Source organism: Thermogemmatispora tikiterensis (assembly GCF_003268475.1).
In the GTDB taxonomy this organism is placed as follows: domain Bacteria; phylum Chloroflexota; class Ktedonobacteria; order Ktedonobacterales; family Ktedonobacteraceae; genus Thermogemmatispora; species Thermogemmatispora tikiterensis.
This window is the reverse complement of sequence record NZ_MCIF01000002.1, coordinates 3,975,713-4,028,911: the sequence shown is the minus strand read 5'-3', so window position 1 is coordinate 4,028,911 and position 53,199 is coordinate 3,975,713. Positions and strand designations below refer to the sequence as shown.

General features: G+C 60.9%; 38 protein-coding genes (1 of these 38 running past the window's edge). 14 read left to right on the top strand and 24 right to left on the bottom strand.

Annotated elements, in window-relative coordinates:
- Nucleotides 1-725 precede the first annotated feature (725 nt).
- Nucleotides 726-2,225 carry a hypothetical protein gene (locus A4R35_RS16130; RefSeq protein WP_146747238.1) on the bottom strand — a complete coding sequence of 500 codons (1,500 nt, stop codon included), beginning with the start codon at nucleotides 2,223-2,225 and terminating at the stop codon, nucleotides 726-728.
- A 388-nt stretch (nucleotides 2,226-2,613) separates the two neighbouring features.
- Nucleotides 2,614-3,795, bottom strand: a complete 1,182-nt coding sequence (locus tag A4R35_RS16125; RefSeq protein ID WP_112431122.1) for a M24 family metallopeptidase — start codon at nucleotides 3,793-3,795, stop codon at nucleotides 2,614-2,616.
- Between the two features lie 374 nt (nucleotides 3,796-4,169).
- Between A4R35_RS16125 and A4R35_RS16120 the strand changes: the two genes are divergently transcribed.
- The 6 genes from A4R35_RS16120 (at nucleotide 4,170) to A4R35_RS16095 (ending at nucleotide 8,562) form a co-directional block, all read left to right on the top strand.
- On the top strand, nucleotides 4,170-5,417 hold the full coding sequence (locus tag A4R35_RS16120) for an LCP family protein (protein WP_112431120.1): 1,248 nt from the start codon (nucleotides 4,170-4,172) through the stop codon (nucleotides 5,415-5,417).
- 194 nt (nucleotides 5,418-5,611) lie between these two features.
- On the top strand, nucleotides 5,612-6,571 hold the full coding sequence (gene pgeF, locus A4R35_RS16115; protein ID WP_189361918.1) for a peptidoglycan editing factor PgeF: 960 nt from the start codon (nucleotides 5,612-5,614) through the stop codon (nucleotides 6,569-6,571).
- 145 nt (nucleotides 6,572-6,716) lie between these two features.
- Nucleotides 6,717-7,448 carry a YggS family pyridoxal phosphate-dependent enzyme gene (locus A4R35_RS16110; RefSeq protein ID WP_112431116.1) on the top strand — a complete coding sequence of 244 codons (732 nt, stop codon included), beginning with the start codon at nucleotides 6,717-6,719 and terminating at the stop codon, nucleotides 7,446-7,448.
- A gap of 14 nt (nucleotides 7,449-7,462) precedes the next feature.
- On the top strand, nucleotides 7,463-7,960 hold the full coding sequence (locus A4R35_RS16105; protein WP_112431114.1) for a DUF6391 domain-containing protein: 498 nt from the start codon (nucleotides 7,463-7,465) through the stop codon (nucleotides 7,958-7,960).
- 4 nt (nucleotides 7,961-7,964) lie between these two features.
- Nucleotides 7,965-8,243 carry a YggT family protein gene (locus A4R35_RS16100; protein WP_112431112.1) on the top strand — a complete coding sequence of 93 codons (279 nt, stop codon included), beginning with the start codon at nucleotides 7,965-7,967 and terminating at the stop codon, nucleotides 8,241-8,243.
- 55 nt (nucleotides 8,244-8,298) lie between these two features.
- On the top strand, nucleotides 8,299-8,562 hold the full coding sequence (locus tag A4R35_RS16095; RefSeq protein ID WP_112431110.1) for a DUF167 domain-containing protein: 264 nt from the start codon (nucleotides 8,299-8,301) through the stop codon (nucleotides 8,560-8,562).
- A 196-nt stretch (nucleotides 8,563-8,758) separates the two neighbouring features.
- On the opposite strand, the gene A4R35_RS16090 is transcribed toward A4R35_RS16095, so the two are convergent.
- The 9 genes from A4R35_RS16090 to A4R35_RS16050 all read right to left on the bottom strand — a co-directional run bounded on the left by A4R35_RS16090 (nucleotide 8,759) and on the right by A4R35_RS16050 (nucleotide 24,400).
- Entirely contained in the window at nucleotides 8,759-10,168 is a 1,410-nt protein-coding gene (locus tag A4R35_RS16090; protein WP_112431108.1) for a DUF4097 family beta strand repeat-containing protein, read from the bottom strand.
- A 380-nt stretch (nucleotides 10,169-10,548) separates the two neighbouring features.
- Nucleotides 10,549-13,281 carry a bifunctional serine/threonine-protein kinase/ABC transporter substrate-binding protein gene (locus A4R35_RS16085; protein ID WP_189361915.1) on the bottom strand — a complete coding sequence of 911 codons (2,733 nt, stop codon included), beginning with the start codon at nucleotides 13,279-13,281 and terminating at the stop codon, nucleotides 10,549-10,551.
- Nucleotides 13,282-13,484: 203 nt separating this feature from the next.
- Nucleotides 13,485-16,238, bottom strand: a complete 2,754-nt coding sequence (locus A4R35_RS16080) for a protein kinase domain-containing protein (protein ID WP_112431104.1) — start codon at nucleotides 16,236-16,238, stop codon at nucleotides 13,485-13,487.
- Between the two features lie 523 nt (nucleotides 16,239-16,761).
- Nucleotides 16,762-19,557, bottom strand: coding sequence for a protein kinase domain-containing protein (locus A4R35_RS16075; protein WP_112431102.1), 2,796 nt, complete (start codon nucleotides 19,555-19,557; stop codon nucleotides 16,762-16,764).
- 500 nt (nucleotides 19,558-20,057) lie between these two features.
- Nucleotides 20,058-20,510: a hypothetical protein gene (locus A4R35_RS16070; protein ID WP_112431100.1), complete on the bottom strand. Its 453-nt coding sequence runs from the start codon at nucleotides 20,508-20,510 to the stop codon at nucleotides 20,058-20,060.
- Nucleotides 20,511-20,541: 31 nt separating this feature from the next.
- Nucleotides 20,542-20,781 (bottom strand): hypothetical protein, encoded by a 240-nt coding sequence (locus A4R35_RS16065; RefSeq protein ID WP_223258364.1) that lies wholly within the window; start codon nucleotides 20,779-20,781, stop codon nucleotides 20,542-20,544.
- 230 nt (nucleotides 20,782-21,011) lie between these two features.
- Nucleotides 21,012-21,869 (bottom strand): sensor histidine kinase, encoded by an 858-nt coding sequence (locus A4R35_RS16060; RefSeq protein WP_112431096.1) that lies wholly within the window; start codon nucleotides 21,867-21,869, stop codon nucleotides 21,012-21,014.
- A 124-nt stretch (nucleotides 21,870-21,993) separates the two neighbouring features.
- Nucleotides 21,994-23,538: a sensor histidine kinase gene (locus tag A4R35_RS16055; RefSeq protein WP_112431094.1), complete on the bottom strand. Its 1,545-nt coding sequence runs from the start codon at nucleotides 23,536-23,538 to the stop codon at nucleotides 21,994-21,996.
- A 133-nt stretch (nucleotides 23,539-23,671) separates the two neighbouring features.
- A complete protein-coding gene (locus tag A4R35_RS16050) occupies nucleotides 23,672-24,400 on the bottom strand; it encodes a response regulator transcription factor (RefSeq protein WP_112431092.1) in 729 nt (242 codons plus the stop codon).
- A gap of 408 nt (nucleotides 24,401-24,808) precedes the next feature.
- Between A4R35_RS16050 and A4R35_RS16045 the strand changes: the two genes are divergently transcribed.
- Nucleotides 24,809-25,501: a hypothetical protein gene (locus tag A4R35_RS16045; RefSeq protein WP_112431090.1), complete on the top strand. Its 693-nt coding sequence runs from the start codon at nucleotides 24,809-24,811 to the stop codon at nucleotides 25,499-25,501.
- A gap of 177 nt (nucleotides 25,502-25,678) precedes the next feature.
- On the opposite strand, the gene A4R35_RS16040 is transcribed toward A4R35_RS16045, so the two are convergent.
- On the bottom strand, nucleotides 25,679-27,361 hold the full coding sequence (locus tag A4R35_RS16040) for an acyl-CoA synthetase (RefSeq protein ID WP_112431088.1): 1,683 nt from the start codon (nucleotides 27,359-27,361) through the stop codon (nucleotides 25,679-25,681).
- A gap of 202 nt (nucleotides 27,362-27,563) precedes the next feature.
- Here A4R35_RS16040 and A4R35_RS16035 point away from each other — a divergent pair, with 202 nt between their 5' ends.
- A complete protein-coding gene (locus tag A4R35_RS16035) occupies nucleotides 27,564-28,349 on the top strand; it encodes a 2-phosphosulfolactate phosphatase (protein WP_189361914.1) in 786 nt (261 codons plus the stop codon).
- Nucleotides 28,350-28,754: 405 nt separating this feature from the next.
- Complete coding sequence (locus A4R35_RS16030; protein ID WP_112431084.1) at nucleotides 28,755-29,069, top strand: GlsB/YeaQ/YmgE family stress response membrane protein; 315 nt, start codon at nucleotides 28,755-28,757, stop codon at nucleotides 29,067-29,069.
- A 118-nt stretch (nucleotides 29,070-29,187) separates the two neighbouring features.
- On the opposite strand, the gene A4R35_RS16025 is transcribed toward A4R35_RS16030, so the two are convergent.
- Nucleotides 29,188-31,125 (bottom strand): ABC transporter ATP-binding protein, encoded by a 1,938-nt coding sequence (locus tag A4R35_RS16025; RefSeq protein WP_112431082.1) that lies wholly within the window; start codon nucleotides 31,123-31,125, stop codon nucleotides 29,188-29,190.
- A 1,092-nt stretch (nucleotides 31,126-32,217) separates the two neighbouring features.
- Here A4R35_RS16025 and A4R35_RS16015 point away from each other — a divergent pair.
- The gene (locus A4R35_RS16015) at nucleotides 32,218-35,409 is read left to right on the top strand and encodes a type I restriction endonuclease (RefSeq protein ID WP_112431078.1); all 3,192 of its coding nucleotides are present in this window, start codon (nucleotides 32,218-32,220) and stop codon (nucleotides 35,407-35,409) included.
- A gap of 145 nt (nucleotides 35,410-35,554) precedes the next feature.
- Here the strand turns inward: A4R35_RS16015 and A4R35_RS16010 are convergent, their stop codons facing one another.
- The gene (locus tag A4R35_RS16010) at nucleotides 35,555-35,845 is read right to left on the bottom strand and encodes a hypothetical protein (RefSeq protein WP_112431076.1); all 291 of its coding nucleotides are present in this window, start codon (nucleotides 35,843-35,845) and stop codon (nucleotides 35,555-35,557) included.
- A gap of 255 nt (nucleotides 35,846-36,100) precedes the next feature.
- On the opposite strand from A4R35_RS16010, the gene A4R35_RS16005 reads away from it, so the two are divergent.
- Both A4R35_RS16005 and A4R35_RS16000 read left to right on the top strand, forming a co-directional pair.
- On the top strand, nucleotides 36,101-36,403 hold the full coding sequence (locus tag A4R35_RS16005; RefSeq protein WP_112431074.1) for a helix-turn-helix domain-containing protein: 303 nt from the start codon (nucleotides 36,101-36,103) through the stop codon (nucleotides 36,401-36,403).
- A gap of 46 nt (nucleotides 36,404-36,449) precedes the next feature.
- Complete coding sequence (locus tag A4R35_RS16000; RefSeq protein WP_112431072.1) at nucleotides 36,450-40,112, top strand: type ISP restriction/modification enzyme; 3,663 nt, start codon at nucleotides 36,450-36,452, stop codon at nucleotides 40,110-40,112.
- Nucleotides 40,113-40,142: 30 nt separating this feature from the next.
- Here the strand turns inward: A4R35_RS16000 and A4R35_RS15995 are convergent, their stop codons facing one another.
- The 10 genes from A4R35_RS15995 to A4R35_RS15950 form a co-directional block, all read right to left on the bottom strand.
- The gene (locus A4R35_RS15995) at nucleotides 40,143-40,871 is read right to left on the bottom strand and encodes a class I SAM-dependent methyltransferase (protein WP_112431070.1); all 729 of its coding nucleotides are present in this window, start codon (nucleotides 40,869-40,871) and stop codon (nucleotides 40,143-40,145) included.
- Nucleotides 40,868-41,869: an HAD family hydrolase gene (locus A4R35_RS15990; RefSeq protein WP_189361911.1), complete on the bottom strand. Its 1,002-nt coding sequence runs from the start codon at nucleotides 41,867-41,869 to the stop codon at nucleotides 40,868-40,870. Before A4R35_RS15990 ends, A4R35_RS15995 begins: the two co-directional genes overlap by 4 nt.
- A gap of 313 nt (nucleotides 41,870-42,182) precedes the next feature.
- Nucleotides 42,183-42,845 (bottom strand): ATP-dependent Clp endopeptidase proteolytic subunit ClpP, encoded by a 663-nt coding sequence (clpP, locus tag A4R35_RS15985; RefSeq protein ID WP_112431066.1) that lies wholly within the window; start codon nucleotides 42,843-42,845, stop codon nucleotides 42,183-42,185.
- A gap of 440 nt (nucleotides 42,846-43,285) precedes the next feature.
- Nucleotides 43,286-44,098, bottom strand: coding sequence for an NUDIX hydrolase (locus A4R35_RS15980; protein WP_112431064.1), 813 nt, complete (start codon nucleotides 44,096-44,098; stop codon nucleotides 43,286-43,288).
- A 35-nt stretch (nucleotides 44,099-44,133) separates the two neighbouring features.
- On the bottom strand, nucleotides 44,134-44,748 hold the full coding sequence (locus A4R35_RS15975; protein WP_112431062.1) for a hypothetical protein: 615 nt from the start codon (nucleotides 44,746-44,748) through the stop codon (nucleotides 44,134-44,136).
- A 114-nt stretch (nucleotides 44,749-44,862) separates the two neighbouring features.
- On the bottom strand, nucleotides 44,863-46,512 hold the full coding sequence (guaA, locus tag A4R35_RS15970; RefSeq protein ID WP_112434253.1) for a glutamine-hydrolyzing GMP synthase: 1,650 nt from the start codon (nucleotides 46,510-46,512) through the stop codon (nucleotides 44,863-44,865).
- Nucleotides 46,513-46,850: 338 nt separating this feature from the next.
- The gene (locus A4R35_RS15965; RefSeq protein ID WP_112431061.1) at nucleotides 46,851-47,618 is read right to left on the bottom strand and encodes a beta-ketoacyl-ACP reductase; all 768 of its coding nucleotides are present in this window, start codon (nucleotides 47,616-47,618) and stop codon (nucleotides 46,851-46,853) included.
- Nucleotides 47,619-47,837: 219 nt separating this feature from the next.
- A complete protein-coding gene (locus A4R35_RS15960) occupies nucleotides 47,838-48,191 on the bottom strand; it encodes a cupin domain-containing protein (RefSeq protein WP_112431059.1) in 354 nt (117 codons plus the stop codon).
- Nucleotides 48,192-48,479: 288 nt separating this feature from the next.
- The gene (locus tag A4R35_RS15955; protein ID WP_112431057.1) at nucleotides 48,480-48,725 is read right to left on the bottom strand and encodes a CsbD family protein; all 246 of its coding nucleotides are present in this window, start codon (nucleotides 48,723-48,725) and stop codon (nucleotides 48,480-48,482) included.
- 127 nt (nucleotides 48,726-48,852) lie between these two features.
- Nucleotides 48,853-49,356, bottom strand: a complete 504-nt coding sequence (locus tag A4R35_RS15950) for a hypothetical protein (protein WP_112431055.1) — start codon at nucleotides 49,354-49,356, stop codon at nucleotides 48,853-48,855.
- A gap of 633 nt (nucleotides 49,357-49,989) precedes the next feature.
- Here A4R35_RS15950 and A4R35_RS24740 point away from each other — a divergent pair.
- On the top strand, nucleotides 49,990-51,906 hold the full coding sequence (locus A4R35_RS24740; RefSeq protein WP_223258362.1) for a bifunctional lysylphosphatidylglycerol flippase/synthetase MprF: 1,917 nt from the start codon (nucleotides 49,990-49,992) through the stop codon (nucleotides 51,904-51,906).
- Nucleotides 51,903-53,199: the 5' portion of an alpha/beta hydrolase gene (locus tag A4R35_RS15940; RefSeq protein WP_112431053.1), read on the top strand. It continues 221 nt past the right edge of the window; the window shows 1,297 of its 1,518 coding nt (coding positions 1-1,297); its start codon is at nucleotides 51,903-51,905; its stop codon lies beyond the right edge, outside the window. Before A4R35_RS24740 ends, A4R35_RS15940 begins: the two co-directional genes overlap by 4 nt.

Genomic DNA, 53,199 nt, shown 5'->3' with positions numbered 1-53,199 from the left:
TTCTGCTTTCCCTCGACCCCCTCGCGAGGACCGAGGTTCTATCTTCAGCGGCTGGTTCCCCAGCCTCCGCTGAGCAAACCACCCGCCAAACTTTCAGCTCTGGATCAGCGAAGTCATCAGCGCTGCTCACCTGGATGACTATCTGCGAGCCAATCCTGCCGGCACAGCTTTACCTGTGCATGCTGGGCAAGAAGGCTAGCAAACAGCGCGACCTAGGCGAACACAGCACATCCGCCTCTGCTGTTTTCCACTCTTCAATTGTCAAGGTGCACTGTCGATCATGCGCCCCGTCAGAAAGACAGACAAAGACCAGCCGCGTTCCACGTTGCACTCAGGATCAGCCGATCTGCATCCCGACAGAGCGACTCTTCATGACCGACCTCGCTCTCAAGGATGCTACGCTGAGGACACCGTACCGCGGTTCTGAAATCTCTGTGGAGAATTTCTGCGAGAGATTTGTCGACCGTCTTTCCGTCCGGCGCGGACTTAATTATGCCATAGGGCTGGGGCCTTGTCAAGAGGGATAGCGGGGAATTTTTCAAATTGGGGAAAAGATTGGCCAGATTGGTGGAGCCTCAGCCGGTCGCAATGAAGGCCAGTATGGGCGAGCCGGGTTCTATGGCCGTGGGAAGGCAGGCGAGCAAGGTAGTCAGGCTGGTCAGGCTGGGGAGGGCGCCGGCGCCGGATGGGGAGAGAAACTAGTATCCGGTGCCGGCGTCGAGTGCTCAGAGCGCCTCTTCTTCATCGCTCTCGCTGATGGTATAGGGTGGCTTCTCGACTGGCACACGATAGCCACGAGGGGTCTGTGAGTTCTCGCTCGGGCCAAAGGGTTGCGACAGTTGGGTTGGCGTCGCCAGATCGCTGGTAATAGCGCGCACCAGGCGCTCAATGCGGTCCCAGCGTGGTGGGAAAGAGGCGGCGTAGAATTTCTCATGTCCCTCGCCGTCGTAGATGTAGAGGGTATAGTCACGGTCAATGTAGCGGTAGTCCACCTTGATATAGGGAATACGTACCAGCTCCAGGACCTGCAACGTTGGCCGCAGGCTCGACTGGACCGCCTCAGCGCTGGCACGTCCGGAGGCCGCTGCCGCAGTATGTACTTCTTCAACAGCAGCCTGCCAGATGTCGAGCGGGACCGCGTCAGGTGGCGCTGCCGGATGGAGGTTTTCGTCAACCTCGGCGCTGTAGACCAGCTCTCCTTCGGCCTTAAGCAGCTGTTGCTGGGGCAAAGCATCGGTACCGACGAAGCGATGCCGCGTGCGCAATTCAAAGCTGCGCACGATCTCACGATGGCGCACAATCTTACCAGTTCCGTTACAGGCGGGACAGAGCGTAGACCTGGCGCCCTGACAGGCCGGGCAAACACGCTTGCCCGTCACGCAGTCGCAGTCAACTTCGCCGTTAATGCAGTCAGGGCAGGGAATAGTGCGCCCCTTGTTAGCCGGGTCGGTGTCCAGGGGATTGGGAACTGGCAGCCCTTGCTGGCGGATGCCTTCGAAAACAGTGGAGACGCGTTCACCGAGGGCGTTGGCCAGTTTTTCGACGCGCCTCTGCAGAAACGGTCGCTTTTTCTGCTCAGCCCAATCGGCCACGTAGCCGCGCCCGCGACAGGTCGCACAGCGCTTGCGGGCCCGCCCCCGACAGTCAGGACAGGTAATCCAGCCTCGCCCGCTGCATTCGGTACAGAGCGCATGCCCGGTGCCGTTACAGGTCGTACAGGCTAGCAGCTCATCCAGGCCCGCCAGCCGCGTGCGCGTCGTAGGGGGGCGCAGATCGCTGACTTCTGGTAGCTCGTAGTCCCAGACAGGTAGCAGCGGCTGCGGTCTGCCCGGCGTCTGACCGCTATACGGCTCGCTCAGAATCTCCAGGGCCCGGTGTTCCCAGCGCGTTTGCACCGTGATTTCCCAGACTTCGTCGCGGCTCATGGCGACTATGTCCATGTAGGTGCCCAGGTCCCGCGCCACGCGCCAGTTACCTGCAGACCAGCTGTTGACAAGCTGACGAATCCTTTGCTCCTCAATGTCGCTGGACGGCGCAGGCTGCGGCACTGTCTGCGACTGCTGCCAGTAGGTGCTGGCGCGATCCACTACTTTTTTGAGCTGCTGCTGAACTTCGCTCACTCCCTGGGTCAAAGCCCGCCCCAGCTCTTCGAGGCGCTTATCTATATCGTTTGGGCCGAGCGGATTGCCCGGTGTGTTGGTACCCTGTTCCCATTCGTTGCTCATGTCTTTTGCCTCCAGGCTCTGGGCACAGCTCACCGACCAGCCTCTTGCGGCGGCCTGGCGCTGCCCGCAGGCTGGTCAGCCTGGCTGTTCATTCGCTTGCAAGCTGGCTGGGCTGCGCCCTCGCTCTCATCGCGCTATCTCTGATTACCAGTTATACGCTTTAGCCCGCTGCTACGTTGTAGCTGAATCGTCAGGGGCTTTGTTTTGCGCGCTACCTTCTTCAATGCCCTGGCTGGCTTGCTCACGATGAACCGAAGAAAGGAGGAGTGGGCTGCCTGCATGCACCGGCTGTCGTCGCCCTGGCGTCGCCTGGCCTGCCCAGATCCTCATCTGCCGCTGTACCGGGCTGGCGATGCGCTTTTCTTTCGCGCGGCCAGGCCAGGGCCTGCTAGAGCAGAGGAACAATCTCGTACTGCATCGGAACGCCGGTGACTTCTACTTCTCGTTCGTGGATGAGCAGATTGATCTCGCTGCGCACACCGAAGTCGGGCAGATAGATCCCCGGTTCCAACGAGCAGCAGGTTCCTGGTAAAAGGCGACGTTCATCATGGGTTTCGAGATTATCAAGATGCGCTCCTTCGCCGTGCTCTGCGGTGGTAATGCTGTGACCACTGCGATGAACAAAGGCCTCGCCATAGCCGGCCCGCGCGATGACTGTGCGCACAACGTCGTCAACCTCATAGGCTTGCAGGGGCTGAGCTGTCGCCAGTCGCTGACGGATGAAGTCGAGTCCCGCGTCGCGCGCCTGACAGACCAGGGCGAAGACCTCTCGCTGCCGTGAAGGGATCTCGTCCTGCCGACCGACGAAAGCCATCCAGGTGTAGTCGGCATAGATGGCCTCCGGTTCGGGCAGACGGGCCCAGAAGTCGATGAGCAGAAGGTCGCCTTGCTGAATAGGACTGTGGTGCTCAGCGGTGGGCGCGTAGTGCGGATTGCCGGCGTTGCCGTTGACAGCAATCAGCGGCGGCTCTTCAACAAGCAGTCCCTGGGCGCGCATGAGCACCAGGAAGCGCTGTTGAACACTATATTCATTGAGGGTTCTTCCTGCCTGTAGATCGCTGCTGAGTTCTTCCAGAAGCCTGTCTTTGGCCGCTATGAGACGCCGCCCCGCTTCACGGTGGCTGGCGATTTGCTGGGATGTGAGACGCGCGACAAAGTGCTGGGCCAGATCGGCTGAGCTGACAATTTCGACTCCATAGCTGCGGACCAGCTCGATTGTCCCAGCATCAACGAGGGAAAGGTAAGGAATGGCATTGTGGGGAGAGTACTCCATTGCGATCCGCCAACCTGGCTGGACAAGGTCGCGCAGCTGAGCATGTAGTTCTTGCCAGGAACGGAAAATACGCTGCTCTCCCGGCAGGCTGCGCAGGACATGCGGCTCAACGGCGCTCACCAGGGCGATCGGCTTCCCCTGGGCCGGTACCCAGTAAAACCAGCGTCGGGTAAACATCTGCTCACGCGGCAGTTCCAGTATTCGATGCGCAATGGGATTGGAACGACGGAAATCGTAGAAGAGCCAGCCCTGTAGTCTCTCCTCTTGTAGGGCCTGCTGAATACGCTCCAGATTCATGGTGGCTTGCTCCTTCTTTATCGCTTCTTTCCTTCAAAGCGATTATGCACTCTCCCAGGGGACACTGCCAGCCCGGGCGGGCGCTCGCTCGCTCGCTCAGAGGAAGCGAGATCTCAGGGTTTATTCTATCACCTGCCGCGCTCGCAGCTGCCTCAGCACGTGACCCTGCACGGCACTCGCCTGCCCGCGGAACAGCGGTCCGGCCAGGGTTAGCTTGTGGCTCGCTAAGGTGCGGGCGCGGCCCCCCCCAACTCCAGCGAGTTTTCTGAGATAGATACATCGTTATATATGAATGTTACAGGGGTCAGGAGCGGGGGACCTTCGCAGGGGGTCACGTTGCTTAGAGTTCTCTAGTGTATCGGCAGGGTTCCGCTATGACAAGCCAGGAGCAGCCAGATTCGAAATTTGAGACTGATCAGCCATCTGCCCAGGTCCAACCGCCGTTGGAAGAGCAGGTCACACAACAACTAGAGGCCGGATCGGGGACGCCGGCTTCCGCCTTTGAACAGGCACCGACGCTCAGGCTGAAGGCCCCCAGGAAACGACGCTCGCTAGGGCGCGTGCTGCTAGTGGCGCTGCTGCTGGTGGTTCTTTTGCTGGGAGGAGGCGTTGCCTATGGCTACTACTATTTTCAGACGACGATCCAGGAACCGGTCTCGCACTTTGTGCATCCGGTGAGTCGCAGCAGCGAGGAGCCAACCAATGTGCAACCAACCAGTGGGGCCGATATCACCGGTCACTCCTGGAATATCCTCTTGCTGGGCAGTGATAACGATGGCAAATATACGTTTCCCGCCGTTCTTACCCAGGTGATGATGGTCGTACATATTGATCCGCAACAGAATCAGGTCTTTCTGGTTTCGATCCCACGCGACTCCTGGGTCTATATTCCCGGGGTGGGAGGCATGCATAAGATCGACCAGGCCTTTTTTCTAGGGGCTACCCAACACAATAGCTTCGATGATGGGGTGCGCCTGGCGCGTCTAACCATCGAGAAGGATTATGGGATTACCATCGATCGCTATGCCTGGGTAGGTCTGGACGGCTTCGCCAAGGTGATCGATACGCTGGGCGGCGTTGACATCGATCTGACTCATCCTATTGTTGACGATACCTATCCCGATGATGTAGGAGCCAACGCCTCAAATCCCTACGGCTATCGGCGCATCTACCTGCCAGCAGGGCCTCAGCACCTGACCGGCGAGCAGGCGCTAGCGTATGTCCGCTCACGCCACGCCGACCTGGTCGGCGATATCGGGCGGACCCAGCGTCAGCAGCAGGTGCTGGAGGCGCTGAAGAAGAAGCTGGATGTGGCAAATGTGATTGAGCATCTTCCGTCACTCATCGCTGATCTGCAAGGCAAGGTCTACACGGATATCAGCGAGCAGGAGATGCTCGGCTTCGCTAACTACGGTCGTACGCTCTCATCCAGCGCTATTCACCAGGTCACGCTCGGCCCCGGTCCCGGCAACCAGAACTACGGCACGCTGAGCACTGTCTACGATCCCACTGTTGGCTCTGACCAATCGGTGATCCTGCCCGATTGTACAAACATTCAACCGCTCATCAATCGCATTTTCGGCCTCGGCAATGTCCAGAGCTGTAATGTCACTGGCTCGTAAGCCGCTGTCAATGAGTGATTCCAGGTAACCGTAACCAATGGCAACGGCCAGGCCTTGGGCGAGCGCCGTGGGCTTCGTGATCCCGCTCCTGCCGGGGAGAAGGTGCGGGGTCCAGATACGGCGCTCGCTCGCTGTTGCCGGCAATGTGCTACAATAGGCTCCAGAGAAACTCACTCTCAGCACGAGGAGCCTTCGTGATAGAGCAGCAAGCCGCATCCACACACGGCGCCCCAGCTGGTCCCGTCCGCTATTTGCAGTTCGAGCAGCTACTCCAGTTTCCAACTCTCGTTCATGCTATCTTTACCCGTCATGGAGGCTACAGTCAGCCTCCCTGCGCCAGTCTCAATGTCTCTTTTAAGGAAGATCAGCCAGAGGCGGCTGCGGCCAATCGCCTGTTGGCGCTGCAGGCCCTTGGTCTGGAAAGCTGGCCCTGCGCGACAGTATGGCAGATCCACAGCGCCGAGGTAGCCCTTTTTGAACGCAACCGCTGGGAGGACTGGCTCCCGGACTGGCCCTATCGGGTTGTGGAGGTAGCCGGTCACCAGGTGGTCTGGACCCCTCGCCCCCGTCGCAAGGCTGATGCCATTATGACGGCGGAGCGCAATGTGGTGCTGGCGATGTCCTTTGCTGACTGCCTGCCACTACTCTTCTACGATCCTCAGCGGCAGGTCATTGCCCTGGCACATGCCGGCTGGCGCGGTACAGCACGGGGAATCGCCCTCACAACGGTCGAGGCGCTGCGCCAGCATTTCGGTTGCGCCCCTGAGAATCTACTGGTCGGCATCGGACCAGGCATCGGTTCCTGCTGCTACGCGGTGGATGAGCCAGTGCACGATCTATTCTATGGACGGCGTGAGTTCACGGAGCTGCCTGTCCGCCCGGAGCTGCGTAACCTGGTAGCCGAGTCTGCCGTATTCTCTCTGGTACCTGCCTCACAGGATTCTTCAGCTGCTTCCGCTGAACCACAGCTCCATCTGGATCTGTGGGAGACGAACCGCCGGCAGCTCTTGCTGGCCGGCGTGAAGGCTGAGCATATTGCGCTCGCTGGTCTCTGTACGGCCTGCCACCAGGAGGACTTCTTTTCATATCGCGCAGAGCGAGGACGCACCGGTCGCTTTCCGGTGCTGCTGGCGCTGCGTTCAGAAGGGACCTGAGCGCGCTAACCATGAGGCACGAAGTCCAGGTAAGGACAGGCAGGCAGAGAGCACCCGGTCCGGTCCGGCTTAGCGCGGGCGGGGTTTGTGACCATGGCAGCGACCAGGGCGACATGGACTGGAACTGAGGGCAGGAGGGTATGCAATGGCAGAGTCATATGCCTATGGCACGGAAGAGCAATTACAAGAACGGTTGGCAACCAATCTGGCGCGAGTGCGCAGCCGGATAGCGGAGGCTGCCGCACGGGTAGGCCGCCGCCCGGAGGAGATCACACTTGTGGCGGTCTCCAAGACATTTCCTGTCGAATTTGTCAAGATGGCGTATAATCTTGGCGTGACTGATTTCGGCGAGAACCGGGTGCAGGAGGCGCTGCCGAAAATTGCCGCTTTCCACCCCTCTACGCTGCGCTGGCATATGATTGGTCGCCTGCAAAGCAACAAGGCGAAAAAGGTGGTCGAGGCCTTCGACTGGGTGGAAAGTATCGAGAGCTGGCATAGCGCTCAGGCCCTCAACCGCCATGCCGGTGCCCTGGGACGACGCATCCCCGTCTTGCTAGAGGTGAATGTGGCCGGCGAGAGCAGCAAGGGTGGAGTCAGTCCGGAGGAGTTACCCGAGTTCGCCCGCCAGGTGGCTGCTCTCCCTCAGCTAGAGATCCAGGGCCTGATGACTGTAGCTCCCCTGGTGAGCGACGCCGAAGAGGTACGCCCCGTCTTCCGTACCTTGCGTCAATTGCGCGAACGCCTGCGCACGCTGCTGCCGCATTGCCCCTGGCAGCACCTTTCTATGGGAATGACCGATGATTACTGGGTCGCCATCGAGGAAGGCGCTACCATCGTACGCATCGGGCGGGCAATTTTCGGCGAGCGCCCGCGATAGTGAAGGATATGACGATGAAACCAGGTGATTTTCTTTTCAGCCGCCGCATGCGGCAGAACCACGCGCTGGAGCACGCTACGGTTACCATTCTGAGCCGGATGGTGCCCGATCTACGCGTCTCTGCCCGCGCGACCACCGATGGCTTTTTGATGTTCGGCAGCGACGTTGATTTGGCACTCTTGCGCCGCGCTGCAGAGGAGGCTCTCCAGCGTTTACAGGCTGGCGAGGCCGAGCTGGCCATCCATCCCAATTGTGGCACCAATCTAGCCGTGGGAATCTCGCTGGTAACCATCGGGACGATGCTCGGCTTCGCTTCCTCGCGGACCCGTACACGGGTCACATCGACGGTCCTTTCCTCTGTGGCCGGGCTGCTGGCAGCGCGCCCCCTGGGGGAGCTGGTCCAGAAGTATGTGACGACCCTGCCAGACCTGCGCGGCGTGCGCCTGACCGAGATCAGACGCCGGAAGATCTTTGGCTTTCAGGTGATTGAGGTCCGTACTGCTCAGGAGTGACGCTATGTTCGGTCTGCCCATCCCGATCCTCCACTGGATTGTTCAGTATGGCATTGGTCTGATCCTGTTTACGCTGTTCTTACGGGCCATTGCTTCGTGGTTCGGCCTGGACGAGCGCTACAGCTTTTTCCGCTTCCTTGCGAGCTATACCGATCCATTCATCAAGCCGGTGCGCCAGCTGGTGCCGCCGATCATGTTCATCGATGTCTCGTTCATGATTACAATGTTCCTGCTCTACACCCTGATGGTGCTGCTGCTCCAGGCGCTGCCTCCAACATGGTAGCTCGCCGTTGAATAGATGGGAGAAGGCAGACAGGTGAGAAGCCAGGTGAAGGAAGATGCTGAGGATACAGGTGCGTGTGACGCCAGGCAGCCGACGGGAAGCGCTGGAATGGGATGGTTCGTCACTACGAGCCTGGGTGCGGGCACCAGCACGTGAGGGCGAAGCCAACGCAGCCCTGATCGCTCTGGTGGCACGCCATCTGGGGATCAAGCGATATCAGGTGAGCATTGTGCATGGGGCCGCAGCGCGTGAGAAGGTGCTGGCCCTGGAGGGCCTGACGCTAGAGGAGGTCCAGCGCCGCTTAGGCCACACCCCCTGAGCAGCGTGTTCGCTCGCTACGACGCTGCGACCCCTCCAGGCATCTCAGGACGGGACCGGGAGCGGAAGAGGATAGACCCGGCTTCAGGTCAGGATGAGTCAGAAGGAGGGGGACGCTACTTGACGGCGGCAGGGAGCCTAACACGGCCAGCAGCGTTCCCCTTCTAAATGCTGAGGAGGTTCTTCTCCCTGGGTCCTCAGTTCTCCAGGCCGCGCAAGAGCACGTCAGCCTCTTCAGGAGAGAGCCGCCCCTCGGCCACCATGCGCAGTACCGCCGCCCGGGCCTCGACCATCTCGCCGCTGCGCTCACGCTCACGCGGCCAGTCAAAGTCGGCTTTCCCCGTGTACCAGGCATAGCGCTGCTGCCTCTTGATCTCCCGCACCACGTCGGTCACCTCGCGTCCTATTTCGCGCCCTAGACGCCCAAACTCTTCCCCGAGATAGGCGAATTCACGTCCCAACTGCTGACCCACCTGTGCCCAGCCAGGAGACCAGAGCCAGGGCTTGAACGGTCTTCTCAGGCTCCAGGTTGCCGGCGCGCCCCCCACCCGCAGGTTGAGATCGCCACCGACCTGCAGCTCCAGGATAGCTGCCCCCTCACCATAGGTCAGGCTGAAGGCGCTCCCATCAGGAATAGGCTCACCCACACCGCTGACAGAGCCACAAACCACGGCCTCGATCTTCACACTGGCCTGCTCAGGCAGCACAATACGCGCATCGCCCCCAACACGCAAGTGGGTATGGCTACCCCCCGGGAATGTGCCTGCCAGCGAGAGATCGCCACCGATGGCGCTCGCCTCCACGGCCCCGCCGATTTCGCGCAGATCAACATCGCCGCCCACATGTCCCAGTCGCAGCGGGCCCGCGAGCACGACACCACTGACATCGCCGCCTACATTGCCCAGCTCCACCCCGGCGGCAGCCACCGCTTGGATGAAGACATCCCCTCCCACATTACCAGCATGCAAGCTCTGGGCCTGCGCAACGCGCAGGTCACCGCCTACGTTGCCCACCAACAGCTCGGCCTCAGCGTTCTCCTCAAGCCGGCAGTCTCCTCCCACGTTGCCCACCTCACAGCGACGCCGCGCCTGGCGCACCTCTAGATCGCCACCAATGTGGTCGATATCGACTTCGTCCAGCTCACTCAGCCGGGCGTCCCCCCCAATGCCTTGCCGCACCCGCAGGACTCCCAGGCGCCGTGCCTGCAGGCTATTGCCACAGGCCAGCACCTCCACTGGCTCTTGAATGGCCTCCAGCACAAGATTCCCTGCGCAATTGCTCACCCTGGCCCCGCCACTGATCTCACTCAGCACTACATCACGCGCCTTCTCGATGCTGACGTGCCCGCTCAGCCTCCGCACGTAGAGATCGGTAACGGCTTTTGATCCCCCAAAGAAACGACTGCCCAGTGGGATGCGCAGCGTCAGGTCACCCACACCGCCGCGAATGGTGAGCAGATCCTGCTCTTGACTGATCTCCGGTAGCTCGCCAGCAGCCTCCACCGCAATGCTGCTCTCTTCCCAGCCCCGCACCTCCAGACTCCCGGTGAGATTCTCAATGCTCACCCGGGGATGCCGCCCAACAGGGAATAATTGCCGCTGTACCATCGCTGTTCTCCTCTCTTTCTTCGTCTCTGCTTGCTTGTTTTCTTTCCTCTATCCGCTTACTTCACCGACCGAAGGCCTCAAGCCTCAAGCAACCGCGACCACCGCCCGCGGGCAGCGGCGTGGCATAATTCACCATAGCTATGGCTATTAGAGCCACTACTCATGGATTTTATCACAGCATTGCGATAAATTCAATACTATCATGGGAAATAATACCATCTCTCTGGAGGAATTTATCAGACCGAGGGTGAGCGGGCCGTGGCCAGTAGCAAACAAACAAGCGCGACCACCCTGCCCGCCGCTGCCCAGACCAGACCACGGAAGGGAGCGAACAGGATGGCCGCGCATGACGCCTGGTCGAGATGAGGCGCCGGCCGCCGTTACTTGAAGAATTTGCCTTCAACGGAGTTAATCTTGATGTGTCCCTGGGCGTCGACGTACAGGACGACGATCGCCTTATCGACGGGGTCGCCGTTGCTCGCAAAAGAGATCTGGCCGCTAATGCCCTGGATCGCTCCGCTGCCGCTGATCGTTGTGAGAGCCTGACGCAGCTTGCTGCCTGTCAGGCTTTGCGTACTGCCACCCGTGGCCAGCGCGCGCCGACAGCCCTCAAGCAAGGTCTCAGTGGCGTCGTAGGCCAAGATGGTATTGAAGTCAGCACGAGTGTAGCCGTAGCCACTGTGCTGACCATTGCCACTGTAGAGGCGAGCATAGTCGCTGAAAAAGGCCGGCTGCGGACGTCCCAGATAGCTCCACTCATCGGGATAGGCAAAGGATGTAAAATGCAGGCGGGAAAACACTTGCCTGACGTTGCCGTAGCCCTGTGGCTGGTAGAGGGCATCACCGCCAAGGACGGGCAGGTGAGCAAAGGCACCAGTGGTAGGCAGATACTTGAGGAGCGGCGTAATATCGCTGGCGTAGCCTGCAAAGTAGATGAGGTCGGGATTCTTGCCCAGGGCATCCGAGAGCAGCGCTGGCAGCTGGCTCGTGTTGCTGCGCTGATAATGCTCCTCAACCACGATCTGCCCCCCTTCCTGGGTAAAGGCGTTACGGAAGTCCCGGAAGAGGCTGCTGCTATAGCTATCGCCCTGATCATAGAAGGCGGCCACTCGATGGGCATGGAGGACCTGCAGGGCATAGCTGGCCCCAGCGCTGGCCTGACCCTCGTTGGAGGGCACCACGCGGAAAAAGTAGGGCGAGAGACCGCTGAGCTGGTCGCTGGAGGCTGTTCCCGAGACCAGCGGAATCTGAGCCTGGGCCAGTACGCCTACTGCATTGATGGTCTGCGAGCTGAAGGGCCAGCCCATAACCCCCACAATGGTGCTATCCTTGTGGGCTGCCTGAACAATTTGCTGGGCCACTGTACCGGCGTAATTGTCTTCGCTGCCGGAGTTGGCAATGAGCAGGCGCAGCTTGAGGCCATTGAGGCCACCGCTATCATTGAATTCGCGCTGCGCAACATAGGCGCCCTGCAGGGCCTCGCGTCCGACATCGGTGTCGGGGCCGGTGAGCATGGCGCCGACGACAAGCGTCAGGTAAGGTGAGCCAGAGGCCATGACGCGCAGGTCTTCCTGATAGATGAGGGCCTCGGCATCGTTGGAATCCTCAGCAATGGCCTGAGCAAGATAGGACTGAGCCGCAGCGTAATTATCGGCTTTGAAGCTCTGGGCCGCCTGCTGCTTGAGACTGGCATCCCCGCTGGGGCGCGTCGTATCGAAGATGATGCTGCCATCGCTGAGACCCAGCAGCTCAGGCTGCCCTTGCGCATTCTTGATGGTGAAGGCCCCAATACCGTTGATGTTCGCCGGCAGAGCTGTGCTGAGCGCGGTCGCACTGCCCTGCTCCTGTGAGCTACCCGACCCTTGCAGGCGCTGGCGAAAGCCGCTGAAGGCGCCCAGGGCGATGGCTGCAATGAGGATCAGCACGAGCAACAGTACCAGAAAGCTGGCCAGCATCTGGCCGTTGTAGCTGCGCTTGCCTGGCAAGCCAGGCTGAACGACAGGCGGAGGCTGAGGCAGAGGTGTTTGTGGCGCTTGCCCGATCTGGCGCTGCCGCTGGCCCTGCACCGGGCCGGTGACAGGCCCCTGGGCGGCGGGTAGCGCTGAGGGCATCGTGGACGGGAGCGGCGTAAAGGGACTCCCGCCCTGTGTGCTTACCGTTGTGCTTGTGCCTCTTGGCAGACTAGCCGGGGTGGAACCGGGATAGCTGAAGCCGCCGCTCTGCGAGCGCGGTCTGGTAATGGGGTGAGCCCCCGTGGTCAGGCTGGCACCCAGCAGGCCAAAGCGCTCCTCCAGGATCTGGTCAACGTCCCGCTTCATCTCGCTAGCGCTCTGGTAGCGCTTGGTAATATCGTTCTGCAGGGCGCGGGTCAGCAGGTGCTCGACTTCCAGCGAGAGCCGCGGGTTAAGGCTGCGCACCGGTGGATAGACAAACGGCGGATGTTCGCGCGGGTCGCGGTTGGTCAGCAAATGATGCATGGTGGCAGCCAGGGCATAGAGGTCCGAGCGTGGGTCGGCCTTTCCCTGATACTGCTCCGGTGGGGCGTAACCGGGCGTGCCGAGCGCGCTCGTCTGCTTGCGTGCCGCGTCGGCAGCCAGATCAGGACGCGCGATGCCGAAGTCGACGAGATGGGCCCGGCCATCGTTGCTGCCGATGATGATATTGGCTGGCTTGACGTCGCGATGGACAATCGGCGGCTTGCGACTGGCCAGGTATTCCAGAACCAGGAGGATATCGGAGGCGTAGACCAGGACGTCGTCTTCGGATAAAGGCCGCCCCAGACGGTCTAGACGCTCTTCGAGGTTTTCCCCGGCCACATACTCCTGGACCATGAAGTAGTGCGAGCCTTCCTGAAAGTGGTCGGTCACCGCCGGCACCAGAAAGTGATCGACACTGGCCAGGGTCGCTACCTCGCGCTTGAAATTGCGCACGTCCTCCTGCAATTGGGCCGGGTCGCTGCTCTCGGAAATCAGCTCCTTGATGACGACAAGCTTGTTGTTGAGCCGCGTATCCTCGGCCAGGAGCACTGCCCCCATTCCGCCTTCACCAAGAATCTGTTTGATCACGTAGCGATCGTTCTGCAGCCGGTCACCGGGTCGCAGCGAGGTCGACATTTTCTGTCCCTGCCCCGGCCCCTGAGCCTGGGTTTGCCGGGCACCGCTGAGATCAGCTGTATCAGCATTTAATCGCTTGCCACATTGGTTACAGAAGCGCCCACCCAGGCGTACGGTAGCACCACAGTAAGGGCATCTCATGCTCAGCCTACCTTATATACACAAACTTCGCCTTGCTAGCTTCTTGCCAGGCAAGCCGCCCGCTATTTGAGAAAGCGGCCTTGAACCGATTCTAGTTTAATATGGCCGACGTTATCGACCATGAGCACCACGACGGCCTTGTTGTCAGGGTTCCCATCCGATCCGAAGGAGATGACACCGCTGATCCCCTGCACTGCCTGGTTTCCCTTGAGTTCGGCCAGGGCCTGCCGCAGCTCTGCACCGCTCAAAGTGGCCTTTCCCTCGCCCTTGCCGCTGCTGAGCACCTGCCGACTGGCCTCCAGCAGTACCAGCGTGGCATCGTAGGAGAGGATGGCATCGTTATCCGGGCGCGTGTAGCCATAGCCGACGTGGCGGCTGTTGGCATTAAAGGTCTGCGGGTAGACCGTAAAGAAGGCCGGCTGGGGTAGGGAGAGATAGCTCCACTCATCGGGATAGGCGAAGGCCGTGAAGTGGAGACGCAAGAACCCGGCGCGCGCGCTGCTCGGGTAGCCTTGCAGTTGATAGAGCGCATCGCCCCCCATGACCTGCAGTCTGGCCAGAGGGCCACCTGTCGGCAAATTGGTGAGCAGGGTGGCCACATCGCTGGCGTAGCCGGAGAAGTAGAGCAAATCGGGTCCGCGGAGCAGAGCATCTTGTAGTAGTGCCGGCAGGGTCGACGGCTTTCCGACGCGGTAGCGCTCCTGAACAACGATGGTTCCTCCATCGGCGGTGTAACGCTGGCTGAAAGCTGCCGCCAGACTCTGGCTATATGGATCTAGCGGGTCGAGGAAGAGCGCGACGCGCCTGGCTCGCAGGTGCTGATAGGCATAGTCAGCCCCAACGGCCCCCTGCCGCTGATCCGAGGGGCAAACGCGGAAAAAGTACGCCGATTTACCGCTGAGCTGATCGCTGGAGGCGCTGGGCGAGACCATCGGTAGCTGCGCCTGGCTCAGGATGGGCAGCGCAGGTAAGACGCGCGAGCTGTAGGGCCAGCCCATGACGCCGACAATGGTTTTATCTTCCCTGGCCGCCTGAACAATCTGCTGGGCAATGGCGGCGGTAAAGAGACTGCTCCCCCCGGAGTTGGCGATCAGCAGGCGCACCAGGACCCCCGAGCCAAGCTTATAGCCACTGTTGTACTCCTTCTGGGCGATGTAGGCCCCCTGGAGGTTGTCGCGCCCTGTCCCTATGGCCCCACTGTCGCTTCCGGTCAGAATGGTTGCCACGACCAGGGTGATGTAGGGATTGCCAGAGGCCAGCACGCGCTGGTCTTCAAGATAGATGAGGGCTTCAGCATCGTTACTATCGATATCAAGAGCCGACTGCCAGAGGGCTTCGGCCCCGCTGATGTCACCCTGCTGCAGACGCCTGGCGGCCTGCTGCTTGAGATCTCCATCGGGACGCGCGACGTCAAAGGCCACGCTGCCATCGCTGAGGCCAATATAGTCTTTCTGGCCTGTATCGGGATTCACTACGCTGTAGGCCCCAAGGCCCTTCTTGAGAGTCGGCGGCGGGGTGATCGTCCTGCCCTGAGCCAGAGAGCTTGCCGGACCACTGCGGCTGACCAGGCGCGGCACCAGGAAGACCAGGAGGCTGCCCGTAATGACTAGCGCGATGACCAGCAGCAGCAGGGCCAGATAGAGCACCCTCAGCGGGAAAGGGCGCCGTCCCCTGCCCACGGAAGCCAGCGGGTACGGGGTAGTGAAAGGACTGCCGCCACTCGCGCTGCTAAGGGGAACAGAGACAGCCGCGGAGGCTGGAACAGACCAGCCGTGGGGCAGTGTGCCCGTCGCCGCCTTCATCTGAGCTGCGATGACCCCAGTGGCCTGCGTTGGCTCCTCTGGCTTGACAGCGCTGGCTCCCGCCGTGTAGCCGAAGCGCTGGAAGAGCAGGGCCTCAATATCGCGCTTCATGGCGAGGGCGCTCTGGTAGCGCTGATCTGGCTCCGGTTGCAGGGCATAGTGCAAAATACGCTCAACTTCGGGCGAGAGCTGCGGATTCAGGCTACGCGCCAATGGGTAGCTGAAGGGCGGATAGTTACGCGGGTCGCGCCCGGTCAGAACATGATGCAGGGTGGCGGCAAGCGCGTAGAGATCGGAGCGCGGGTCGGCCTCCCCCTGGTACTGCTCCGGCGCGGCATAACCAGGGGTACCAAGCGCGCTTGTCTGTCTGCGCAGAGCGTTGCGCACCACCCCGGCGCGGGCAACGCTAAAGTCCACCAGATAGGCATGCCCATCGCTGGCACTGATCACGATATTGGCCGGCTTGATGTCACGATGGACTACCGGCGGCGTCTGTAATTCCAGATATATCAAAACATCGATGATGTCGATGGCATAGATGAGGGCTTCCCGCTCGCTCAGAGGACCCTGGCGGCGCCGTAGCAGCTCTTCCAGGCTCTGGCCCTCGATATATTCCTCGACCATAAAGTAGCGCTCGCCCTCCTGGAAGTGATCGGTCACCGCGGGAATCAGCGGATGATCCAGGTGGGCTAGCAGCGCTACCTCGCGCTTGAATTGCCTGATCTCCTCCTGGCGTTGCTGTGGATCGCTCGCTTCAGAGAGCAGCTCTTTGATGACAACCTGTTTGCCGCCGAGACGGTGGTCGACAGCGAGAAGAGCAACTCCGTTCCCCTCTCGTCCAAGGAGGCGGATGATCTCATAGCGCCCGCCCTGAAGGCGCGTACCCGGCCTCAAAGGGCCAGAAGCAGTCTGGCTGCTGGCGGGAGAGCTGTTTCCAGCGAGCACGGGACGGCCACAAGAGCTGCAAAAGCGCGCCTCGGGGCGATTGATTGCGCCGCAATGAGGACATTCCATAGCTTCGCGCCTGTCTCCTCTGCCCAATGGCAAAGCCTGTTCATCCGAATCAATCGCTGCTGCTGCCCGCGCCGCTAGACTGACCACCTGGTCTTCCAGCAACTTGCTTCAGCAACCCTGGTCAGCGGTCCATCAGGTTGCCATCTCTCTTTCCCCGGCAGAACTGAGGGAGAGCAAAAATCGGTCAGGAGCGCGGGCGCACACGAGAGAAGGTTTGTCCAGATTAAGCAAGCAGGCAAGCAACTAGCCGTCTCTGCTTACCAGTCAGCTGATGCCCAGCGCTACAACCAGAGATGTTCTCTCTAATAGATAGAATACGCATACTGAGGGCGAAAGTTAAAGGATGCAATGCAGATGAGGTCACCTGCCAGCGCCAGCAAGCCGGGGGCCGGGTTGAGCGGCTCTACATACAGAAACGATTGACGTGCGTCTCATGTCGCAGAGCCGCTCTCTGAGGATCGTATCTCACCATCCAGACCAGCGCCGCCACCACCGCGGCCTTCAGAGGCGGGGCCTCTCTTCTTCACTTCAGGAAGTGGCCCTGAATGGACTCCAGCTTAATATGGCCGACATTATCAACCATCAGCACTACCACCGCTTTGTTTTGGGGATTACCATCGCTACCGAAGGCAATGGAGCCGCTGATACCCTGAATGCTGCGCGGACCATTGAGCTGCGCCAGCGCCCGCTGCAGGTCCTGGCCAGTGAACGTGGTCTTGCCGCCGCTGATCAGCAGTCTGCTGGCTTCCAGGAGCGCCAGCGTTGCATCATAGGCCAGGATGCTGTCTGTGAAGGGCCGGGTATAGCCATAGCCGCTGTGCTGCCCACTGGCGTTGAAAGCCTGGGCATAGGCTGCAAAGAAGGCCGGCTGGGGTTGCCCTAGATAGCCCCATTCGTCAGGATAGGCGAAAGCCGTGAAGTGGAGTCGCAGGAAACCGGCGCGGGCATTGCTCGGGTAACCCTGAAGCAAATAGAGGCCGTCGCCTCCCATAACCTGCAGGTGGGCAAAGGGACCAGAGGTCGGCAGCTTGCTGAGCAAGGGGGCAATGTCAGCTGAGAAGCCGGCAAAGTAGATCAGGTCGGGCTGATGAGTCAGGGCATCCTGTAACAGGGCCGGCAGGGTCGCTGGCTTGCCGACCGTATACTGCTCGCGGACGACAATGCTGCCACCATCGCTGCTGTAGCGAGTGCTGAAGGCAGTAGCCAGGCTCTGGCTGTAGGCATCGGCAGGATCGAAGAAGAGGGCCACCCGTCTCGCCTGCAGACGCTGATAGCTGTAATCGGCTCCGATCAGTCCTTGCTGCTGATCAGAGGGGCAGACGCGGAAAAAATACGGCGAGCGGCCCGTCAGCAGATCGCTTGAAGCCGTCTCTGAGACCATCGGCAGATGGGCCTGCGCCAGAATGGGCAGGGCATTGAGGGCACGCGAGCTGTAGGGCCAGCCCATGACGCCGACAATCGTTTTATCGGCCTGCGCCGCCTGGACAATCTGCTGCGCTACCGTAGTGGCAAAGAGGCTGTTTCCGCCTGAGTTGGCAATCAGCAGGCGCACCTGCAAGCCACCCCCGAGCTTTCCACTGCTGTTGTACTCCTTCTGAGCCAGATAGGCCCCCTGCAAATCGCCTCGCCCGGCTCCCACAGCTGCGGGATCAGGTCCGCTGAGCATGGTGGCAACGATCAGGGTGATATAGGGGCTGCCCGAGGAGAGCACCCGCTGATCCTCTAGATAAATAAGAGCCTCAGCGTCATTCTCATCGACGCTCAGAGCCGACTGCCAGAGGGCAGCGGCCCCACCGACATCGCCGCTCTGCAGGTGCTGAGCAGCCTGCTGCTTCAGCTTGCCATCGGGACGGTTCGTATCAAAGGCGGCTCTGCCGTCGCTGATACCAATGTAGTCTTTCTGCCCCGTCGCAGGATCGACCACTGTATAGCCACCAAGGCCGTTCTTCAAAGGCGGCGGCGAAGGCGCCACCGGCGGAGAGGGAGAAGCCCCGGGACGTGTGGCGGCAGTTGATCCGTTCTGGCTCACCGCATGGGGCAGCGCCAGCAAGACGGTTGCTCCCAGGATGATCACCAGTAGCCCGATGGCAACAAGGAGATGTAATAGAGGGACTCTTCTGCTGCCAAGGCTGAGCGGCCTGGAAAGCAGCGGCTGGGATTTAAGAGGCTGCGACCCAGGCGCTCCAGACGATACGCTCTGCGCAGGCGGCGGTAGCAACGACTGTTGCTGGCTTTCTGCCTGCACAGGGGAGGCCGGAGGAGGGGTCTGGGGCTGGCTAAGCCATCCTGAAGGGGTCACAGTCACAGCGCTCCCCATCAACGGGAGAGGGGTACTCTGCCCAGCCACCAGGCCGGGAGCGGGAGGGCTAAATGGCACGCCGAAGTGGCGCAGCAAAACAGCGTCGATCTCACGCTTCATCAGCGCGGCATGCTGGTAGCGCTGGCTGGGATCACGTTGCAGAGCCTGCATCAGCACACGCTCAGTCTCGGGGGAAACACCGGGATTAAGGGTCCGGACAGGAGGATAGCTAAAAGGAGGTTGCTGGCGAGGGTCCCGGCCAGTCAAGAGCTGATGGAGGGTAGCGGCCAGGGCATAGAGATCGGAGCGATGGTCAGCCTGGCCTTGATATTGTTCGGGCGCCGCATAACCTGGCGTTCCCAGGATGGTCGGGCGCTGACGCAGCCGGTTACGGGCCCGCTGCGCCGTGGGGGGTATCAGGTTGACCAGATGGATGTCGCCATCCTGCTGGCCAATGACAAGGTTGGTTGGCTTGATGTCCCCATGAAAAATAGAAGGCACGTTATTCTCAAGATAATCCAGCAAATCGAGAAGCTCAGAGGCATAAATGAGCACATCGCGCTCAGAGAGCGGCCAGGAAGACTGGGCAAGCCGCTTCTCCGCGTGTTCTCCTTCCACGTATTCGTGGACGAGAAAATAGCGCTCTCCCTCCACAAAATGATCAAGTACTTTTGGGAGGAACGGATGATCGAGTCGCGCTAGAAGTGAGGATTCAAGCCTGAGCTGCTTGAGATCTTGCTCGCGATGCCAGGGGTCAGTGGCTTCAGAGAGCAGCTCTTTGATGACCACTCGTCTACCGCTGTGCTGCTGATCGGTAGCCAGCACTGCAGCGCCTGCCCCACCCCAACCGAGCACGCGAGAGACGTAATAGCGCCCGCCGTAAAGGAAACTGCCTGGCGCCAGGGGACCCGCAACGGCGCTGGCCAGATCGGTGGCGGCTTCTCTTGGCAGAGGACTAAAACAGTGGGCACAGAAGCCGGCCCCAGGGCGAGTCATTGCCCCGCAGTGAGGACATTGCATTGTTCGTGTACCTGCCTTCCTTGCCCGACGACATGATGGTTGGGCACGAATTGACAAAAGAGCCAACGCTGACCGTTACTCTCTTCTTATAAAGAGCCTCCCTTTCTACATCCAATTAGGCACACTGAACACACTGCCTGTCGCACGTGTTCAGAACGGACATATACCCCCTCTAGGAAGAAGTACGTCTATACCGGGGAGAGATTAACAAGCAGGGAGAAAAGCAGGAGCTTTGTCCATGAGGCCCAGTTATGTGGGCTAGCGGAAGGCACTGGGGGAGAGGGGAAAGGGAAGATAGCGGAAAGTGGGACCTGCTCAGGCCACGAGCAGGGGGCCAGGGCGAAGCGCCGGGGAGGACAGCGAGCAAGCGGTCATGCAGCCTGCTTTTTCAGCCAGGGAGACTGTCTGCTTTTGTCTGCTTTCGCCAGCGCTCGGCCAGGTTGACCCACCTGCACGCAGCAGAGAGCTATATCATGGGCAGGTATTGTAACAAAGATGCCTCAGAGGTGCTGACAGCGCAAGGAGATGATCCCGGGAGCGAAGTGGTTGGCTTTTTTGAGATATTCCTCTTCGTTTCCCTCGATCATCAGCTTGTGCATGACCACCACATCGCCGTCGGGCAAAGGCTCGGCGGGCTGCAGGCACAGCTCCATGATGGGGCAGCCACGTTCATAGACCTTGACCAGGCCACCGGAGCCAGGAATGCGGTAGATACGATGACTGATCGAGGGGCTAGCCACCTCCAGGTATCCGTACTTGATCAGCTGCTGATACTGGCTCTCCGTCAACATCTCGCGCAGCAGCGCCTTAGCACGGCTCTCGGCAGAGAGGCGTTCATTGCGCGAGAGACGTGGCCCGACGCTGTTCCCTTCGAGCGATCGGGAGAGATAATAGATGGCCAGCAGCAAAAAGAGCAGCCAGATACCCAGGAAGAGCGTCAGAGTTTCTAACATAGCTGCTTACGCTCCTCGCCGGTTGCGCCGGTCAGCCTCCTACGACGCGCGGCACCATCACGATCTGCTCGGCTGTTCGATCAAACTCATCGATGCGCTGCGCTGGCTTGCCTGGCTCGACCTTAAAGGCCGTGGCACCACGCATACGCTCCTCGCGAAAGATACGTTCGGCCTCGCGCACAGCGGCCAGAGCTTCGGGATCGCTGGCTTCAACCTTCCGCAGATCCCAGGAGATCCGATCATCGCCGCGACGGGACATTACCCGTAGCATTCCCAAAGCTAAACTCCTTCTCTGTTTCACAGACAAGCAAGCACACTAGACAAACCGAGCTAACCTGCACTGGCATTCCTTCCCCTGCTTTTTCTCTCCCTTGCACCTCCTCCAGCGCGCTGCCTCAGCACTGATCTGACCCCGGGGCGAAGGAGAGGAGCCTGATACAGGTTAGAATCAGGATAGCACGCTTTACCAACCTGAGTCAAGGGCTGCATGACTGTACTTTTTCATGTCAGCGTGGGTAAGGTGAGGCTGACAGTGGTGCCAACCCCAGGTGCAGACTGCACCGCGATCGTCCCGCCGAGCCGTTCGACCAGAAGGTGCGCGACGCTTAGTCCCAGCCCCAGCCCGCTGCCGCTGCTCTCCAGAAGCTGGTCGCTGCCAGTCGGCGGCTCCGCTCGATAAAATGGCTCGAAGATGTGTGGCAAAACTTCGGGCTGGATGCCCACGCCATTATCCCCAATGCTGAGGGCCAGACCCGGCAGACCAGAGGGCAGCGAGGCGACTGCCGCCTCTATGGTAATTCGCCCTCCGATGGGGGTATAGGTACAGGCATTGGCCAGGACGTTGCGCAGTATCTGGCGCGCGCGCTGGCTGTCGCTCCGTATCCTCTGGTAGGGCACCAGCAGCTCCCGGGCAAAGCGCGTTTCGATCCGCAACTGACGCAACCGCGCCGTGTATTCCAGCTCTTCCACAGCGCTCTCTACCAGCTCTTCTACAGCGATAACATCGCTGCTCAGACGCAACTGTCCGCTCATCGCCCTCAGCCAACAGAGGAGGTTCTCCAGCAACAGATAGAGCTGCTCACTACTGACCCGTGCGCGCTGGAGGTAGTCGCGGGACTGCAGGGATAGCTCGGAGCTGGCGGGGATCACGGCCCCAGCGGCCTCCTCTCCCGCGAGGAGTAGATCGAGAAAGCCACTGATACGGTTCAAGGGAGCCCGCAGTTCGTGGGCAATGCGCGCGAGGGGAAGATCTCTAAGCGTGAGGCTGTCACTTCTTTCGGTCTTCTGTCTTTCCTGGAGCCTGCTGCGCTCTTCAGCCTCTAAGGCATCGTCTGGTGCGCTGTCTCGCTCATTGCTCATGATCGATCCCGCTCTCGTCTTTCAGCAGAGATATTGTGTGAGAGTTTTTGCTTTCTGCACCTGTCAACATGGCAGAATTGGCGACCAGGCGCTTTCAGACATCGGCGTCAGGCCATTGCGGTTATTATAGCAAAGGCAAGGTGAAGAGGATACGGGCGCCGGCTCCAGGCACGTTCTCAGCCCAGATCTTGCCGCCGTGGGCTTCGACGATGGCGCGCACAATGGCCAGGCCCAGGCCGCTGCCTCCAGTGTCGCCGCGACGTGCTTCATCGGCACGATAGAAGCGGTCAAAGATGCGCGGCAGAGCCTGGGGTGGAATTCCGCTGCCGGTATCGGTGACCGCCACGATCAGGCAGTGCTCCTGTTGTACAGCGTCGATGACAACCATACCGCCGGCTGGTGTGTGGCGGAGGGCATTGTCGCAAAGGTTGGAGAAGACGCGCGTGAGCATATCGGGGTCAGCCTGTACTGGGGGCAGGTTGTAGTCGATGGTGTTGCACGGTTCGACGTTGGCACGCTCAAATTCGGGAGCAAGGACGGCCAGTACTTCATCAACCAGGACGGCCAGGCGTACTGGCTTGCGTTGCAGCTGCAGGGCACCAGCCTCCATCTTGGCCATCATGTGCAGGTCTCTGACAAGGCGGCGCAGGCGCAAGGTTTCGCGCACAATAATGCGTCCAGTGGCCTCGTAGTCTTCGCGACTGCGGTTGACGCCATCGATGAGCGACTCGCCGAGGCCAGCAATGGCGGTCAAGGGAGTGGCCAGGTCATGGGTAATGTTCATGATGAGTTCGCGCCGCCACAGCTCTTGCTTGCGCAGCTCCTCGACGTCGCGCTGCAGTTGGGCGGCCATCTCGTTGAAGTTGTGGGCCAGCTCGCCCAGTTCGCCTCTGGCACCAGTCTCGACGCGCACATCATAGTGGCCGCTCGCCAGTTGCCGTGTGGCGCTCGTCAGTTTGGCCAGCGGGCGGGTGATCGTGCGCGAGAAGAGGACCGCGGCCAGAGCGGCGATGAGGGCGACGGCGATCGAGGCAATAAGGACGGAGCGACTCAGGGTGGCGACGAGCGGGGGCATGGTGCCCTCCAGGGCATAGCGCGAGGTGACAAAGAGGACGCCGACCAGCGGGCCACTTTGAGAGTCACCGCCGTAGAAGATGGGCGTGACGACGAAGGGGCGCGCAGAGCCTGGAGGACCCCCATCGCCTATGTCGGCGACGGTCTGCTGCCCATGCGTGCCCTGGGTGAGGGCCGCGCGCACGCGGGCATAGTTGATCTTGAGGTCAGGGTCGGTCGAGGCCAGCAGCACAGTGGCGAGGGTTGGCCGCCCGCGGATCAGGGCCGGATAGACTGGCTGCAGATGGGTGGCCGCACGCGGGAGATAGGCATAGACAATGACCAGGGAGTCTTGCCCCTGAGAGCCGCGTACGATGGGGGCCAGGACATCGCTGGAGGCTCCGGCCAGGGTGCGCTGATGGGCTAGCATGTCGCTGCCGATGCGCCGGGCGCTGCTACTGGCCAGATCTGTCAGTTGCTGGCGCTGGTCCAGGCCATAGAAGTACGCCACGGATAACAAAATAATGAGCGCCAGCAGGGCGGTCGCCAGAAGAGCGACGAGCATGGAACCGAGCGCCAGCCTCCAGCGAATGCTGTGCCACCAGTGCATACGCATCGTTCTCGCTCCCTTCCTCTCGCTTACGTGGGTTACCTACCTACTTAGCTACCTCTCATCACCTGACTCGTCTGCCAGTGAGGCCTGTTCCGCTCACCGCGGCTTGCTATCAGCGGACCAGCGGCACAGGTGCCTAGCGTGTTCCTTTGAGGGCACCAGCGGCGTCGAATTTGTAGCCAACGCGCCAGACGGTCTTGATATAGCGCCGCTCGGCATTGGTTTCGATCTTCTTGCGGAGGGCGCTGATGTGGACGTCGATGATGTGACCATCTCCCAGATAGTCGTAGCCCCAGACTTTGTTCATGAGCATCTCGCGCGTAAAGACACGGTCGGGTGAGCGCGCCAGCAGGGCGAGCAGGTCGAACTCCGTTGGTGTAAGAGCAACTTCACGCCCATCAACTTCAACGCGCCGCGCGGGCAGGTCGATGACCAGGCCAGGGAAGCGCAGTACTTCGCTCTCGCGCTTCTCCTGGCCCCCACTGCCCTCACCACCGCCTCCGCTGGTGCGGCGCAGGATGGCCCGCACACGACTGACCAGTTCACGCGGACTGAACGGCTTGACCAGGTAATCATCAGCTCCGAGATCAAGACCACGAATGCGATCGTCTTCGTCTCCACGCGCTGTTAAGATAAGAATGGGCGTGGAGGACCAGGAACGGATGCGGCGGCAGACTTCGAAGCCATCCAGCCCCGGCAGCATGATGTCGAGAATGACCAGATCAGGCTTCTCGCGAGCATGGAGCGCCAGGCCATCCGCCGCATCGTGCGCCGCGATGACGCTATACCCTGCATCTTTGAGATACAGGTTGAGCAGGTGAATGATCCCCTCTTCGTCTTCAATGATGAGGATTTTCTGTGCCATTGCTAGCTGCTGCGCGCTCTCGGCTGGGCCGCCTCGCTCCCGCCTGGTTTGTCTCACCGATGGGAAAGGGTCGGGAGCGCCCGGGTCGACGACGCGCCGGAACGCGCGACCTCCTGTCCGTTAGATAATACTATCACACGCTCTTCCTTCCAGCCGGCCCTGGGACTGGTCGCTCTCCTCCCATCCGCCAATCTTGAGCAAATCTTGAGCTTCTCATTGAGGACTTCTTTATTTCTGAGCGCTATGATACTTAACGCCAGGGAGAGCGAACGCCAGGGCAAGCGGATGGTGCTCGCTCCCTCCTCTTGCGCTGTATGCGCTGAGCATACCCGTCTTGTTTCTACTCAAGAGAGCTATGCTAAAGAATCTACTCTTGAAAGAGTGAGCAGAAAAAGGAGCGATGTCGCTATGAAGCATATGAAAAAAGCGTTCTTGATCGCTGGTGGAGCGCTGCTCTTGCTGCTATGTATCGTTTTCGGCGCCCTCTTCGCCGGGCCGCTGCTGGCCAGCGCTACTGGCCAGAGCGGCAGCCCGCAGGCGACAGCGACGCCAGGGGCCGCCAGCAAGACCGGGGCCTACTGTCAGCAGTGGCTGCAGGATCTGGCGAACCGTCTGCACGTCTCGGTCGCGACGCTGCGCCAGGATAGCAATGCGGCCCTCAGCGATGTCCTCGACCAGATGGTCAAGGATGGCAAGTTGACCCAGAGCGAGGCCACCGTGATCAAGCAACGTCTGGCGGCTCATCCGGGCTGCAGCGCTCTGCTCAATGGGGCCAGGCGCGTCGCCATCCGCCAGCAGCTGAAGCCCTACCTGCCCGATCTGGAGAATCAGATCGCTCAGGGTTTGCATCTGAGCGTTGATCAGCTCAAAGCCCAGCTGCAGGCCGGCAAGACGCTCAAGCAGATCGCTGACGCTCAGCACGTTTCGGCCAGCCAGCTCCATACGATTGTCCTGAATGCCATCGAGCATGAGGTGGACCGCGCGGCCCAGGCCGGTACTATCACCCAGCAGCAGGCAAGCGCGATCAAGCAGTACCTGCAGAAGCATCCAGTGGTGATCAGCCGGCTGGTCAATCGTCACTTTAAGTCTGGTACGCTCTAGCTTCCTCCTTCCCTGTCTCATGGTCTGATGGCGCTGGCTGAAGCCAGCATACAGAAGGGGTCGGGCCAACAGCTCTCATGAACCGCGCCCGACCCCTCTTTTGCTGCCTGCAGTCCTCCTCTCCTGCGGCTTTCCCTCCCGTCCTCGCTGGACAGCGCGACGGAGACGAGCCGCAGCTTACGCTCCTGACTGGCCACTGTGGCCAAGCTTGCGACGGTGCTCTAGCTCGCGTAGCTCGACGCGGCGAATCTTGCCCGAAATGGTCTTAGGAAGCGTCTCGACAAATTCGATCTCGCGCGGATACTTATAGGGCGCGGTGACGCGACGGACATGCTCCTGCAGCTCGCTGGCCAGCTCGGGGGATGGGCTGTAACCTGGGGCGAGCACAACAAAGGCTTTGACGATCTGGCCGCGAACTTCGTCGGGACTGCCAACCACCGCTGACTCGGCGACGGCGGGATGCTCTTTGAGGGCGCTTTCAACTTCGAACGGCCCAATGCGATAGCCGGCACTGATGATGACATCGTCGGCCCTGCCAACAAACCATAGATAGCCGTCCTCATCGCGATAGGCGCGGTCGCCGGTGATGTACCAGTCGCCGCGGATACAGGCCGCGGTCGCTTCGGGATTGCGCCAGTACTCCTGGAAGAGCCAGCGCGGACGCTCAGGCTTGATGCGGACGGCGATATCGCCCTCAGCACCAGGAGGCAGCTCGTTGCCCTCGTGATCGATGACGGCCACGTCGAAGCCCGGCGAGGGCCTGCCCATCGAGCCAGGCTTGACCTCCAGCGGCGGGAAATTGCCACAGAGCAGCACGGTCTCGGTCTGTCCGTAGCCGTCGCGGATGATCATGCCAGTTGCTTCTTGCCATTGACGAATGACTTCCGGGTTCAATGGCTCGCCAGCGCCAACGCAGTGGCGCAGGGCGCGGGGCGGATGCGCCTTGAGATAGGTGAGCGGCTCCTCCAGGACAAGCATGCGGTAGGCGGTCGGTGGGGCGCAGAGGACGGTGATCGGGTAGCGATGGAGCAGCTCCAGGGTCTCCACGGGATTGAATTTGCCGCGGGCGTCCTGGATGAAGACGGCGGTGCCCATGACCCAGGGACCAAAGAAGTTGCTCCAGGCCCACTTGGCCCAGCCGGTTTCACTGAGATTCCAGAGCAGGTCATCCTCGTGGAGATCAAGCCAGTATTTGCCAGTGATGGTGTGCCCGAGCGGATAACTGGCCTGGGTGTGGAGAACCATCTTGGGATAGCCGACGGTGCCTGAAGTGAAGTAGACCAGACAGGGGTCGTCGCTGCGCGTTTTGGGGCCAGTGAAGTCGGGGGAGGCTGCCGCCACGATCTCGTGATAGCTGATCCAGCCTGGACGGGCCTCGCCATCGACCAGGATGGCCTGCTTGACGGTGGGACACTGCCCTCGCACCTGATCAAATTTCTCTGCTCCTTCGCGATCGGTGATCAGACCCTGGGCCTCGGCTACTTCGGCCCGATATTGGAGGTCTTTGCTGGTGAGCAGGGTGGTGCAGGGGATAAAGATGACGCCGAGCTTCATCAGACCCAGTACGCTTTCCCACCATTCGGGAAGGCGCGGCAGCATGACCAGCACGCGATCGCCTTTCTTGAGGCCAAGGGCAGCAAAGGCGTTGGCGGCCCGACTGGAGCGCTCGGCGAATTCGGCAAAGGTGATCTGCCGCTCTTCTCCGTGCTGACCGAGCCAGTGGACGGCGATTTTTTGGGGGTCCTGCGCCCATTTGCCGATGATGTCGACGGCGAAGTTGAAATACTCGGGGACGTCGATGTGGAAGGTGCGCCGCTCGACTTCGTAGTCGGCCATGTTGGGGGTCCGCGAGACGGTCATTGTGAAGCCTCCTTTGTGCTGTAGAGCGCTCCTCCGACGGCGCTGTCAGAGGTGTGGGCTACTGCGAAACGCTCGTGCTCTCTTCCCCTATCATACCATACGCCAGGCGAGAGGATATAATGGAACCTGATCCTTATTGTGGGCTGTTCCCTCAGCCCTTTTATTTATCAGGTGCATCAGTCAGCGACAACAAGGAGGCACGTTGCAACTCTACGTCTTTTTTACTCCCGAGACAATTTTGCCCGAGCGGGCCCAGGCCGGCGATGTCTACATCGTGATCGATCTGATCCGCGCGACGACGACGATGACGGTGATGCTGGAACAGGGGGCGAGGCGCGTGCTGGTGGCTGAGTCGATCGAGCAGGCGCGGGCTGGAGCCGCTGCCCATCCCGGGCGCGCGCTCTGCGGAGAGCGCAATGTGCGCCGCATTCCTGGCTTCGATTATGGCAATTCGCCGCGCGAGTTCGCCCAGCTGGACCTGCAGGGCCGTGAGCTGATTTTGACGACAACAAATGGCACCCGCGCTTTCCACGCCTGCCCACCCGAGACGATACGCCTGGCTGGCTGCTTCCGCAATGCCCACGCCGTGGTCTCGGCGGCGCTAAAGCTGGCGCGTGAGCGCGAAGGCGATATTGCCCTGGTCTGCGCAGGCGAGTTCGGTTACTTTGCTCTTGATGATGCGGTCTGTGCCGGCTACCTGGCCGCCGAGCTGCTGCGCCTGGCTGGCTCCGACCACCACCAGGAGGCTAATCCAGGAAGCTCAGTCCTGACTCCTCACGGGAGCGCTCTGGCGGCAATCGCCATCTATGAGGCCTATAAGCCTCCGCGTGTGCTGGAGTATAGCGAGTCGTCTCTGACGGTGCTACGCGCCGGTCTGGTCGACGACCCTCCTTTCTGTGTGGAGATCGATCGGAGCAGCCTGGTGCCAGCAGTCTCCGGTCGCGAGCCGGAAACAGGCCTGTTGATTGTCGAGCCGCTGGCTCTTTGAATGTCTGAGCGGCTCTGTGAGAGGGCTGGCGCCTGCTCTGCTCTCTCAACGTTGCTCCGGCGCCGGGCCAGGCGGAGCCTTCTCCCCGACGGCGAGGCTTGAAGCCTCCGGAATGATGGCCCGGCGCTCTAGCTATAGACGACCAGCATTTCTACTGAAGCCACTCGCCGCCTGCCCCGCCGGAACGGGGCCTTGCTTCAGGCTCAGTCCGCTTCTGAAGCCGCGCCGCCCTCCTTCTCTTTCGCTATAGCCCTCTGAGCCGGTTGACACTCTCTCGGGGGTTGACCCGTGTAGAAAATGACATCGGTAGCGACCCAACAGCGATCGGAGTATCTTCGACTGTAGTGATAAGTACCTGCGCCATTGTCTCAAAGAGAGCTTTAGCGAGAGGAGGAGAAAGTTCACATGGTAACGGGTTTCGTTCTGGCAAGCGTGCTGGGCACGCTGTGGGCCTGGATTGTCTGGATCATCATCGGTGGCTTAGCCGGGGCGATCGCCGACCGCCTGGTGCAGGGCGATCAGCTTGGCATTCTGGGTAATATTATCGTCGGCATCATTGGCGGTCTCCTGGGCGGCGCGATCCTGGGCGCCCTCGGCATTTCGGTCAGTGGCATCTTCTGGACTTTCGTGACAGCCCTGCTCGGCGCGATCATCCTGCTAGTAATCGTTAAGGCCGTGACCGGTGGGCGGGGCCTTGGTGGCAAGCGCCCCACTGTCTAGTGAGCCTCTTGCGCTTCGTCTCCTTTCTTCGGCATCTCTCTCTGCCGAAGTCTCCCTTAGCGGGCTAGCATCTATTACTAGCCCGCTTTTGTTTGCGGAGAGATATGGCCGGCCAGCTTCAGATCGTCTGCTCCTCGGCGGCCCGCTGAAACTGCTCAGCATAGAGGCGGGCATAGAGTCCTTGCTGCTCCAGTAATTCCTCATGGGTTCCGCGCTCGACAATCTGCCCTCGATCCAGGACAAGAATGGTGTCGGCGGCCAGAATGGTCGAGAGCCGATGTGCAATGGCCAGGGTGGTGCGCTTGTGCATGAGCGGCTCCAGAGCGGCCTGAATGAGACGCTCGGAGTGGGTGTCGAGGGCGCTGGTGGCTTCGTCCAGGATCAGGATACGTGGATCTTTAAGGATGACACGGGCGATGGCGAGGCGCTGCTTTTCACCTCCAGAGAGCTTGTAGCCACGCTCTCCAACCAGGGTATCGTAGCCGTCATCGAGCTCCATGATGCGTTCGTGAATGGCAGCAGCCCTGGCGGCGGCGATCATCTCTTCCTCGCTGGCCTCGGGCCGTGCGTAGAGCAGATTTTCGCGGATGGTGGCGTTGAAGAGGTAGGTTTCCTGGGTGACCATACCGATCAGTTCGCTGAGAGACTGCTGGGCGATGGAGCGAACGTCGTGACCGTCGATGCGGACGCTGCCTTCGTCAACGTCATAGAGGCGGGCGAGCAGATAGGTGATGGTGGTTTTGCCGGCTCCGCTTGGTCCGACAAGGGCCACCAGCTGACCCGGCTCGATGGTGAAGGAGATATGGCTGAGCGCCGCCCGTTCCTCGGACAGCTCTCCAGCCAGGACTGCCACTTTCCCGTTTCGCTGCTCGCCATTCTCCTCCGGCCCCGCTTCGGCTGTGCCTTCAGACGTTTCACGTCGGTAGCTGAAGGAGACGTCTTCAAAGCTGATGGCGCCACGTACCTGCTCGGGCTTGAGCCAGAGGGCATCAGGCCGGTCCGCGATCTCGATCGGCAGGTCGAGATATTCGAAGATACGGTCGAAGAGGGCCAGGGCGCCCTGGATGTCGACTTGAATGCTGAGTAGCTGGCCAACCGGGAAAAAGAGCCGGCTCTGCAGAGTGGTGAAGGCCACAATGGCGCCCAGGGTAATGGCCTGGCGCGGGTCAAAAATGGCCTGCAATCCGGCGACAAGGTAGACGACTGCCGGTGTGATCGAGAAGAAGGTGCCTACGAACATGAAGAACCAGCGCCCGATCATTTGCTGGCGAATTTCAAGATCGGAAAGACGCTGGTTCTCCTCTTCAAAGCGTTGCTGAGTCAGCTGCTGCCGGCCAAAGGTCTTGATGAGCAGGACACCGCTGACGGAAAGGGTCTCTTGCATGAGGGCGCTAAGAGAGGCCATGCTCTTTTGCGTTTCTTTGCTCGTCAGGCGGCGTACGTTGCCTACTTTGTAGGTGATCCAGAGGAAGAGCGGCAGCAGCCCCAGCGAGATGAGGGTGAGTAGCGGGCTGATAATGGCCATTGCAATGATGGTCGAGAGGGCCGTGGAGATGTTGGCGACGATGCTGGTGGCGGTGCCTGTGACGATGTTCTCGATACCGCCGACGTCATTGGCCAGCCGCGATTGAATTTCTCCGGTGCGGGTGGCCGTGAAAAAGCGTAGAGACATCCGCTGCAGATGGGCATAGAGGCGATTGCGAAAGTCGCGCATGACACGCTGCCCAACCAGGTTGCTGAGATAGCTCTGGCCTACACCGATGACTCCGCTGACAACCGGCGTGATGAGCATGATGCTGACGAAGATGATGAGCAACGTCAGGTCACGCTTGCCAATGGCATCGTCAAAGATAAAGCGGATCATGAGCGGATTGATTAATCCCAAAAAGGTTGTCGTGAGGATGGCTATGAGCATGAGAGCCACTTGCCCTCGATAGGGTCGGAAGGCCGCTATGACCCGACTTAGCGTTCGCCGGTCGGTCTTGCGCCCCTTGCGCCTCTGCTCGTCGAGATAGACCCCCAAACTACTACCCATGCTGTGACCGTGTACTGCCATCGTTGTTGCTACTCCCTGTTGCTTCTCCGTCTGAGGTTGTGCCCTGGTTGAACAGGCCCCCCTACTTCGTTGCTGGCCACCTGCCTGCCGTATTGGGAGAGTATAGCACAGGACCAGGTCGCCGATACTGGTCAGGAGAACAGTTCTGTTTGCCTCGGTTGACAGTCTCTGCTGCCTCGTTCGATCTGGGGATGCTGTTGCTTGTCTTGTGTATCATTACACAAGCTCACTGCAGGACCCGGCAAAAGGTCCTTTTGTCTTCTAGATACCCTTCTTTTGTTTGATAGGATCTTGCCAGGTTCGTCTATATAGTAGCAACATGAGGGCAGGCCAGGGCGAGACGGCCCGCTTCCTCTGATCAGTGCCTGCTTGCCATGACCGCCTCGACCTGGCAGCCCGTTGCTCCTGGATATAAGCAAACAGACAAACAGGCAAGATCTCGATGCGGACAAAGGCGCGAGCCGCTGCTCGCCACCTGATCAGAGGCAGGTTGGCAGAAGCAAAGGCTCCAGCAGTGGTAGAAGGAAGGACGTGGTATATGGCTAGGAGGGAATTAACCCCTGATGCCTGGCAGGATGGCCTGCAGCGTGCTGGAACTGGCCCGGGCCGGCCAGGGCTGCAGAGTGAGGCAGCCGTTTGATTGGCTGGCGCAGGCCAGAAGGCTGGCCAGGTACTTAGAGCCACAGAGCAGGCGGCCAGAGGCAGAGCCAGCACCTGAACCTATCCCCAGGACCTGCGACCGTGCTTTCTCCCGGTCTCTTTGGTGGGTAAGTCCGGCCATCTCATTTATGAACGCAATTTTTTGCATTGATTACTTTGATGCACTTCCCCCGCTTGCTTGAAGCAGGGGTCTTCGATGATTTCGATTTGCGCACAGCCGAGGGCAGCCTCGGGCCGGCCCATGCCCTGGCTTCAGCGCCTGGGCGCTTTTCTGAGGTCTCATCTTCTCCCTGCCTTCCACGCGGAGGCAAGGAGAAACCTGGCGCCTCGGACGGCCCGAGCGTTGCATCAAGTTCACAGCCAGTGACACCGCACCTATGCAGATATTCATGGTGAGAGGATGCGCTGGTACTGGTAGAAGAAGGTCATATCATGGAGTTTCCACAAGCCATCAAAAACATCGTGGTTTCCCGGGCCATCCACGCCCTGGAGCAGATGGGATATTGCCACCAGGATGCTTCAGCCGAGGGAGCAGGCAACTACGATATCACTGGGCGCGGCAGCGCTGAGGAGGTGGTGCTACTTGAACCTCTCCGCACGGCTCTGCAGCGTTTGAATCCCGAGGCCAGCGCAGAACAGATTGCCTATGCCTGTGCCCTCCTGACGCGCCACCGCGACGCGCTGCACCCCCTGGCGGCGAATCGCGAAATCCATCATCTGCTGCGCGATGGTGTAGCACTGAACGATGAGGGGCCATCAAGCGCTCTCTCCAAAGCTCAGCCGGGCCGCCGACGCCCCAGCAGCCTGGCTTCGGTCTTGGCTCCGAGAAGGGAGGTCGGCGCTTCCTCGACCCTGCGCCTTATCGACTGGCAACATCCCGCCGCCAACGACTGGCGATTGATCTCGAACTACTGGGTGCAGGGGCGCTGTGGCCCGCTCTGTCTTCCCCTGGTTGGTTTCGTCAACGGTCTCCCGCTCCTGCTGTTTGTCATCGGCATCGAACCACTGGAGCAGCTCTATCAGCACTATCTACAGTGCTATCGCAGTGAACTGCCGCAGCTCGTATGGTATAACGCTCTTGTGCTTCTCTCCAACGGTCCTTTGAACCGCGTGGGCAGCGTTGACAGCCGCTGGCCACAGCTGACTCCCTGGAAACGCCTCTCGGGCGAAGATGGGCCAGAGGACTGCACGCTAGAGACAGCGCTCTACGCCACCTGCCAGCCTGAGCGCTTTCTTGATCTTGTCAAGCACTTCACACTCTTCTCCAGGACGCCACGGCCCGCTAAGATTGTCGCCCGCAATCATCAGTACCTGGCGGTGAATGCGGCCTACGCCCGTCTGCGCGAGGCCGGAGCTTTACGGGGCCGACTGGGGCTGCTCTGGCAGGCACATGGCAGCGGCAAGAGCTATACGCTGGCCTTTCTGCTGCAAAAGGTGCTGCGCCAGGACGATGAGCCAGGGCCAACCTGCCTGTTGGTGACCGGCCACGAGGATCTCTGGCGACAGCTCGTGCGCTCGCTGACGGACTGGGGCCTGCTGACAAGGGAAGAGAAATCGGGCACAATGCCCGTGACGACAGCTGGCGAGCTGCAACGCCTGCTGGAGCGGCCCACCCCGGGCCCGGGCCGTTCTGCCCCTCCTCCTCTCTATTTCGCTCTGCCTTCGGCCTTCGAGAGTCCTGAGCCGCTTTCGCTGCGTACGGACCTGCTGGTGCTTGTTGACGAGCTGCAGACCTGCACGCTGGAGCAGCTGCAGCGGATGCGTCAGGCGCTGCCCGCCGCGGCTTTTCTCGGGCTAACGGCGACTCCCTGCCGCGAGGATCAGGAGCCGGCGCTGCGCAGCCTCTTCGGCCCCTACCTTAGTGGCTATTCCTGCGCTCAAGCGCTCGCCGATGGCACTATTCTGCCAGTCTACTACGAGGATCGCAGCGCCTTGCTGGGTGCGCAGACTCCGCCCGGCTTTGCCGAGGCTATGCAGCAGCTGGCTGAGGCCGCTGGCCCCTGCAGTGAGTATCAAGAGGAGCTGGCTCAACGCCTGCGCACTCCCTACGCGCTGCTGACTCATCCCGAGCGCCTCGATCTGGTGGCTCGCGATCTGGTCGAACATTGGTCCGCCCGGGGCCATCGCGCCAAGGCCCTGGTGCTGACGATCGATAAGATCACTGCCGTGCGCCTCTATAAGCGGGTGCGTTCCCTCTGGGAGCGTATGCTGCGTCGGCTGCAGCGGGAGCGAGATGAAACCTTCGACTGGCGCCGTCGGGCTGTGCTGGATGAACTTCTGGCCTACTACAGGCCAACGGAGATGGCTGTGCTCGTTTCTCCGTCGCCCGATGACTATCGCCGCTTTGCTGACTTCAACGATACGCCGGGCCGCGCCTACTTCGAAACGGTCGAGATCCGTTCCCATCACGAGCGCTTGCGCAATGAGGACCTGGTCGCTCGCTTCCACGATGTGAACGATCCGCTCCGCCTGCTCTTTAGCTGTGATCCCTGGCTGGCCAGTCTGGCTACCCCGGCGCTGGCAACGCTCTATCTCGATCGTCCTTTGCAGGGTCCAACGCTGCTGGCTGCCCTGACTGCCGTCAACCGTGTCTATGATGACGAGAAGGTCTGTGGTCTGGTGGTCGACTATATCGGGCACTGGCCGCAGCTCTCTACGTTGCAACAGCGCTATGCCCGGGCCGCTGAGCGCGTGCTCCCCCAGTCCTGGCGTCTCCGCCGCCGGGCCAGCCGCGAACTACACGAAGCGCCCGTCGCTGAGGTGAGCGCTATTCAGGAGAAGCATCGGCTGGCGGCGGAGCTGGAGAAGACGCTCGGGGAGACACTGGATTTCTGTGCCCGTCATGGCGTCGAGGTCTCCGCGCTGCTGGCAGCTAGCGAGGAGCGGCGGCCCGACGGTGCTGCTCGCCAGGCGGCTGATCGCTTGCTCAAGGGAAACGAGCTGCGTCAGGCCTTTTTTGCCCAGGTGAAGCGTATCGAGGCGCTCTATGCAGCCCTGCAACCCGATAAGGCGGCGCCGCCTTTCAGGGGAGCGGTCGAGGCCCTGGGGTTGGTGGCCCGCATTATGCGCCGCGCGCAACACTGCCGCAGTCTGGACGAGCTGTTGGATCGTCCGCATGCTGTGGCCGGACTGGTAGCCGAAGAGAGTCAGACGGCGCGTTACGGAAGGAGGGGCAAGATGGAGGCCGCGAGCAGCAGCGGTAAGCCCTCGTTGAGCACCCTAGACTTGCAGCGCGTGAGCTTCTCACGCCTGGCGACGCTGCTCAAGAAGAGCCAGACGCCACTGCTGAAGGCCGAGCAACTGCGCAGCCTTCTGACCTGGAATCTACAGCTCATGAGCAGCCATCAGCCACGCTGCGCTGAGGCACTGGCACATCTGGAGAAGCTGCAACACAAGTACGAGAGCGGTCAGGCTCCCTGGGAGGAGTATCCCGCCGAGCTGTTGCACTTTGTACGCTCCCTGCTTGACCCGCCCGCAACAGGAAGCCAGCAGCCAGATGAGAAAGCGACGGGGTCGCGCTCGCGACAGCGCTCCGGCAGCGCCCAGCCCGGCGACTCTACTCAGGCAGATAGCGATCGCCCCCCAGATCGGTGGGGCCCGGCCAGGCCCTCAGCGGAGCACTGAGGGCGGCACAGCACGCCGATCGATGTTTTCCTCTCCTCTCTCTGGTTGAGCCGCTCGCCGCGCCAGCCGGGTCTTGCTCTCGACCCCGGCGAGCGCGACGGGCGGCTTGCTCCCTTTCGTCTTGCTGTTCCTCCCTCGGCTGCGCTTAGTGGGTGTGCTCGATTCCCTGGGCCGGTCCCTCCAGCAGCAGGAGACCGTAGATGCGGCGCTCAACAGCCTCAATAACTTCTTTGAGGATGAGGCTGGCCTGGCGATCGCCAGCCACCTCCGCCAGGCGCTCGTAGGTCTCATAGGAAGGGGCAGCATCGCGCTCGCCGGCCCGCAGCGCCTGCGCATACTCCTGGGCCAGCTGGGCCTTCAACTGCTCAATTTCCTGGTCCGTCTCTGGCTGCTCAACATGACGCTTCTCCTCATGCCCTTCTTCGCTGCCAGACATGGCGTCCGTCCTCCTTCCTGCACTGAAGCTGGCCCGGCTCAGTCCGGCCCCCTGACCTGATCTGACACCGCCGGCTCAGCTTTGCTCACTGGCTATATAGCAGATGATTCTATGATTTTAATGCTAGCTCTATAGAGATATCTTTTGTAGCTAACTCTATAAAGCTTACCTCTACAGTGTATACCACACTGTCACTGCTGTCAAGTCTGGGAATCTGCTACACTCCCTCTAAGGACATGGCTATAGGGCATTGGCATGATACGTCTGCGATTAAGAGAGATAGCTGAACAGAAGAAGATCAGTATGAGTCAACTAGCGAAGCTAGCAGATGTTGATTATCGGACGGTGCGGAAAATTTTCCGCGATCCGAGCGCTATCATAGACTCGGACACCTTAGACAAGCTTTGTTGGGCCTTAGAGGTGACGCCGGCGGAACTCATCGAGTACAAGCCGACAGCGCCCTTGATCTGGCAGAAGCGGATGGGGCTGGGGGGAGAGGAGCAAGAACGGCCTCAGATAGAGGAGGAAGAGCAGGAGAGCGACCGCACGTCGCAGTAGAAGCGCGATCTGAGCTGAGCCATGAGCAGCAGCGAGGAGTGTGAAGATGGCGACGCCAATAAAGCTCTTCTACGTATATGCGCGGGCCGACCGCCCTTATCTGGAGCGGCTAGAGCAGCACCTGGCTCTGTTGCAGCGTCAGGGTCTGCTGGAGACATGGCACGATGGGGCCATCCTCGCGGGCAGTGACTGGCGGCGCGTCATTCGCCAGCAACTGGAGGAGGCTCAGCTCATTCTCTTGCTGATCAGTCCGGCCTTCATGGCTTCCGACTACTGCTACGGCGTCGAAATGCAGCGCGCCCTGGAGCGCCAGCGGCTCGGCCAGGCACAGGTTGTGCCGATCCTCCTGCGGCCTGTCCTCTGGGAAGATGCCCCTTTCGCCCATCTCCAGGCTCTGCCGGGCAACGCCCGGCCCATCTCGGCCTGGGCCAACCAGGACGCTGCCTTTGCCGAAGTTGTTGGAGGACTGCGGCGGGTGATCGAGCATCTGATGGAGCAGGAAGACCAGCGCGTGTATAATAGAGCACAACAGCACGCTCACAGAAAGGGGTCGTCGTCCGTGTCCACTGAGGTCCTGATCAGCACACCTGCCGCGCTCACGCCCGCCCTGCTGAAGCGCGCCATCGAGCGCTACCGCAAGCAGCTCCGCTCGTACGAGGGCTTCGCCAGCCACGAGCTGGCCTTGCGCACCGCTTTCCAGCGCCTGTTAGAGGAGACCGCCAGCGCTGTCAATCTCAAGCTGATCCCGGAGCAGACCCTGCCCAACGGCCTCCGTCCCGACGGGGTCCTGCGCGACGTCAACGAGTTCTTCATTCGCGGCCTCTGGGAGGCCAAGGCGCCCCATCTCGACCTCGAACGCGAAGTTCAGCGCAAAATTGAGGCCGGCTATCCCCTGCGCAACACCCTCTTCGAGAACAGCCGGCGGGCTATCCTCTACCAGGACGGTCAGCGCCTTCTCTTCAATCTGGACGACGACAGCGAGCTGCGCGACCTCCTGACCCGCTTTCTGACCTACAGCGAGCCGCAGATCGCTCGTTTTGAGGCTGCTGTTGAGGAGTTTCAGGACCGCATTCCCGAGCTGGCGGCTCGCCTCCTGCAGATCATCGAGCAGGAGGCGAGCCAGAACCGCGCCTTCATCACGGCGCTCAACAACTTTACTACTCTTTGCCGCAGCAACCTTAATCCGCAGATCAGCCAGGCTGAAATTACCGAAATGCTCGTGCAGCACCTGCTCACCGAGCGACTTTTCCGCACAGTCTTTGATAACCCGGATTTCGTCAGCCGCAACGTCATCGCCGCCCAGATCGAGCAGGTTATCCGCGCCCTCACCAGCCGGGCCTTTAATCGTCAAGATTTCCTGCGCTCGCTCGATCACTTCTATCTGGCCATTGAGGAAGCGGCGCGCAGCATTCGTGACTGGACCGAGCGTCAGCGTTTCCTGAATACCGTCTATGAGCGCTTCTTTCAGGGTTTCTCGGTCAAACAGGCCGATACGTACGGCATCGTCTACACCCCGCAGGAGATCGTCGACTTCATGGTCGCCAGCGTCGACGAGGCTCTGCAGCGCGAGTTTGGCTGTTCGCTAGCCACGTCCGGTGTCAAGATCCTCGACCCCTGTACCGGCACTGGCAATTTTGTGGTCAATATCCTGAAGCGCCTTCCCCGCAGTGCTCTGCGCCAGAAATATACTGAAGATCTGTTCTGCAATGAGATCATGCTGCTCGCCTACTATATCGCTTCGCTCAACATCGAGCACGCCTACTATGAGCGCATGGGGGAATACGAGCCCTTTCCGGGCATCTGTTTCGTCGACACGCTGGAGCTGGCCGAGCGCGTCCAAAGCAACGGCGCTACGGTGGTGACCCAGCCGCGGCTTTACTTTGTTGAGGAGAACACGCAGCGCGTGCTGCGCGAGAAAGAGGCCGAGATCATGGTCATCATCGGCAATCCGCCCTACAACGTCGGCCAGAAGCGCGAGAACGAGAACAACAAAAATCGCCCCTACCAGCTCCTCGACCAGCGCATCCGCGAGACCTACGTCAGGGATTCCCAGGCCACTAACCGCAATATGCTCTACGATGCCTACGTGCGCTTCTTCCGCTGGGCCAGCGATCGCCTGCGGGGCCGCGACGGCATCGTCTGCTTTGTCTCCAACAACTCCTTCATCGACCAGTTTGCCTTTGACGGCATGCGTCACCATCTCCTGCAGGACTTCACCCACATCTATCATCTCGACCTGCACGGCAACGTACGCCGCAATCCCCGCCTCTCGGGCACAACCCATAATGTCTTTGGCATTCGGGTCGGTGTCGGCATCACTCTGGCGATTCGTTCATCCCGCCATCGCGAGCGCTGCCTCTTCTATTATCGCGTCCCCGAGGACTGGCGCAAGGAGGAGAAGCTGAGCTTTCTGCGCGAGAAGCGCAGCATGGGACAGATCCCCTGGCAACAACTGCAGCCGGTCACCTCCCGGCGCTGGCTGGATCAGGCGTCAGCCCCTGAGTGGGACACCTTTCTGCCCCTGGGAACCAAAGAGAGCAAGCATGGCTTTAGCTCTGAGCCTGTCCTCTTCCTCTCTTACTCGAGCGGAGTGAAGACCAATCGCGATTTCTGGGTCTATGATTTCCAGCCTGCGACGCTTGAACAGAAAGTCAAGCGCCTGATCGAGACTTACAACAGCGAGCTTATTCGCTGGCAGCAGCGCACAGATAAAACCATTCCGCTTGATCGTTTCTTACTCAACGATGAGCGCCAGATTAAATGGAGTAGTGACCTCAAAATAGCTCTTCAGCATGGCAAGAAGGCATCTTTCGATCCCAGCCACCTGCGACTCAGCCTCTATCGCCCTTTCACGCAACTGTTCCTCTATCTGGATAGCTTGCTTAATAATAATGTCTATCTTCAGCCACGCTACTTCCCCACTCCGGCCAGTGAAGAGGAGAACCGTCTCATCTGCGTTCCCGGGCCAGGCAACCGCAAGCTCTTTGGCTGTCTGGCTACCAACCACATCGCCGATCTTGACCTGGCCTTCGAAAAGATCCAGTGCTTCCCCTTCTACGTCTACAGCAACGCTGGCAGCCGGCAGGAGAACATCACCGATGGCGCCCTGGCCATCTTCCAGCGTCACTATGGTCCCGAAGTCAGCAAATGGGACCTCTTCTACTACACTTATGCCATCCTGCACCATCCGGCCTACCGCGAGCGCTACGCCGAGCGGCTCAAGCACGAGCTGCCACGCATTCCTCTGCTGCGCCGTGACGAAGCCTTCTGGGCTGCCGCCAGCCTGGGCCGGCAGCTCCTCGACCTGCACATTCACTACGAGCAGGTTGATCCCCATCCTCTGCGCGAGATCGAAGACGAACGCTTCAGCTACCGCGACAACCGCCGCATCGAGCGCCTGCGTCTCAGCCCCGACCGGCGCACCATCCAGGTCAGTCCCGGCCTGACTCTGGCCGACATACCGCCGGACTGCTTCCGCTACGTTCTGGGCAACCGCTCGGCCCTGGAGTGGGTCCTGGAGCAGTATCAGCTCCGCCGCGACCCGCACAGCGGCATCGTCCTTGACCCCAACCGGCCCACCGATCCCGATTACATCGTCCGCCTGCTCAAGCAGGTCGTGGCCGTCAGCCTGCAAACTTTGACCCTGATAGGAGAACTCGAACAGGCGGTCACCCCCGAGGACTGGCAGGCCGTCCTCCCGTCGGCTTGAACTCGCCCCGATGGAACCGGCGATTCTCGATCAGACAGAGGGCTTCTCGCCGATTGTCAGATAGGCCTCCCAGCGCCGACTGCGCACCCGCTCCGAGCGACGACGCAGCCCACAGCGCTCCAGCGGAATGCGCCGCCCGAAAGGCGTCGCCGGCAGCTCCTCCGTCGTCAGCCCGGTCGTCTCATCGCGCTCCACCCGCAGCACACGATGGCGCTCCTCTAGAGAAGAAGACCGCGGATAGAAGCCATAGACCAGGAGATGGATCAGCAACAACACAGGCTGCAACAGGCCGACCGGGAGCAGATTGGCCCCCTCGACCACCACCAGACGCCCACCCGGACGCAGCACGCGCGCCACCTCAGCGATAGTATCGGGGTCAACAATATAGTCGGAGGGAAAAGTACTGACCACCGTATCAAAGGAGGCATCAGCAAAGGGGAGATGCTGGGCCTCGCCGAGCAGCACCTGACCTGGCAGACCAACCCGGCGCCGCAGCAAGGTCGCGCGCGCCGCCGCCACCATCTCCGGCGAGCGCTCAACCGCCATGCAGCGATAGCCCTGCTCGCACAGATCGGCCAGCAGATCGCCCAGGCCACAGCCCAGCTCCAGCACGTCATGCCCCACCACGCGCGGCAAGACCAGCCGCTGCCAGACCCGCCACTGTCCCGCAAAAGGCACCGTACTGGCAAAACGATAGAGGTAGCGATTGCGATAGAGCGTCTCAAAGAGTCCCTGCCGCAGACGCTCTCTCACACTCACAGCACACCCGCCTTTGGAAAAATCTCCAGCAGCTCGCTCAAATGCTCGATCATCAGATCGGGCTTGTACTCCTCCAGATTGCTCGCCAGCAAAGCCAAAGGATCGCTCCCCGGCCCCTGCACCGTCGAGAGCACATAATCGTCATCGGTCACATGCAGTCCCGGGGGCAGATCGGGCGGGAGATCGCTGGCCGCACTTACAGCTGAGGGAGGAGCAAAAGCTTCTTGATGCCCGAAAGAAGCGTTGGCGCTGGTTGCCCCGGGCGCTACCAGTCGGGCCTGCAGCGCCTCACGCACACGCGGCTTCGGTTTCCAGATGGCCAGCAGGCCGAGGCGCTTCGCCCCCACAATATCGGAGCGCAGCGAATCGCCGACCATCGCCGCCTCAGTGGGGGAGACATTGAGCGCACGGAGCGTATGCAGAAAAATGGCGGGGTCGGGTTTGCGCACCCCCAGATCGGCGGAAATAGCGATCGTCGCGGGATCGAAGTACTCAAAGAGGCCAAAGGCCCGCAAATCCTCCTGAAAAGGAGGGCCACCCCAAAGACGATTGGTCACCACCCCAAGCAAGAAGCCGCGCCGGCGCAACTCCGCCAGCGTCGAGAGCGCATCATCGTAGAGCAAGCGCGAATCGATAATGCGCACGCGTAGCGCCTCAAAGAGAGCTGCCCCAAGCTGCCGATCGATCTGGCCCCAGCCCAGCTGAGCCAGCGTCTCCATCGCTATCTCGGCCCCATCCGGCTCATGGCTGGGATCACGCCGAATACGCGCCCGCGTCTGCGCATCAAAGGCGACGCGCAGCGACCGGCCCAGTGTCACATCATCCTGATCTGGGAGGCTGCACGACTCCAGATGCATCCGCAGGAGGGCGATCGCCTGGCAATTAGCCGCGAACTCCAGGCGACGCCAGGTCTCTTGATCCTTCCGGTACCAGAGCGTATCGCCAAGATCAAAGAGCACGCAGCGAATGATGCGTCCCTTCACAAGCAATAACCTCAAGTTGCTCTTCCCTAGAGCGGGGGGGCGGGCCACCTCCCTCTCTCTTCCCTGCCTTCCTGCCGCTGTCGGCACAGTCACCCGGCCCGCCTCATCGCTCCTCTTCCCTGCCCGCAGCTGACAGGATAGAGCTTCAGCCAGTCAGCCCGGTGCCTGGTGACGCTCCTCGCCTCGCCTCGCCTCGCCTGCCACCTTAAGTGTTAGCTAGCAAACACTTGCAGAGCAAGCAAGAGGACCAGGCGACTACCCAAAAGCAGGAACGATGAACAGACAGGGGCAAAGGAGATGGCCCGCCCTTGGCGGCTCCCCGCCTTAGCTAGCGCTCGCTCTCCTCAGCTTTGGAGAGGACATCATCGGCGAGACCGTACTCTACCGCCTGCTGCGCAGAGAGGTAGTAGTTGCGGTCAGAGTCCTGCATGATGCGCTCCACCGTCTGGCCGGTGTGGCGCGAGAGGATCTCATAGATGATGCGGCGCAGGCGCAGGATCTCGCGAGCCGTGATCTCGATATCGGCAGCCTGGCCCTCGGCACCGCCCAGCGGCTGATGGATCAGCACCGTCGAATTGGGCAGGCAGAAGCGCTTACCTTTGGCCCCGGCGGCCAGCAAGACCGCCCCCATGCTCATAGCCATGCCCACACAGACCGTCGACACATCTGGCTTGACCCACTGCATGGTGTCGTAAATCGCCAGGCCCGCATAGATGCTGCCACCAGGGGAGTTGATATAAAGGTAGATGTCTTTGGTCGCGTCCTCGCTCTGCAGGTAGAGCAGCTGAGCTACCGTGACATTGGCTACCTGATCGTTAATGGGCGTCCCCACAAAAATGATGCGCTCCTTCAGCAGGCGCGAGTAGATGTCCCACATACGTTCGCCGCGCGGGGTCGACTCCACAACACCGGGGATGACGCCTCGCGGCTCTAGAAATTCCCTGGACTCCTTAATCCACTTCGGGTCCCGGGGGTTGAATACCGCTCCCATATTCGCTCCTTGTGATCTCGTTCAGTTCTTGCTTGCTACTGAATACATCCATAATAATAAGAAGAAGTGGCTCTGGTGTCCGAACCTTGCACTTCCAACTCTATCGTGGTGGTCATCGCTGACCTATGACTTGCCAATCCAATCGTTCAAGCGCGATGCCTCCCTCCAAACCAGCTCAGATCTGGCAGCGCCTGTGCAACGTCCACAGGCACAGGCCCGGCCCCCATGCGCAGCGCCTGGCCCCAGCTCTCTACTGACCAGGCACTTACAGCAGGGCCGCGCTCTCTGTCTGTCTATGCCATCTGTTGTCTCTATCATATCCTATCTGCCTGCGAACCGCAAGCAGCGAGGTCGCCGCTCCGACGCCCGGCCCGGCCCAGGCAATCTTCCAGTCCTCTCGACCGACGCTCAGTCAGTCAGGCAGTCAACCAGTCAACTTCTCATGTCAGGCGCCAGAGCGTCTCGGCATACCAGGCTTCACCGAAGCGCCAGCCGCCATAGAGTAAGAGCGCAGGCTCACCAGTCGCAGAGATCTGACCGTGGTAGGTAAAGAGGAAGGAGCGCAGGCTCTCAGCGCGCGCAGGCAGCGGGAGCAGACGCTCTACCTCATGGTCCACTGGCTTCCGCTGCCTGACTTCCTCCAGCGGAATACGCAGGCAGGTGAGAAAGCAGAGTTCGGGATGAGGAGTTGCCAGATCGTAGACCAGGCCCAGACAGAGCTGACGGGCAATGTCTTCGTCCTGCAGGCCAGTCTCCTCGCGGATCTCACGCAGCATGGCCCCAAAGAGGTCGGGTAGCCCCGCGCTATCGCGGTCACGCTCGCTCTCACAAAAGCCGCCAATGACATGATAGCGCCCCTCGTAGACATCTACACCGTGCCGCTGATCAAGCACGAGCTGACCATCAGCCGTCTCAATCACCGAGCAGACGGCCAGAGGATTGCTCAGTTCGCGTCGCCCACGGCCCCGCGCAAAGCGTACATCCCGGCTCGCCACATATTCCTTGTAGCTGGTGGCTCCCAGCGCCAGCGAGAGGCGCCCGTCGAGTTGCACCTCCCAGTCAACCAATCGATAAAGGGCGCCATCGTAGAGGGTTGCTCCACGCCGCTGCATCTCTTGCAGCTTATGATGCCAACATGCCTCAATGCATTCCTCGTCACTGCGGGTGCGTGGCATGCGCAGGCTCTCGTCGTAGCTGACGACGAGCCGCCCGGCATCGAAGCAGCCGCGCACCAGGATCTCGAATTCACGCATGGCTCGCCCTGCACTTCCAGACAGTAATGTGGGAATTACCAATAGAACCAGACGATCATTCTGACGCCATCATCGCCATAGTGGCGTGCCAGCGCCTCCATAACGGAGAAAGTCACTTCCCAACTAGCGCGCGTATCTTTGCGCCGCAGGCGCACAGAGCGATAAATTTTGCCTTTGATTTCCCACTCCTGCCCCTCCGGCCAGGTGCAGGCGCCGAGGACCCCCTCGATCAACGAGTGGCCGACTGCTTCGGCAAAATCCTTATCCCAGCCGGCTTTGCCATCGAAGATGAGGCTTCCATCCTCAGCGCGGCGATACCGGTGAATGCGGGCATCCGGCAGCTCTGCCGGCTCTTCCCAATCAATGGCCTTGATCTCGGCCCAGCTGATCCAGCTGGTACCAAAGGCCTCATCGCTCCAGCGCTCATACTCTGCCTGCACCTCGGGCGAGACATCCCCAGGCAGGCCGCGCCCCTGAGCGACCGGGCGAAAGTTGGCATAATTCTTGACACCGAAGAGGCAGCCGAAGGCATCGTAGTTACGGTCATGAAAGAGAAAGCCCAGGCTGATGGCAGGTTGCCAGGGTGTGGTCTCGCTTTCCAGGAGAAAGAACTGGCGGCACTCGATCCAGCCGGTGATGTCGACACCCATCGCGATCTGCTCCTTGCGTCAATGCATCTCCTTCTTTGCACTGAGAGGACGCTGCCCCCAGCTGGCTCACTTGGGCGGGGTGGTGACAGCGGTCTGCCTGGCAGGTCAAAGCGACTACTCCCATTCGATGGTTGCAGGCGGCTTCGAGGTGACGTCATAGACGACGCGGTTGACGCCGGCCACCTCGTTGACGATGCGATTGGCGACGCGGGCCAGCAGATCGTAGGGCAGGCGGGCCCAGTCCGCGGTCATAAAGTCCTCGCTGGTAACGGCGCGCAGTGCCACAACCTGGGCATAGGTACGGCCATCGCCCATCACTCCGACGCTGCGCACGGGAGTGAGCACGGCGAAGGCCTGGCTGACCTGACGATAGAGGCCAGCGCGGCGCAGTTCCTCAATGAGGATGGCGTCGGCGGCACGGAGAGTCTCCAGACGTTGCTCATCGACAGCCCCGATGACGCGGATGGCCAGACCAGGCCCGGGGAAAGGGTGCCTCCAGACCCACTCTTCGGGCAATCCAAGGGCCAGACCAATCTCGCGTACCTCGTCCTTGAAGAGCCAGCGCAGTGGCTCCACAAGCTGCAACGTCATCTCTTCGGGCAGACCACCGACGTTATGATGGGTCTTGATACGCGTGGCGGTGCTGGCGGTATCACGCCCCGCGCTCTCGATGACATCGGGGTAGAGTGTCCCCTGCACCAGGAAGCTGATCGGCCCCTGCTCCTGCGCCAGGCGCAGAGCCTCCTCTTCGAAGACGCGGATAAACTCTTCGCCGATGACCTTGCGCTTCTGCTCGGGATCAGTGACCCCCTCCAGGCGAGCCAGAAAGCGCTGGCGCGCGTCAACAGCGATCAGAGGAATATGGAGATGACGGCTGAAGGTTTCAACAACCTGCTCAGGCTCGCCAGCTCGCATGCAGCCAGTGTCGACAAAGACGCAGGTGAGGCGCTCGCCGATCGCCCGGTGAACCAACAGGGCCGCTACTGCGGAGTCAACACCGCCGGAGAGGGCGCAGATAGCGCGCGCCTCGCCCACACGGCTGCGAATCTGGGCCACGGTCTCATCAATGACTGAGCCGGGGGTCCAGTCGGCGCGACAATCGCAGACGCGGAAGAGGAAATTGCGCAGGATTTCCCGCCCCTGGGGGGTATGCGTGACCTCGGGATGAAACTGGAGGCCAATCAGGCCACCAGGTCCAGCAATGGCCGCGCAGGGATTGCTCTCGCTACGTGCGAGGACGCTGAAGCCGGGCGGTAACTGGTCGACGCTGTCGCCGTGGCTCATCCACACTTTGAGGCTGCGGCCCTCTCCCGCCATGTCCGCCTGCGCAAGCCCGGCAAAGATCTCGGCAGCACGGCCCTGGTCGCCGGCAGCCGACTGCAGCTCGATGGTCGCTGGCCCATACTCGCGCCGCCCCCGAGCTGGAGCAACATGACCGCCGAGCTGGTGCGCCAGCAGCTGCATGCCGTAGCAAATCCCCAACACCGGCAGGCCGCTCTGGAGAATGGCCGGATCACAGCGCGGGGCCTGAGCGTCATAGACGCTGGCCGGCCCACCTGAGAGGATAAACCCCCTGATGTCCAGATGAGCTTTCTCGCGCTGGAGCTGTTCCAGTGTGGTCTCAGCCGGAACCAGCTCGCTGTAGACATGATTCTCGCGAATGCGCCGCGCAATAAGACGGCTATACTGGGAGCCAAAATCGAGAACTATGATGGCCTGACGGCGCACATGGTTTGACACGAGGCTGCCTTCCTCCCCTTTCATGACCTGGATCAATGAGACTTTCCCCGCTTTATGAAGAAATACGTGTCTCTATTTTACCCCTTCACATTGCTTTCCTGCTATCCCCCTCATGGGCAGGCACCCTTGTCTGATCGCTTGCCGATGACACTGATGAGCTAGCTGTAGACTGGCAGACGGCGCCAGAGCCGCGGCAGGCCACAGAGAGTAGAAAGGACCGGGGCGCCTGCTCACCAGGGAGGCGCTGCTTTCCCGGTCCCTTGTCGATAGCGACGACGGTTTTCCTCTGCTCTGTTTGCTTTCCCGCTCAGGCCAGGCTGCGGCCTGGCTGGCTACGTCACCGGGCCTGCAGGCGCCGAGGCTCAGGAACGCGGCGCCGGTCCGCCTGAGACGTAGATGATCTGACCGTTGACAAAGCCAGCTTCTTCTGAGGCCAGGAAACAAATAACATTAGCCACATCCCGCGGCTGCCCAACGCGCCGTACCGGGATGCGCTTGGAGGCCTCCGCGATGACCTCTTCGGGATCAAGCCCCTGCCGGCGGGCAGAGGAGCGGGTCATCTCGGTGTCAATGAAGCCAGGGGCAACAGCATTGGTCGTGATCCCAAAAGGGCCTAACTCGATGGCCAGGGTGCGCGTGAAGCCCTGCAGGCCCGCTTTGGCCGTCGAGTAGTTGGCCTGTCCGCGGTTGCCCAGGGCCGAGGTCGAGGAGAGAGAAATAATGCGACCGTAGCGCTGCTGCACCATGTGCTTCTGCGCGGCACGGCTGCACAAAAAAGCCCCTTTCAGGTGCACAGCCATGACCGCATCCCAGTCTTCTTCGCTCATCTTGAAGAGGAGGTTGTCGCGAATGATCCCGGCGTTGTTCACGAGGATATCGAGCCGGCCAAACTGGCTGACTGTCTTCTCCACCGCCTCCTCAACCATCGTGTTGTTGGAGACGTTGCAGGGCAGCACGAGGCACTGCGCACCCAGACGCTCCAGCTCTTGTGCGACCTGCTGGCAGCCCTCTACATCGATATCGACCAGGGCGACCCGCGCGCCTTCCTCGGCCATGCGCAGCGCTGTCGCTGCGCCGATCCCGCGCCCGGCTCCGGTCACAAAGGCTACTCGTCCATCAAGTCGTCCCATAGTATGCTCCTTTTCGCAATGTGGTGAAGGCGACGTTGGTACAGGTTACGTTAAGTATAGTATATCTTTAGCGATCACCTTCGCAAAGGGGCGGCTCGCTCTCTTCGCTGGTTTTGCGCCGGCGCGTGCGCGTCCCTCCTGCCCCAACCAACGCGCCAGGACCAGAGAGAAAGGCAGCCAGAGAGACAGCTCAGCCAGGGAAAAAAGGGCCAGTCTCTCCTAGCGCTCAACTTGCTCCTGTCCCTGGAAAGGCCTGGTCGGCGTACGCTGGGCCTCCATACAGGTTACCCCCTTTGGGCCGACAAAGGCGCTGTGGCGCGTGCCTGCTGGCAGAATCATACAATCCCCCGGCTCCAGGTCAATAATACCCTCTGGCCCAGGGGTGTCCGGCAGCACGAAGCGGATGGAGCCACGTACACAGTAGAGCACTTTGTCGTAGCTGTGGCTATGAACAGCATAGGTATCACCAGGGCTATTCGACCAGCTGTAAGGAGCAAGTCCCTGCTCCTGCATCTTTTGACGCAGCTCTTCCTCATCAGGGGGATTCGATTCTTGCCAACGAATTACTTGCATAGCTTCTCCCTCACTTCTTGATACTAAGCTGGCACGATTATTCCAGCCAATCGTATTTTCAGCAGTATAGGACGGATTTGTAAATAGCCGATGATGGTCTGCTAAAAGCTCTGTTAATAGCGATGAGCTGGCCAGATTGGCAAGAAGGAAAGGGGGCCAGCATGGCGGAGAGAAGCAAGCCGGGGTTCGCTCACCTCGTCGCAGAGAGAGCGAACCCCGGCTTTAATGAGACGCGCTGAATGCAGCCAGGTCACTGGCTAGCCAGCAGGCTGATCAGAGAGGGTCAGGCTAGGGCTGATGTTCCTCCCTGGTCTCTTTGGCCTTCTCGCTGGCATGTTGGGCAGCCTCCTTCACCTGCTCGGCAGCCTCGTGCAGCTTCTCGCCGACTTTGCCAAGCAAGCCCTGGGCCTTCCCCTCAACCTTGTCAGCCTTGCCCTCGGCCTGCAGCTGCTCATTGCCAGTCAGGTTCCCCAGCGACTCTTTCAGACCCCCCTGAGCCTCTTTCGCCTTGCCTTCGAGTTCATCTTTATTCATCGTAGTGTTTCCTTCCTTTCTTAGTCGTCTGATCTCTCCCTGGGCACAGGCACACCGGCCCGAGCAGGCCAGTGTGCCCCAGCGATCGCTCATCTAGTCGATAAGCCCCATGACACGATCAACCGTTTCACCGGTCACGATAATGCGGATGGCGAGCGGAGGCCACCCATGTGCCAGCAAGGCAGACCAGTGCTCCCCCCAGACCCCACAACAGGCACCAGAGCACCTCTAAGATAGCGGTGCCGGCGTCCAGCGTGGCGGTACCAGTCAGATTGCCCGGATAGGCAGGAATAAAGCTGGTCGGCCAGAGAAGCAGCGAGTAGACAATGCCTCCTACGGCCCCCGCCAGGAAACCCAGACGTCGACGTACAGCGATCCGCCCAAGAATGAGACCACCGATAAAAGCGACAATGAGCGCCACCAGCCAGGTAACCCCGTAGATGGCGGCTAGTAGCAACGCTACTCGCACGGTGAGCGCATCGCGCATCACCTGGCGATGAGCCTCGTTGAAGAGGCCAGCGTTCACCAGGACAAGGACAATGGTAACCAGGGCCACCAGTACGCCCATAAGCAGGCCGCTGATAAGCGCGTAACGCGTCCCCCGCTCGGGCAAGCGCCCAGGCTCCCGCACCGGAGCGGCCTCTTGTCTCTTTATCCTGGCCTCCGGCGCCGATGGTACCGGCTCTACCCGCGCGGTTTCTGGCTCAGAAAGCGGGACCTCCGCAGGTGAGATCTGCTCCGCCGGTCTGTCTGCTCCTTTTGCTGCTGTTTGGAGCTGATGAACATCATCCATAATGTGCTCGCTTTCTCTGACCCTTTAGCGACCGGAGTAGCTTCATACTGTCCTCCACCTCAATCAAGCGCTTTGCATCTCTCTACCTTCCAGACGCAGCTGCGCCCTTGGGGAATACTTTTGCAAAGATTCGGTCCGTGTAGAAACACGTGCAATCAGGTGGTCGGGTTTCAATTGTTAACCCCAACAGCTGCCGAGGCCCGCACTCACTGGCCACTCCAGTCCCCTGTTCGCCAGGGCTGGTCAGGGAAAGATCGCGACTTTATTGACAGCCCTTGAAAAAGCTACCCATAATAGGATCAAGCACATGCCTTGAAAGGATGGTTGCTTACAGAACAGGCAGAAGGGTATGACACCGCCGGAGTCGCTGCATGGTGCTGGGGCCGTCCCGGGTTCGCCCGCGCCAGGCAGAACGATCATCAGACAGACAGAGCAGACCAGGCCAGGGATAGGGGCCGGGGAGGGAGGGCTATGAACGCGTTCTTCTCGCGGTTGGTAGCACCGCTCCCACGCCCAGGTCAGAAGCCGGTTATCACGCCGTCGCGCCGCTTGATCAGGAGCCTGCTAGCGCTGACCGTGGCTTTGCTGGGCTGCATTAATGGCCTTGTGGTCCTGCTACCATCCCACCCGGGACGACTGGAGCTGCTGCGCGATCTGCTGACCACCATCGCTCTGCTCGCCCCTTTCGGGCCGGCTTTCTGGCCCTTCGTCCAGACCAGCCACACCATCGCGCTGCTGATCGGCTTCTTCTTGATTCTTCTTGCAATCGGCCTGGCCCGTGGCAAAGAGCGCGCCTGGCAAGTGACCATGCTTCTGCTGCCGCTGTCGGCTTTGCTGCATGTGGTACGTGGTCTGGCCATTGAGGAGGCCTTGCTTTCCTGCAGCCTCTGGGGCGTGCTGCTGCTGGCTCGCCCCTGCTTCCAGGTGGCCAGCGATCCCTGGCGCGTTCGCCAGGGCTTTGCCTTGTTAGCCATTGGAGCTGCCTTGCTCCTCCTCTACGGCATCGGTGGCTACTATCTGATCGAAGGGCAGTTTCTGACAATGAGCGGTACGGGGGGCACGCTGCTGGCCCTGCTGCGTCGCATGCTCAATCTGCCAGCGCAGGAGTTGCTGCCATTGACCAGGCGCGCGCACTGGTTCCTGGACTCACTACCCATCTTAGCGGCTACCGCCTTGTTGACCGGCATGGTGGCCCTTCTCCGCCCGGTTAGCGCGCGCTGGTGGCTTGCCCAGCAACGGGAGCGTCTGGCCCAGGTCGAGCAGCGGGCCATCGACTTGCTGCAGCGCTATGGGCAGGAGACCCTGGCCTTCTTCGCCCTGGAGCCGGGAAATCTGCGCTATCTGACACCCAATGGCGAGGGCCTGGTCGCCTATCGGCTGGTCAACACGGTCGCCGTGGTCCCTGGCGACCCCATCTGTCCACCAGAGGCACGCGAGCAGGTCAGTCGTGCTTTTCTGGAGCTGTGTCAGCGCAATGGCTGGCAGGTGGCGATCTACCAGGCTCACCCTGATTTCCTACCATACTATCGCAGCAGCGGCCTGAGCATCTTTAAAATTGGCGAGGAGGGATTGATCGACCCCCGCAGCTTCAGTCTGAGCGGTTCGGCCATGGCCAATGTGCGCACCAGCAGCCGTCGGGCCGAGCGCGAGGGGGTGACGCTGCGCTGGCTCGAAGAGGCGCCCCCCGCCGAGCTGTATGAGCAAATGGTCCAGATCTCGCGCTCCTGGCTCCGACAGAAGGGAGCCCGCGAAACGGAAGAAATGGGCTTCAGCATGGGGCGCCTCAGCGAGTTGCCAGCGATGGCCCAACGGGCCCAGCTGATCGCCGCAGCGGCAGAGAGTGCGGACCCCGAGGTCCGTCGGCAGCCCCCGCCACGCCTGACGCTGGGGCTGGCCTTCGATCGTACGAACAAGCTCTGCGCTTTTGTCTCCTTTACGCCAATCTATGGTCTCTACGACGCCCGGGATGGCACACGCCGCGACTGGGGCTGGGCCCTCGATTTGATGCGGCGCGCGCCCGATGCCCCTTATGGCGTCATGGAGCTGCTGCTGGTGCGCGCCATTGAGCGCTTTCGCGAGGCTGGGGCCTGGCTGGTAAGCCTGGGTCTCATCGCTGCCTGCGATACGAACCAGGAGCTTTCCCCTGGCCAGCGCGCGATTGCCAACTTCCTGCTGGAGCATGTCCACGTCCTGGAGGAGCACCGTACACTCTTCCGCTTCAAGCAGAAGTTTCAGCCGCGCTGGGAGAGTCGCTATGTGGTCGCCAGCAATACGCTAGCCCTGCCGCGCATCGCGCTGGCCATTCTCAACGCTCATCAGCAGCGCTCAGAGGCCAGGGAGCCTCTCCCCGGCCTACCAGATCAGAATCTGCTTACGATACATCGATGAAGAATAGATGGCAGCCTTCGGGCCTTGTCGGAGAGAAACGCCCGCGCCGCCCGCTGCGGGCGTTTGCACCGCCGCTGCTCTCATTTGTGGGGGCACTGCTTGGCGGCGCACTGGTGACGGTGGGCATGACGCCAGGGTTGAGCGCGCTGCTCATTGCGCTGGGCCTGGATATACAGCGCACCCAGATGCTGACAGCCCTTTTCTGTTGTGCGGGCGCTGGTTTCTGCGGGGGCCTGGTCGGACGCCGTCTTTTGGGTGCCGTACCCGCCAGCCTCTTGCTCTTTTGGTCAGCCTACCTGCAGGATTTCATCGGGGCCGAGCTGCAACCGGTACATGACCCAGGCGGCCAATTGGAGCCGCTGAACGTGGGAGCCTTGATTCACACGGTGCTGATGCTGCTGGCTCTGGCGCTGCTGGCAGCCTTTGCCGGTTGCGCTATCGGCGAGGTCCTGGCTCGTGTGCTCTGCGATCCCATCGTCCAGACCTGGCAGCTCCTGCGCTCTCGCCAGCGTCTTGCTGCCCTGCAGGAGACCGCCCCGCTCGCGGTGCCAAAGCTGGCGCCGCCTGTCGCCCCCCAACCACGGCCTCTGGCCTTCATGGGGTCCTGGTTGCTGGCAGCCCTGCTGGTCGTGTCACTGATACTGGCCGCCGGTTCAGGCGATCTCTTTCTCTTTGCCCCTGATACCGGTATTCACACACCGCCGGTCATTCACACCGCCGGGCGCCCAAACAAGGGCACAGTGGTCAAGGATAGCTTCGCCAGCCCTTCTCTGCACGGCCAGCGCCGCTCGTTCCTGGTCTACCTGCCACCGTCCTACAATACGCCCGCCGGCCAACAGCAGCGCTACCCGGTGCTTTACCTGCTGCATGGCTCCCCGGGTAAGATCGTCGACTGGGTCACCGGCGGCAAGGCCGAGCAATCCGCCGATACCCTGATTGATCTGGGGAAGATTCCCGAGCTGATTATGGTTTTCCCTGATGGCAATGGGCGCCCCGGCGCGACCAGCGAATGGGGCAACAGCGGCGATGGACGACAGCTTCTGGAGAATTACGTGGCTATCGACCTGGTCCACTACATTGACAGCCACTATCGAACGATCCCTTCGCCAGAGGATCGGGCGATCGGGGGCAATTCGATGGGAGGCTTTGGAGCGGCCAACATCGCCATTCATCACCCCGACGTCTTCGGCTTTGTCATCTCGCTGGGTGGTTACTATCGCGCTGAGGGCCTGATCTGGGGCAACGATCCGGCCTATCGACGCGCTAATAGCCCACTCTACACCATCGCCAGCA

Coding starts and splice junctions, on each gene's coding strand:
- A4R35_RS15975 (WP_112431062.1), bottom strand. CDS start 44,748: ATGGGTGTCGACATCACCGGCTGGATCGAGTGCCGCCAGTTCTTTCTC.
- A4R35_RS16130 (WP_146747238.1), bottom strand. CDS start 2,225: ATGAGCAACGAATGGGAACAGGGTACCAACACACCGGGCAATCCGCTC.
- A4R35_RS16030 (WP_112431084.1), top strand. CDS start 28,755: ATGGTAACGGGTTTCGTTCTGGCAAGCGTGCTGGGCACGCTGTGGGCC.
- A4R35_RS16045 (WP_112431090.1), top strand. CDS start 24,809: ATGAAGCATATGAAAAAAGCGTTCTTGATCGCTGGTGGAGCGCTGCTC.
- A4R35_RS16080 (WP_112431104.1), bottom strand. CDS start 16,238: ATGGAATGTCCTCATTGCGGCGCAATCAATCGCCCCGAGGCGCGCTTT.
- A4R35_RS16090 (WP_112431108.1), bottom strand. CDS start 10,168: ATGGTACAGCGGCAATTATTCCCTGTTGGGCGGCATCCCCGGGTGAGC.
- A4R35_RS16075 (WP_112431102.1), bottom strand. CDS start 19,557: ATGCAATGTCCTCACTGCGGGGCAATGACTCGCCCTGGGGCCGGCTTC.
- A4R35_RS16125 (WP_112431122.1), bottom strand. CDS start 3,795: ATGAATCTGGAGCGTATTCAGCAGGCCCTACAAGAGGAGAGACTACAG.
- guaA (WP_112434253.1), bottom strand. CDS start 46,512: ATGAAAGGGGAGGAAGGCAGCCTCGTGTCAAACCATGTGCGCCGTCAG.
- A4R35_RS15980 (WP_112431064.1), bottom strand. CDS start 44,098: ATGCGTGAATTCGAGATCCTGGTGCGCGGCTGCTTCGATGCCGGGCGG.
- A4R35_RS15955 (WP_112431057.1), bottom strand. CDS start 48,725: ATGAATAAAGATGAACTCGAAGGCAAGGCGAAAGAGGCTCAGGGGGGT.
- A4R35_RS15965 (WP_112431061.1), bottom strand. CDS start 47,618: ATGGGACGACTTGATGGACGAGTAGCCTTTGTGACCGGAGCCGGGCGC.
- A4R35_RS16010 (WP_112431076.1), bottom strand. CDS start 35,845: ATGTCTGGCAGCGAAGAAGGGCATGAGGAGAAGCGTCATGTTGAGCAG.
- A4R35_RS16005 (WP_112431074.1), top strand. CDS start 36,101: ATGATACGTCTGCGATTAAGAGAGATAGCTGAACAGAAGAAGATCAGT.
- A4R35_RS16040 (WP_112431088.1), bottom strand. CDS start 27,361: ATGACCGTCTCGCGGACCCCCAACATGGCCGACTACGAAGTCGAGCGG.
- A4R35_RS16060 (WP_112431096.1), bottom strand. CDS start 21,869: ATGAGCAATGAGCGAGACAGCGCACCAGACGATGCCTTAGAGGCTGAA.
- A4R35_RS15960 (WP_112431059.1), bottom strand. CDS start 48,191: ATGCAAGTAATTCGTTGGCAAGAATCGAATCCCCCTGATGAGGAAGAG.
- A4R35_RS16085 (WP_189361915.1), bottom strand. CDS start 13,281: ATGTCGACCTCGCTGCGACCCGGTGACCGGCTGCAGAACGATCGCTAC.
- A4R35_RS16100 (WP_112431112.1), top strand. CDS start 7,965: ATGTTCGGTCTGCCCATCCCGATCCTCCACTGGATTGTTCAGTATGGC.
- A4R35_RS16000 (WP_112431072.1), top strand. CDS start 36,450: ATGGCGACGCCAATAAAGCTCTTCTACGTATATGCGCGGGCCGACCGC.
- A4R35_RS16070 (WP_112431100.1), bottom strand. CDS start 20,510: ATGTTAGAAACTCTGACGCTCTTCCTGGGTATCTGGCTGCTCTTTTTG.
- clpP (WP_112431066.1), bottom strand. CDS start 42,845: ATGGGAGCGGTATTCAACCCCCGGGACCCGAAGTGGATTAAGGAGTCC.
- A4R35_RS16065 (WP_223258364.1), bottom strand. CDS start 20,781: ATGCTACGGGTAATGTCCCGTCGCGGCGATGATCGGATCTCCTGGGAT.
- A4R35_RS16095 (WP_112431110.1), top strand. CDS start 8,299: ATGCTGAGGATACAGGTGCGTGTGACGCCAGGCAGCCGACGGGAAGCG.
- A4R35_RS16050 (WP_112431092.1), bottom strand. CDS start 24,400: ATGGCACAGAAAATCCTCATCATTGAAGACGAAGAGGGGATCATTCAC.
- A4R35_RS16110 (WP_112431116.1), top strand. CDS start 6,717: ATGGCAGAGTCATATGCCTATGGCACGGAAGAGCAATTACAAGAACGG.
- A4R35_RS16015 (WP_112431078.1), top strand. CDS start 32,218: ATGGAGTTTCCACAAGCCATCAAAAACATCGTGGTTTCCCGGGCCATC.
- A4R35_RS24740 (WP_223258362.1), top strand. CDS start 49,990: ATGAACGCGTTCTTCTCGCGGTTGGTAGCACCGCTCCCACGCCCAGGT.
- A4R35_RS16105 (WP_112431114.1), top strand. CDS start 7,463: ATGAAACCAGGTGATTTTCTTTTCAGCCGCCGCATGCGGCAGAACCAC.
- A4R35_RS16055 (WP_112431094.1), bottom strand. CDS start 23,538: ATGCGTATGCACTGGTGGCACAGCATTCGCTGGAGGCTGGCGCTCGGT.
- A4R35_RS16120 (WP_112431120.1), top strand. CDS start 4,170: ATGACAAGCCAGGAGCAGCCAGATTCGAAATTTGAGACTGATCAGCCA.
- A4R35_RS16025 (WP_112431082.1), bottom strand. CDS start 31,125: ATGGCAGTACACGGTCACAGCATGGGTAGTAGTTTGGGGGTCTATCTC.